The organism is Geminicoccus harenae (assembly GCF_019800005.1).
Lineage (GTDB): Bacteria > Pseudomonadota > Alphaproteobacteria > Geminicoccales > Geminicoccaceae > Geminicoccus > Geminicoccus harenae.
On sequence record NZ_JABGCL010000011.1, the window covers coordinates 1 to 57,671 of the forward strand.

Consider the following 57,671-nt stretch of genomic DNA (forward strand, 5'->3'; position numbering starts at 1 on the left):
AACGCCGCCCGCACATCCCTCCAAAAACGCTCTTTCCAAGCGCTCCACTAAACCAACGATGTCAAACAACACACCAGCCGACGATCCGGACGACCATCGGGCAGTCCCTCAGAGAGGACCGCCACCCAACCCCAACAGATCAGGTACTTGCAGCCGCACTAGATACCAGCGCGACAATCTCCGTCGCCGCCGAGCACCCAGCCTCGCTGCGTGGGCCGGGTTCTAAGCCTGGACCGCCGAACCGTCAACAGGGTTTTTCGACAGTTTGGAGAAATCTTCCGACCGCACACCGCAGCGCCGCCCGCGCCCAACCCATCAACCTGGAGCTTAGCATTTTCTGGCCCTCCACACGCTGTAGGTGGCGGCCGCTCGGTTGACAGGGGCGGCCACGCTACGCATGGTCCCGGCATCATCTAGATAGGGTGGCACGCCACCGCAGGCAATCGCTCGACGGGCCGGAACGGCCCGGTGCTGACGCTCGCGGTAATGGTGGCCCATGGTACGTGCGGGGGAGGATCGAGCGTTGCGTCCACGTAAGGCCCGCCCCGCCCCCATTCGCTGGGTTCCCCTGATGACCGCGGCCGGGCTGGCGTTCACGGCCGGGTTCGGCGTGGCCGGGGCGACCTTCCATTATCTGGGCAATAGGGCACCCGAGCCCCAAACCGAGCTGGCACCACCGCAGGCGGCGGCGATTCCGGTCGCAGCGCCGGCCGAACTGGAACCGGCCGCACTGTTCGCCCAGCCGGGTCCGTCCGCCGGGGCGCCGGCAGTCCAGGTCGCCCTGACGGCCGACGCGCCGACGGACGGGCCCGGCATCTGGGCGCTCACGAACCTCGACCAGAGCAGCTTGGTGGCGGAGGCCGCGCCCGAGCTGCTCCTGCCGCCCGAGGACGAGGTGCTGGAGGTCGAGGTCGAGAAGGGCGACACGCTGATCGACATCCTGCAGCGCGCGGGTGCGGTCGGCAGCGAGGCCCAGGCGGCGATCGCCGCCCTCAAGGGCGTGTACGACCCACGCCAGCTCCGCGCCGGCGCCAGGGTGTCGGTCGCGCTCGAGAGCGGCGACGAGACCAGCCCGCTCCAGGGCCTGACCATCCCGATCGCGTTCGCCCAGGAGCTCAAGGTCGACCGGGACGAGGCCGGCGGGTTCAGCGCCCGCACGGTGGAGCTGACCCTGGACCGCGAGGACGTGCTGGCCGGCGGGACCATCAGCGGCAGCCTCTATGACAGCGCGCGCGCCGCCGGGATGCCGGCCGAGACGATCATGCGCTTCGTCAAGCTCCTGTCCTGGGACGTCGACTTCCAGCGCGACCTGAAGGAAGGCGACCGGTTCGAGGTCATCTATGACCGGCTCAGCACGCCGGACGGCAGGGAGGCGCGCTACGACGACATCAGCTTCGCCCGGCTGGTCAACGGCGAGCGCGACTTCATCCTCTACCGGTTCGAGCGCGAGGACGGCTCGCGCGCCTGGTACGACGCCAACGGCAAGTCGGTGCGCAAGTCGCTGCTGCGCACGCCCATCGACGGCGCGCGGCTCAGCTCCGGCTTCGGCATGCGCCGCCACCCGGTGCTGGGCTACTCGCGCATGCACAAAGGCACCGACTTCGCGGCCCCCACCGGCACGCCGATCTATGCTGCCGGCGACGGCGTGATCGAGATGCGCGGGCGCAACCGCGGCTACGGCAACTATATCCGGATCCGGCACAACGCCGAGTACGCCACCGCCTATGGCCATATGAGCCGGTTCGCCAAGCAGCTGAAGGTCGGCAGCAAGGTGCGCCAGGGCGAGGTGATCGGCTATGTCGGGACGACCGGCCTGTCGACCGGGCCGCACCTGCACTACGAGGTCCTGCACCGGGGCGCCCAGATCAACCCGATGTCGGTGAAGCAGAACGTCGCCGAGGAGCTGAGCGGCAAGGAGCTGGCGCGCTTCAAGGCCGAGCGCGACCGGCTGGACGCGCTGCGCCGTCAGCTGGCCGCCCCTGCCCAGGTGGCGCAGAACTAGCTCCTGATACGGTCGGGCAGCCGGGCCACCTGGCGCATCGGACCGGGAGGCCGCAGCGAGGGAGGCATGGCATGACCAATGCAGACAGCGGCAGCAGGGTGGCGATCGTGACCGGGGCGTCGCGCGGCATCGGCGCCGCGATCGCGGAACGCCTCCCCCGGGACGGGCTCGCCGTCATCGTCAACTATGCCGGGCGTGCTGCCGATGCGGCGGCACTGGCGGCGCGGATCGAGCAGGCGGGCGGCCGGGCACGTCCCGTCCAGGCCGATGTGAGCGATCCCGCCGCCGTGGCCCGGATGTTCGACGCGGCGCAAGCGGCGTTCGGCGGGGTCGACGTGCTGGTGAACAATGCCGGCATCATGCATCTGGCGACGCTGGCCGAGGGTGACGACGCGCTGATCGACCGCCAGCTCGCCGTCAATCTCAAGGGCAGCATCAACACCATGCGCGAGGCGGCGCGCCGGCTGCGCGACGGCGGGCGGATCATCAACCTGTCCTCGAGCGTGGTCGGGCTGCGCCAGCCGACCTATGGCGTCTATGCCGCCACCAAGGCCGGGATCGAGGTGCTGAGCCACGTGCTGGCCAAGGAACTGCGCGGCCGCGGCATCACCGTGAACGCGGTGGCGCCCGGGCCGACCGCGACCGAGCTGTTCCTGGACGGCAAGCCGCCGGAACTCGTCGACCAGCTGGCGAAGCTGGCCCCGCTGGAGCGGCTGGGCCAGCCGGAGGACATTGCCGGCGTGGTGGCGTTCCTGGCGGGTCCGGACGGGGCCTGGGTCAATGGCCAGGTCCTGCGCGCCAATGGCGGCATCGTCTGACCCCACGCCAACTGCCGGCGACCGGGCCGGCGGATGTCCGGACCAATCCTGTTGCCAACGACGAAGGGCCCGCCCGGACCTGCCCGGGCGGGCCCTGTTTCATCCTGGCAGGACGTCCGCGAGCGTCAGGCGGCCATCGCCAAGCCTTCCGGCGCGATCTGGAGCTGGCCGTCCGCGACGGTGACCTTCACCCGGTCGCCGTCCTGGATCCGCCCCTCCAGCACCGCGGTCGCCAGCGGGTCCTGGAGATGGCGCTGGATCGACCGCTTGAGCGGCCTGGCGCCATAGACCGGGTCGTAGCCCGCGTCCGCCAGCCAGTCGATCGCCGGGTCGGTGATGTCGAGCGTGATCCGCCGGTCGGCCAGGAGCTTCTCCAGCCGCTGGAGCTGGATCCTGACGATCCCGCCCATCTGCGCCCGGCCCAGCCGGTTGAACAGGATGATCTCGTCCAGCCGGTTCAGGAACTCCGGACGGAAGCTGGCGCGGACCACCGCCATCACCTGCTCCCTGGCATCCTCGGCCGAGGCACCTTCCGGCAGCGCCGCCAGGTATTCCGAGCCCAGATTGCTGGTCAGCACGATGATGGTGTTGCGGAAGTCGACCGTGCGGCCCTGACCATCGGTCAGCCGCCCGTCGTCCAGCACCTGCAGGAGCACGTTGAACACGTCCGGATGGGCCTTCTCGACCTCGTCGAACAGGACCACCTGGTAGGGCCGCCGCCGGACCGCCTCGGTGAGCGCCCCGCCCTCGTCATAGCCGACATAGCCGGGCGGTGCGCCGATCAGCCGGCTGACGCTGTGCTTCTCCATGAACTCGGACATGTCGATCCGGATCATGGCCTGATCGTCGTCGAACAGGAACGAGGCCAGCGCCTTGCACAGCTCGGTCTTGCCGACACCGGTGGGGCCCAGGAACAGGAAGCTGCCGATCGGCCGGTTCGGGTCCTGCAGCCCGGCCCGCGCGCGGCGGACCGATTTCGCGACGGCTTCCACCGCCGGATGCTGCCCGACCACCCGGGTCTCCAGCTTGCTCTCCATCTGCAGGAGCTTTTCCCGCTCGCCCTCCAGCATCTTGTCGACCGGGATGCCGGTCCAGCGCGACACCACGTGCGCGATGTCCTGCTCGGTGACCTCCTCGGCCACCAGCGGCCGGCTTTCCGCCGCCTGCGCCTCGGCGAGCATCTTCTCCACGGCCGGGATCTCGCCATAGGCGAGCTTGCCGGCGCGCTCGAAGTCGCCCTTGCGCTGCGCGATCTGCAGCTCGTTGCGCAGCTGCTCCAGCTGCTCCTTGAGCTTGGTCGCGGACGCCAGCTTCTCCTTCTCGGCCTGCCAGCGCGCGGTGATCTCGGCGGATTCCTTCTTCAGCCCGTCCAGCTCCTTGACCAGCTTGTCGAGCCGGTCCTTGGAGGCCTGGTCGTGCTCCTTCTGCAGGGCCGCCTTCTCGATCTCCAGCTGCAGGATGCGCCGGTCGAGCTCGTCCAGCTCCTCGGGCTTGCTGTCGATCGCCATGCGCTTGCGCGCCGCCGCCTCGTCGATCAGGTCGATCGCCTTGTCGGGCAGGAAGCGGTCGGTGATGTAGCGGTTCGACATGGTCGCCGCCGCCACGATGGCACCGTCGGTGATCCGCACGCCGTGATGGAGCTCGTACTTCTCCTTCAGCCCGCGCAGGATCGACACCGCGTCCTGCACGTCCGGCTCGCTGACGAAGACCGGCTGGAAGCGCCGGGCCAGCGCCGCGTCCTTCTCGATATGCTTGCGGTACTCGTCGAGCGTCGTGGCGCCGACGCAGTGCAGCTCGCCGCGTGCCAGGGCGGGCTTGAGCATGTTGGAAGCGTCCATCGACCCTTCCGCCTTGCCGGCACCCACCAGCGTGTGCAGTTCGTCGATGAACAGGATCGCGTCGCCCTCGCCATGGGCCAGCTCGCTGAGCAGGCCCTTCAGGCGCTCCTCGAACTCACCGCGATACTTGGCGCCGGCGACCATGGCACCCAGGTCGAGCGAGAGGAGCTTGCGGTCCTTCAGGCTCTCGGGAACGTCGCCGTTCACGATCCGGTTGGCCAGACCCTCGGCGATCGCGGTCTTGCCCACGCCCGGCTCGCCGATCAGCACCGGGTTGTTCTTGGTACGGCGCGAGAGCACCTGCACGACGCGCCGGATCTCCTCGTCGCGGCCGATCACCGGGTCGAGCTTGCCCTCACGCGCCGCGGCGGTGAGGTCGCGCGTGTATTTCTCGAGCGCCTGGTACTGGTTCTCGGCCGACGGGCTGTCGGCCCTGCGCCCCTTGCGGATCTGCTCGATGGCGCCGTTCAGCGACTGCGGCGTGACGTTGGCCGCCTTGAGGATCTTCGCCGCTTCCGGGTCGACGATCGCGAGCGCCAGCAGCAGCCGCTCGGCGGTCACGTAGCCGTCGCCGGCCTTCTTCGCCAGGCCTTCCGCCTGGTCGAACAGCTTGGCGAGCTCCGGGGACAGGTTGACCTGCCCGGCACCGGGGCCCTCGACCTTGGGCAGCCGGGACAGCGCCAGCTCGGTCTCACGCAGCGCCGCCTTCGGGTCACCGCCCGAGGCACGGATCAGGTTGGCGGCTAGGCCCTGCTCGTCGTCCAGAAGCACCTTGAGCAGGTGGATCGGCAGGAGCCGCTGATGCCCCTCGCGAAGCGCCAGCGTCTGGGCCGACTGCACGAAGCCCTTTGCCCGATCGGTATATTTCTCGAAGTCCATGGGACACCTCCGTCAAAAGGCTCCCCGTATCCCGGGCGAGCCATCGGTCGCGAGCCTTGCAAGAAGCACCCGCACCGCATCGTGTTCTGGAGGTAGGACGCCGTTGACCCGGCACAAGATCTTGAAAGATCGCCGCTAATACAGGTGTGGAACATCCGCATCGGCAGCCCGGCAGAGCTCCAGGCAGCGCGCGATGCCGGCCAGATCGGCATGGCTTCGCCCGGCCAGCCCGTGCTCGGCGAACCATGCCAGGAGCGGCGGTGCCTGGCCCTGACCGATCTCCAGCAGCACGGTGCCGCCGGGTGCCAGCAGGCGCAGGAGGTCCGGGGTCATCGCCCGGTAGGACTGGAGCCCGTCGGCCCCCGGCGAGAGCGCGTCCTGCGGCTCGAAGCGCAGCTCGGCGGCGAGGCCGGGCAGGTCGCCGGCATCGATATAGGGCGGGTTGGACAGGATCAGGTCGAACTGGCCGGTGACGGCCTCGCCCCAGCTGCCCTGCACCAGCCCCACCCGGTCCGCCACGCCCAGGGCCTGGGCGTTCTTGCGGGTCCAGTCGAGTGCCACCGCGCTCGTATCCACACCCACCCCGCGGGCCTCCGGGTACTCGGCCAGGAGGGTCAGCAGGATACAGCCGGAGCCGACGCCCAGGTCCAGGATCCGCAGCGTTGCCCCGCGGTCGGGCCAGCGGCGCAGCGCCGCCTCGATCAGGGTCTCGGTCTCGGGGCGCGGCACCAGCACGCCCGGACCCACCAGGAACGGCCGGCCGAAGAACTCGCGGCTGCCGGCCAGGTACGCGAACGGTTCGCGCCGTACCCGCCTTGCGACCAGCTCCTCCAGCCGTGCCGACTGCCCAGCGCTGAGTTCCCGCCTGCCCCCCGCCAGCTGCTCGGTCCGGCTCCAGCCGGTGGCGAGCCCGAGCAGCAGGGCCGCCTCGCGCCTCGGCGCCTCGATCCCGGCCGCCTGCAGCCGCCGACGCGCCTCCGCCAGGGCCTCGTCCAGCCCAGTCACTCGAGCTGGGCCAGCTTGCGCGCCTGGTCCTCGGCGACCAGGGCATCGACGAAGCGGCCGAGCCCTGGACCTGCCAGCACCTCGTCCAACGCGTAGAGGGTCAGGTCGATCCGGTGGTCAGTGACCCGGTTCTGCGGGAAGTTGTAGGTGCGGATGCGCTCGGAGCGGTCTCCTGAGCCGATCTGCTCGCGCCGGTCGGCCGAGCGCTCCTGGTCGGCGCGCGCGCGCTCCTGGTCGAACAGCCGGGCGCGCAGGATCTTCATGGCGCGCGCCTTGTTGCGGTGCTGGGAGCGCTCGTCCTGCTGGAACACGACGATGCCGCTCGGCAGATGGGTGATGCGCACCGCACTCTCGGTGCGGTTCACGTGCTGGCCGCCCGCACCCGAGGCTCGCAGCACGTCGATGCGCAGGTCCTTGTCGTCGATCTTGATGTCGACCTCTTCCGCCTCGGGCAGGACGGCGACCGTGGCGGCAGACGTGTGGATGCGCCCGCCGCCCTCGGTGACCGGCACGCGCTGGACCCGGTGCACGCCCGATTCGAACTTGAGCTTGGCGAACACGCCCTGCCCCTCGACCGCCACCGAGATGTCCTTCAGGCCGCCCAGATCGGTCTCGGTCTCGCTCAGCACCTCGAACTTCCAGCCCTGCAGCGCCGCATAGCGCTGGTACATGCGGAACAGGTCGCCGCCGAACAGGGCCGCCTCCTCGCCGCCGGTCCCGGCCCGGATCTCCAGGATGGCGCTGCGCTCGTCCGCGGCGTCCTTCGGCAGGAGCGCCAGGCGCAGCGCCAGCTCTGCCGCGCCCAGCCGCTCGCGGGCCTCGGGCAGCTCGGCCGCCGCCAGCTCGCGCATCTCGGCGTCGTCGAGCAGCAGCTCCAGGCCCCCTACCTCCTGCTCCGCGGCGCGGAAGGCGTCGATCGCGTCGGTGACCGGGCGCAGCTCGGCCAGCTCCCGGGAGAGTTGGACGATGTCCTGGCGGCCGGGCTCGGCCAGGAGCGCTTCCAGCTCCTCCTTGCGGGCGAGGATCGGGTCGAGGTCGAGCTTGGCTGCCATGCTGGTCGGGTGAGCCGGTCCTGTGGGTGGCGGGGACGGGTTCGTGTCGACGAGCGGCCCCTTTCGGTCAAGTCGGCAGGCTGGCCTCGTGGCCCGCCTCGTCGGCCTCGCTGCGCAGGCGGCTCGCCGCGAGCTCGCCCTCCCGCTCCAGGATCGGGTAGGCGACCGACACGATATGGGCATGGATGCGCTTGAGGTCGCGCATCACGTCGAGATGCAGGCTGGAGCTGTCACGCGTATCGACCCGACCGGTCATCAGCCGGGCCAGGTGACTATCGGTGTAGCGGCGCTCCAGCTCGCGCATCTTGGCCTTGGCGGCGAACAGCCGGCGCGCGTCGGCCAGGTCCGAGGTCAGGAACACGGCGAAGGCCAGCTCCAGGTCGCGCAGGATCTCGGCGTGGAAGGCCTCGATCTCCGCCATGCCGTCAGGCGAGAACTGCACCTGCAAGCGGATCTTCTTGGCGGCGAGCTCCATCAGGTTCTTGTCGACGATGTCGCCGACATGCTCGAGATTGGTGACGAAGGTCAGGATCTCGATCTGCCGCCTGCTTTCCTTGCGGTCGAGTTCCCGCTGGGCCAGCTCAGTCAGGTAGTGCTTGATCGATTCGTGCAGCCGGTCGACCACGTCGTCCTGGTCGCGGACCTGCCTGAGCAGCCGCGCGTCGTCGGTGCGCAGCACCGTCATCACGTCCCGCAGCATCGACTGGATCACCTCGCCCACCCGCAGCGTCTCGCGCACGGCCGAGGCCAGCGCCACCGACGGCGTGTCCAGCGCGTCCTGCTCCAGGAAGCGCGGTGTCGCCGGATCGGTGCCCGCCGGATCGTCCGGCATCAGCCAGACCAGCAGGCGGTCGAACGGGCCGGTGAGCGGCAGGAAGATCAGGGCCAGGAGCAGGTTGAAGCCGATATGGGCGCCGACCGTGAGCAGGCCCGACGGGAGTGCCGCCTCCAGCAGCGGCAGGAGCTGCGGGATGAACGGCAGGAGCGCCAGTGCGGTGCCGGCGCGCTTGATGAGGTTGCCCATCGGGGCGCGGCGGCCAGCGGCCGGTGCCTGCGCGGTCATGACCGCGGCCACGATGCCGGCACCGGCATTCGCACCCAGCACCAGGGCCAGGGCCAGCGGCGGCGCCACGACACCGGAGGCAGCCAGCGACGCGATCAGGAGGACGATCGCCAGGCTGGAATGGAGCAGCCAGGTGAGCAGGGCCGCCAGCAGGAAGCCCACGAGCGGCGTGTCGCCGAGCGCGCCCATGAGCTCGATCATCACCGGCGATGTACCGAGTGGTGCTGCCGCCTGCACGATCTGCTGGAGCGACAGGAGCACCAGGCCCAGGCCGATCCCGACCCGCGCCAAGCTGCGGGCCTTGGCACTCTCGGTGCCGAGGAACACGGCCACGCCCAGCAGGAGGAACAAAGAGCCCAGCCAGGCGATGCGGAAGGACAGGAGCAGGGCGATCAGCGCGGTGCCGACATCGGCGCCCAGCATCACCGCGAGCGCCGGGCCGGTCTCCATCAGGCCGCGCGCGGCGAAGGACGAGACCAGCACGGAGGTGGCGGTCGAGGACTGGAGCAGCATGGTGACGCCCAGGCCGGCGGCGAACGCGGCCAGGCGGTTGCGCACGGAGCGGCCGAGGAAGTGGCGCAGGCCGGCGCCGAACGCCCGGCTCATGCCGGTGCGCACCATGCGCACCCCCCAGAGCAGCAGGGCTACCGCGCCCAGGAGGTGCAGGAGAATCTCGGTACCGTTCAACGCGCGGACGACCTCGTCAGGAAGACCGCCAACGTCATCGCATCGTCAGCGAGTTGTCAAACCGGCGATGCTACGCGCTTCGGTTGAGCTCGTCCAGGAGTGCCTCGCGTGCTACGGCATGCTCGGCGCCGGTGGCCAGGTCACGCAGCTTGACCACGCCGGCGGCCAGCTCGTCGTCGCCCAGGAACAAGGCCAGCCGGGCGTCCAGCCGATCGGCCCGCTTCATCCGCTGCGCCGGCTTGCCACGGAAGGCCAGCTCGACATGCTGGCCGGCACGGCGCAGCTCCTGGGCGAGCTGCCAGGCCGCCCGCTCGGCGGCAGTCCCGATCGGCACGATCGCGACCGGGCGGATCGCCGGCGGCGGCGCCTCGATCAGCGCTGCCAGCCGCTCCACCCCGGCAGCCCAGCCCACGCCCGGCACGTCCGGCCCGCCCATGCTGCGGATCAGCCCGTCATAGCGCCCGCCGCCCAGCACGGTGCCCTGGGCGCCCAGATGGGTGGTCACGAACTCGAAGGCGGTGTGGGTATAGTAGTCGAGGCCGCGCACCAGGCGCGGGTCCAGGACATAGGCGATGCCGAGCGCGTCCAGCCCGTCGGTCACGGTCTGGAAGAAGTCCTTCGACGCCTGGTTCAGGCTCTCGCCCATGAGCGGGGCGTCGGCCACCAGCTCCCGGTCCCCTGCGTCCTTGCTGTCCAGGATGCGCAGGGGGTTCTTGTGCAGCCGGTTGCGGCTGTCCTCGGACAGCTTCGCCTCGTGGCTGGAGAAATAGGCCACCAGCCGGTCGCGATAGGCGGCCCGGCTTTCCGGATCCCCTAAGCTGTTCAGCTGGAGGACGGTCTTGCCCAGCACCCCCAGCTCGTCCAGCACATGGGCGCCGAGCGCGATGACCTCGGCATCCGCCAGCGCCTCGGGCGCGCCCAGCACCTCGATGCCGATCTGGTGGAACTGGCGCATCCGCCCCTTCTGCGGCCGCTCGTAGCGGAACATCGGGCCGTGGTAGAACAGCTTGACCGGCAGGGACTGCTGCAGCCCGTTGGTGACGAAGGCGCGCGCCACGCCAGCGGTGTTCTCCGGCCGCAGCGTGAGCTGCTCGCCGCCCCGGTCGGTGAAGGTGTACATCTCCTTGGTCACCACGTCGGAGGTGTCGCCCAGCGTGCGCTGGAACACCTCGGTGAACTCGAAGATCGGCGTCTCGATCTCGCCATAGCCGTAGCGCGAAGCCAAGCGGCGCGCCGTCTCGTGGACATGGCTGTGGCGCCGCATGTCCTCGCCCAGAAGGTCATGGGTACCGCGGACGGGGCGCAGCTCGCTCATCGCTGTCTCGGACTTTCGGCTGGATCAAAAAACGAACAGGTCAGGCCGCCTCGCGCCGGCCGTAGCGCCGCTCGACATAGGCCTCGACGATCTGCTGGAACTCTTCGGCGATGGTGGGCCCGCGCAGCGTATGGCGCTTCTCGCCGTCGATGAAGACCGGGGCTGCCGGGTTCTCGCCCGAGCCCGGCAGCGAGATGCCGATATCGGCATGCTTGCTCTCGCCGGGCCCGTTCACGATGCAGCCCATCACCGCGACCTTCATGGTCTCGACGCCGGGATGGGTCGCCTTCCAGCGCGGCATCTGCGCGTCCAGCCAGGTCTGGATCGACAAGGCCAGCTCCTGGAACAGGGTGGAAGTGGTCCGGCCGCAGCCCGGGCAGGCGGTGACGGCCGGGGCGAACTGGCGCAGGTCGAGCGCCTGCAGCACTTCCTTGCAGGTCTCGACCTCGCGCGCCCGGCTCTCGCCCGGCCGTGGGGTCAGGGAGGCACGGATCGTGTCGCCGATCCCCTCGGTCAGGAGCAGGGACAGGGCCGCGGCCGAGGCCACGATGCCCTTGGTGCCCATCCCGGCCTCGGTCAGCCCCAGATGCAGCGCATATTCTGAGCGCCGCGCCAGCTCGCGATAGACCGCCACCAGGTCGTGGACCCGGCTGAGCTTGGTGGAGATGATGATCCGGTCGGCCGGCAGGCCCAGCGCCTCGGCCCGCTCCGCCGACTGCAGCGCCGAGATCACCATCGCCTCGCGCATCACGTCGTCGGCCGGACGCGGATCCGGGCGGCTGGCATTGGCGTCCATCAGGCCGGTCGCCAGGTCCTGGTCGAGCGAGCCCCAGTTGACGCCGATCCGCACCGGCTTGCCGTAGCGCAGCGCCGCCTCGATCATCTGCTCGAACTGGACGTCGCGCTTCTTGCCGAAGCCGACATTGCCCGGGTTGATCCGGTACTTGGCCAGCGCCTGCGCCATCGCCGGATGCTCGGCCAAGAGCTTGTGGCCGTTGAAGTGGAAGTCGCCGACGATCGGCGTTTCCCAGCCCAGCAGGCGCAGCCGCTCGACCACCGTCGGCACCGCCCTGGCCGCGGCATCGTCGTTGACCGTCACGCGCACGATCTCGGAGCCGGCCTTGGCCAGCTCGATCACCTGGCGCGTGGTGGCATCCACGTCGCCCGTGTCGGTGTTGGTCATCGACTGCACGACGATGGGCGCGTCACCGCCGACGACGATGCCGCCCACATCCACCGCATGCGTGCGATGCCGAACGATCTGGCGAAGTGCCACCATGAGCGGTCAACCGGTCCCGACTGTCCTAGGCGCGCGGGATAGCCCAGCCGGGCCTCCCGTGTCACCAGCAACCACGCTGGACCTGCTATGCGCTGCCGGCACCGCGGCACCTGGCGGGCCGTCCGTCAGTAGAGAATGGACGGGAACCAGGCACCCCGGGGCTCGCGATATTCGCCACGGCTCATCAGCACCATCGGCTTGACCTGCCGCAGGCCGGCCGCCAGGCACCAGCGGAACAGGCCCGCCTGCCGGATCGGCAGCAGCAGCGCCACCGGCTCCTCGACCGAGCGGGCAGCACCGGCGAGCAGGGCCGCCATGTCCTCCTCGGTCTCGGCCACGCCGTGGTTGGCGAGCCAGGCCGTGGCCGCCGCGGCATACGTCACCACCCGGTCGTCACGTGACGCGACCCAGGCCAGCCCCTTGCCCATCGCCTCACGCAGCTCGTTGGCGCGGGAATGGCCGTGCACCCGCTCATAGAGCGCAGCGCTAGCCGCTAGGTCCTCCACCCGCAACGGCCGGACGTCCCATCCGGCCGGGATCGCGTGCACAGGCCGCCCCGCCAGGGCGACCAGCGGCTCCCTGGCCTCGAAGCCGAGCCCGACATAGAGGGCGAGCGAGCCGAGGTTGAATGCCTCCTGCGCCAGCCGCACCCCGGGCGCATCGGCCGTACGCTCCAGCACGGCCGCCATGAGCTGCCGACCGACACCCCTCCCCTGGGCCACCGGGTCGACCACGATCGGGCCGACAGCGCGGATCGGGTCGCGCTCGCTCAGGAAGTTGAAGCCCAGGACGCGGCCATCCTGACCGACCGCCACGACACCGAAGACGGCGGGATGCCCGAGGAAGCTCTGCACACGCGCAATGGCGGCCTCGACGGATGGGTAGTTGGGCGGGAAGCCGTGCCGCTCGTTGAGCGCCTTGAACCCTTCGTAGCAGATCCGCCCGCACACTTCGGCGTCGGTTACCGTCGCCGGGCGCACCACGGCCTCCAAGGTGGACGTCGCATCGGCGCTCATCGTGCGCCTCCCTTCTTCCGGCTCACGCCCCGGCGGAGGCCGTGATCCGCCACCAGAAACTCCAGGGGAGCGCACCGCACAATGTCATACCTTGAGCGGGAGTGGCGCCGCCTCGGGCCGCTCCTAACGAAGCGTCGCCCCAGGGCGACTGCCCAAGGGCTATCGGGCCAACATCGACACCCTGGCCGGGCCGGAATCGCCTATGAGGGGGTGGGCCTTGGTCCAGCAGCGCTGCATCCCGGACACGACATGCGGCATCGAGCGGGAAGTGCCCCCGGGTGATGACACCATCGCTGTGCCCCCGGCAGAGCAGCAGGGCGGCTCCGCCCTGCCTCGTGCCGCGCGCCTCGGTTGGGAGCAAGCCGCATCGGCGCTGCGGTCGCCCGGACCCGCCGATGGCGTTCGTTCCGACGCTGGGCCAGCCCCACCTGCAATCTACCTGCCGCGAGCCGATAGGCACGTGTGCCGCGACACGCCCCGGCTGCCGTCCGCCGAAGCTCCGGCTCCCGGTGATCATGACAGCAGGAGCCGCACGGGCCGACCTGTGCGGAGCCATCTCCAAGGCGCAGCATCAGCGCCGCCCCTCCGGGCCGAGAAGGGCCCACGGCTGGTGAGATGGGCACCGTACCGGGAGCGAAACGTCGTCGAGCGTCCGGAGGAGTACCGACGGACCGCCTCCCGCTCCGGCGAGCGTGCGGCCAGCCACCTCGCCTCCGTCCAGCTGCCGCCAGCCGGATAGAACGTTCGAAACGACCCTACTGGATGGGCGCGAGCCGGGCCTTGAGGGCGGCCGGGTCGAGCGGCACGTCGCGCAGGACGGCACCGCGGGCACCCAGCGGCGCCAGTTCCGCACCGTCCACCATCACCTGCAGCCCGCCGGCATTGCCGGTCCACAGCGCCAGATCGGCCCGCTCGGGCAGGAGGAAGCGTTCGCCGGCCTCCATCAGGCGGCTGCGCGAGAAGGACCGGTCGGCCGACCGCACCTGGATCCAGGCGGGCTCGGTCGCCACCAGCACCACGCGCGCTTCCCCGGCGACCGCGGCACCCACCCCGGGATTGGGCCGGCCTTCGTCCGCCGCGATCGCTTCACCCGCTTGCGCGGCCTCGCCGGTTCCGGCGGGTGAAGCCGCGGCAGCCAGGGCCGCCGCGGGCTGCGGCGGCTCGGCCGCCACGCCTGCATCGGACGCCGGCGCTGCATGGGCGGGCACGGGTGCCGTGGCCGCCACGGCCAGCACCTCGGCCACAGACGGCAGGTCCTGGACGGCGGGGGCCGGCGCTGCGGCGAGCGCCCGTTCCGGCACGGCCGGCCCGATGGGATCCGGCCGCAGCGGCGCTGGCGGCGGTTGCCGGACGGCGGACGGGGGATCGGGCGGCGACAGGTAGGGTGCCTCGGCGACCGCTTCCGGCGGTGCCTCGCCGCCCAGGCCCAGATAGGACCAGCCGCCATAGCCGGCACCGGCCAGCACGAGCAGGGCCAGCGCCACGACCATGGTCGGCCGGCGTTCCTCGGCGGGGGGGACGCGGAAGGCCGGCGCTGCGGGCGCTGTCGGGGCGACGGGCACCGCACCCACGGCCTTCAGCCGCCGCACGAGCTTCTGGCCGTCCAGCCCCAGATGCTCGGCGTAGCTGCGCAGGAAGCCGTGGGCATAGGGGATGCCGGGCAGGCGGGCATGATCGCCCTGCTCCAGCGCCAGGAGAAAAGCGGGCTTGATCCGCAGAAGATCGGCCACGTCGTAGAGGTCTTCGCCACGCTGCTCACGCAGGGCGCGAAGCTCCCGGCCGATCGACAGGGCAGCCGCCTCGCCGGGCGGGCCCGATCCCAGATGGGCGGAGGTGGATCCTGAAGCCATGGGTCGGGGTCGACCTCGGTCGCGCTGGAGGGGGTAGCTCTCCAGTAAAGATAGCAGAAAACCCCGAACGGTCCAAAGAAGCAGCCGATCCGGAAATCGGCACCAAATACGCTTCAGGGGCGGTAGACACCCGGCGGCAACACTATGCCATGGTCCAGTGCATAGGCCTGCAGTCGCCCGCGCAGCGAATGGTCGGAAAGTTCCAGCAGTGTCGTCAGATAATCGTGCAGCGGGCCGATCTCGACCGAGCGGAGCATCGCCTTGACTGGCGCCAGGTCGGCCGCGGTCACGGACAGATGGCGCACGCCCAGGCCGATCAGCGCCATCGCCTCGAGCGGCCGGCTGGCCATTTCGCCACATACCGACAGGCGCACGCCCGCCGCCCGGCAACGCTCCACCAGGTCACGGATGAAGCTCAGGAGGCTGGGCGACAGCACGTCGTAGCGGTCGGTCAACTGCGGGTTGCCGCGGTCGGAGGCGTACAGGAACTGGAACAGGTCGTTGCTGCCGAGCGACACGAAGTCGACCCGGCGCAGGATCGCGGGGAGCTGCCAGAACAGGGCCGGCACCTCCATCATCACCCCGACCTGGAGCCGCTCGGGCCGCGGCAGCCCGTCCCGGTCCAGCCGGTCGAGCTCGCGGTCGACCAGGGCACGCGCCGCCTCGAACTCGGCCACCTCGGTGACCATCGGGAACATCACGCAGAGCGGCCGGCCGTTGGCGGCGCGCAGCAGTGCCCGCAACTGCTCGCGCAGCACGATCGGGCGGTCCAGCATCATCCGGATCGCCCGCCAGCCCATGGCCGGGTTCTCCTCGGTCGGCGTGCGCCAGTAGGGGAGCTGCTTGTCGCTGCCGACGTCCAGGGTGCGGAACAGGATCGGCAGGTCGCCCGCCTTTTCCATGATCGAGCGGTAATAGTCGGTCTGCGCCGGGAGATCCGGGTAGCGGCTCCGGTTCATGAAGGTGAGCTCGGTCCGGAACAGGCCGATGCCGTCCGCACCGCTCTCGTCGAGATGGGCGAGGTCTATCAGGAACGCCGCGTTCAGCGACAGGCTGATCGACACCCTGTCCAGGGTCACGGACGGCAGGCTGCGCTGGGTTTCCAGGATCCGGCGCCGCTCCTGCCGGATCATGATCGAGCTGAGGAAGGCCTGCTCGACATCCTCGGTCGGCCGCAGGAACAGATGGCCGTGGTCGCCGTCGATCGCGAGCAGGTCGCCCGGATCGGCCGCCGCCATCGCCCCGTCGACCCGGCCGAGCATCGGGATGTCCAGGGCCCGCGCCACGATGGTGACGTGCGCGGTGCGCGAGCCCTCCTCCAGCACGATGCCCTTGATCCTGCTGCGGTCGTACTCGATCAGGTCCGCGGCGGAGAGATTGCGCGCGATCAGGATCGTCTCGGCGGGCAGGTCGGACGGATCGTGGTGGAGGGCCTGGCCAGTGAGCTGCCGGAGCAGCCGGTTGGCGAGGTCGTCCAGGTCCTGCAGCCGCTCGCGGATATAGGGGTCGGCCACGTGGCCCAGCTTCAGCCGGGTCTCCTCCTGCACCCGCCGCACCGCCGCCTCGGCCGACAGCCCGGTCTCGACCGTCTCGCGGATCCGGCGCACCCAGCCCGGGTCATGGGCGAACATCCGCAGCGCCTCGAACACGTCGCGATGCTCGCCGGAGCCCAGGTCCGGCCGCTCGACCAGCTCGTCCATGGATGCGCGGAACCGCGTCACCGCCAGGTCCAGCCGGTTCAGCTCGGTGCCGACGTTCTCGGCGATCAGCCGGTTGATGACGATCTGCGGCTCGTGCAGCCAGGCCCGGCCGATCGCGACCCCCTCGACCAGCCGGGTACCCTCCAGCCGGTAGGACTCCCGCCGGAGCCCGGCGATGTAGCCATAGACCTTGGGGTCGACCAGCCCGCCCGAGGCGAACATCTCGGCCAGCACCGTGCCGATGACCTCGAGCGCCTCGACCTCGTCGTCGGAATAATGCCGGGGTGCGCGGTTCTGGACGGTGAGGACGCCGGTGACCCGGCCCGAGCGCAGGAGCGGCACGCCCAGGAAGGAGTGGTAGATCTCCTCGCCGGTCTCCGGGAAATAGCGGAAGTTCGGGTGCGACTGGGCGTCCGCGGTGTTGACCACCTGCCCGGTCGCGGCGATCGAGCCGACCAGGCCCTCGCCCACCCGCATCCGCACGCGGTGGACCGCACCCGGTGCCAAGCCCTCGGTGGCGAACAGCTCCAGGAGGTCGCCCGCGCGCTGGGCATAGACCGAGCAGACTTCCGCCACCATGTCGGTGGCGATCATGCGCACCACCCGATCCAGGCGCTCCTGCGGCTCGAGCGGGATGGCCGCAACCTCGATCAGCCGGCGCAGCAGCCGCCGCGAGCCCGCCATCTGGTCGTAGTTGCGCGGCTTGTCACCCACAGGGGGTTCGACCGCCCCGTGCCGCGGGGCCAAGGCGCTACTCCGCGGCCGCGGGCAAGGCACCCGCCGGCGCACGACGGGCCAGCGCCGCCTCGGTCTGCGCCACCAGTTCCGCCAGGATGTCCGCGACCGGCTCGACCGCCTTGACGAAGCCGACGCTCTGGCCGGCCATCAGCGAACCCTGCTCGACATCGCCCTCGACCACGGCGCGGCGCAAGGCACCCGCCCAGAAGCGCTCGATCTGGAGCGAGGCCTCCTCGAAGCTGGTCTCGCCGCGCCGGAAGCGGCCGATCACCTCCACCTGGGTCTCGGCGAACCGCTCGGTCCCGGTGTTCACCAGGCCTCGGACCGGGATCACCTTGAACTGCGGGTCGATCTGCACCGAGGTTACCGCGTCGCGGGCGCTGGCTCGCACGAAGGCCTGCTTGAAGGCGGGATGGGCGACGGATTCCGTCGCGGCGGCAAAGCGGGTGCCCATCTGCACGCCCGCGGCCCCCATGCACAGATAGGCCGCGATCATCTCGCCATGCCCGATCCCGCCGGCCACGAACACCGGCACATCGGTGATGAACGGCAGGATCTCCTGCGCCAGCACCGAGGTCGAGACCGGGCCGACATGGCCGCCCGCCTCGCTGCCCTCGATCACCAGGGCATCGGCGCCGGAGCGGACCAGCTTCTTGGCCAGCGCCAAAGTGGGGGCGAAGCAGACGAGCTTGGCCCCGCCCTGGCGGATCGCCTGGATCGTGTCCTTGTGCGGCAGCCCGCCGGCCAGGACGATGTGCGAGACCTTGCGGTCCAGGCAGACCTGGACGAGCTGCGCCAGGTCCGGGTGCATCACGATCAGGTTGACCCCGAACGGTGCGTCGGACAGGGCCTGGACCGCCTGTATCTCCTCGTCCAGCCGGTCCGGGGTCATCGCGCCGCAGGCCAGGACCCCGAAGGCGCCGGCCTGGCCCAGCGCCGTCACCAGGTTGCGCTCGCTCACCCAGGTCATGGCACCGCCGAGGAACGCCAGTTCACAGCCCAGGAACCGGCATCCCCGGGCGGAGGCGGCTGCCAGCAACGGATGGGAAGGGAGCATGGTCACTGTTATCCGGCATCCAGGCCATAGGCAGAATGGAGCGAGCGGATGGCAAGTTCCATGTAGTCGGCGCCGATCAGCACGCTGACCTTGATCTCGGAGGTCGAGATCGCCTGGATGTTGATGCCGCGCTCGGCGAGCGTGCGGAACATGGTGTGGGCGACGCCGGCATGGCTGCGCATGCCCACGCCCACCACCGAGACCTTCACCACGTTGCCATCCGCGTCGATCCGCTCGATGCCGACGCTCTGCTTCAGCCCCTCGAGCAGCGCCTTGGCCCGGATCAGGTCGGCCTTGCCCACGGTGAAGGTCATGGACGTGGTCGCCCCGTCGGAGGACACCGACTGGACGATCATGTCGACATTGATGTTGGCATCGGCCAGCGGCCCGAAGATCGCCGCGGCCACGCCCGGCTGGTCCGTGACACCGGCCAGGGTGATCTTCGCCTCGTCCTTGCTGTGCGCGATGCCGGTGACGATGTTGCTTTCCATGATCTCGTCCTCGCCGACCACCAGCGTGCCGGGCTTGTCTTCGAAGCTGGAACGTACCTGCACCCGGACCTGGTGCTGCATGGCGAGCGCCACGGAGCGGGTCTGCAGGACCTTGGCGCCGAGCGAGGCCAGCTCCAGCATCTCCTCATAGGTGATCCGGTCGATCTTGCGCGCCTTGTCGCTGATCCGGGGATCGGTCGTGTAGACGCCGTCGACGTCGGTATAGATGTCGCAGCGGTCTGCCTTGACCGCCGCGGCGATCGCGACCGCCGAGGTGTCCGAGCCGCCACGGCCCAGCGTCGCGATCCGGCCGTCCGGCGAGATCCCCTGGAAGCCGGAGATCACCGCCACCTTCCCCTCGCCCAGCGTGCGCAGGAGGTTGTCCGGGGGCACGCTCTCGATTCGGGCCTTGGCATGACCGCCCTCGGTCACGAGCGGGACCTGCCAGCCCTGGAAGGAGCGGGCCTTCACGCCCAGCTGGTTGAGCGCCACCGCGAGCAGGCCGCTCGTCACCTGCTCGCCCGCGGCGACCACCGTGTCGTATTCGGCCGGGTCGAAATGGCCGGCGTCCAGCTCGTCCACCCACTTGACCAGCTGGTTGGTGGTCCCGGCCATGGCCGACACCACCACGGCTACCTGATGGCCGTCGTCCACCGCACGCTTGACCAGGCGTGCGACGTTCCGGATGCGGTCTGGATCGGCGACGGACGTGCCGCCATACTTCTGGACGAGCAGAGCCAAGGATCGACGCTCTCGAGATGGGGTGGCGAAATGGGGCGGGAGCACCGGCCGCGCACGCGGAGCACGTCATCCCACGATTGAATGGACGCGGTTCTCATACTGGCGGCGCTTGTCTACCACAAGCCCGGCCAGGGCGGCACGGGCGACCGCCGGGCCCGCTGGAAAGCCGGTGATCGCAAGCGTGAGGAAGAGCATGGTCGGCAATGAAGAGCGCAAGGCGAAGCGCAGGCCGGCGGCCAGGTCGAAGCCGGCGGGGCAGAAGCCAGTCGGGCAGAAGCCGGGCAAGCAGGAGGCGGGCGGGCCGCGCCCGGATCCGGCGCTCGATCCACGCGAGGTCCAGAAGTTCGCGGCACTGGCCGACCAGTGGTGGGACCCGGCCGGGCCGATGGCGCCGCTCCATGCCATGAACCCCTGGCGCATCGGCGTGATCCGCGATGCGATCTGCCGGCAGTTCGGGGGCGACCCGGCCCAGCGCACCCCGCTGGTCGGGCGCAGCCTGCTCGACATCGGCTGCGGCGCCGGCCTCCTGTGCGAACCGATGGCGCGACTGGGTGCGGAGGTAACCGGGATCGACCCGGCCGCCGAGGTGATCACCGCGGCCAGGCTCCATGCCGAGGAACAGGAACTGCGGATCGACTATCGCGAGGCCACGGTCGCGGACTTGGCTGCAGAGGACCGGCGCTTCGACGTGGTGACCGCGCTGGAGGTGGTCGAGCACGCGGAGGATCCCGAGCGGCTCGTCCAGGAGGCGGCCGCCTGCGTGGCCGAGGGCGGCCTGCTGGTCGTGTCCACCATCGCCCGCACCAACCGGGCCTGGCTGCAGGCGATCGTGGCGGCGGAATATCTGCTGCGCTGGTTGCCGGCCGGCACCCATGACTGGCGCCGCTTCGTCCAGCCGTCGGAGCTGGCGCGCTGGGTGCGTGGCAGCGGGCTGGTCGTGCAGGAACTCCGCGGCGTCACCTGGGATGCGCGGACCGGGCGGTTCGTCGACGCGCCGCGGCCGGACGTGAACTACCTGCTGGTCGCAGCGCGCCTTTAACTTTTTTTCTCTGTGTTTCCGGAGAAAATGGAGCAATATTAACTATAGCACTTGCCAGCCTCCGCCGGCGGACATAAGCCAGCAAAGAACCAGAATGTCCGATCAATCGGGCACGGAGGTGCAGATGTCCCGTCTATCTTGGGGCCGGCTGGCGGCCGCGTTCGCTCTCGTCCTCGGTACAGGCCAGGCCAGTACGGCATTGGCAGCCTGCAGCAAGGCGGATCTGGCCGGGCTGTGGCAGTACTATGTCATTACTTACCCGCCGGCACCTGCATCGATCTTCGCGCCGATCCGCGACCCCTACTGGCACAGCTGCACGTTCGCCATCAAACCGGACGGAACGATCAACCCGCAGAACTCGGTGTGCACCGATCAGGCGGGCAAGCAGACCAAGGTATCCGGCTCGGTCGAGAACATCGGCGGCAGCACTTGCATCATCCATGGCTCCTACCAGCTGGGCAGCCTCCGGGTTTCCCTGACGCGCGGCGCCCTGTCCCGCGGCAAGGACCATATCGACGGGGCCGGCTCGTCCCCGGCGGGGTCCATCGTGTTCAACGCGACCAAGCTCTGACCTGCCGGCACCCGGGCGCGCTTCTGCCAGGGTGCCGGCCCCCGTGGGACACGCAGCGGTGCGCACTGACCGCTCAAGCGGAGAAAATCTGATGTCGCGTCTGAACCGCCTGATCCGCGGCGCGGCTGGGGCCACCCTGGCGCTCGCCTGCCTGGCGCCGGCTGCCCCCGCCACAGCGGCCTGCAGCCAGAGTGATCTCGTCGGCACGTGGCAGGTCTTCTTCACCCACCACGTGGCCACGCCACCGTTCTGGATGAGTTGCACGTTCGAGATCAAGCCGACCGGCGCGTTCACGGCCGACCGCTCGACCTGTGCCGGCAGAGGCGGCACCAGCCGCAAGGCCTTCGGGGTGATCCAGCCGACCGCCGGCCAGTCCTGCACCTACAAGGGCTATGTCGTGGTCGGCGGCGTCCGCTTCGAGCTGACCCACGCCACGATGCGCCGGTCGAAGGATCACCTGAACGGCGTGGGCCTCCTCAGCAGCGACAGCCCGACGATCTACAGCGCGACCAAGCTCTAGACAGTCACGGTCGTGGCGCCGATGGCCGCAGCGTCCTGCGGAAGAAGGCCACGACCTCGTCGTTGAGCCGCCGGTGGAAGGCTGCCCGGTCGAAGCCCGGCGCGTCGATGCAGACCATCGTCCAGACATCGGGCGCCGCGCTCTCCAGCCGGGGATCGCAGGGCCGCAGGAACGCGAAATGCCCGGCCTTCGCCACCAGGTGGAACTCGGGCACCGCCGGCAGCGACCAGCGGAGGAGCGCCATGTTGGTCCGGTACGGCACGACCCGGTCCTCCGCAGCGGCCCATAGCTGCACCGGCACGTCCACCTCCGCGAGCGCCGCCGCGTCGAAGCCGAAGCCGACCGCAGCCGCCACCGCAGCCCGGATGCGCGGGTCGTGGTGCCACGCGAGGTCCGTGCCGGCCGTGCCGGGCAAGGGCAGCCCGCCGATCCTGCACGCATGCTCATCGGGGTGGCCGGCACAGTGGGCCGCGATCCGCTCCAGGTCCGGAACGGCGCCGACGGCCACCAGGGCGGTGAAGGCGCCGGCCGAGAAGCCGAAGATGCCGATGGCGCCAGGATCGATGCGATCCCGCCCGCTCCATGCGCCCAGCAGGTAGTCGAGCACCAGCCCCACCTGCCTTGGCCGCTCGACCATCCACCGGGCGGGCGGGTAGCGCTCGTCCTCGCTGTGGTTGCCGGTATGCGCCGGTGCCGCGACGACGAATCCGGCCTCTGCCAGGGCCAGCGCCAGATCGGCATGGCCGCCGATCCATCCGCCCGACCCGTGGGAGATGACCACCAGCGGCAGGCGGTCGCCGGCAATTGGGGCATCCGGCGCCAGCGCCTGCCGGACGGGGATGTCGAGGTCGGCCGGGACCGCTGCGTCGCTCGGGTACCAGATGCCGACCTCGATCGCTGCATCCTGCGGGTCCGGAACCCGGACATGCTGGAAGCCCACGGCCTGGGCTCCTCCGCCGGCCAGGACGAGCATGCAAGTGAGCATGATCGAACAGAGCTTCATGGATTGCTTCTCCTCAGGCCACCTCTGCCGGTGGCACATGGCGAGGAGACGATCCGTCCATCCGGGCGGCGACCTGTTTCGCGATCGAGGCCGGCCTGGATCGCGATCCGGCTCTCCGAAGGCCGCGGAAAGACGCGGGACCGTCGCGGCGGGAGCATCCGGCCTCTATACAGGGTCACCCCGTAGAACCCCGTCGGCGGGCTGCCCTTGATCTTCGTGCCGCTTCCATGGGTGGTCGCCCTGCTCCTCGCGATCCTGCTCGGGCGCATGGCTACGCGCGGTGACGATCGTCCGGCCGACCGGCGCTTCGTGGCGCTCATCGCGGTCTATGCGATTCTGTCAGTCATCATCGGCCTGCGCTGGGGCTACGGGATCGAAGCCATCCTGCCCCTGCAATCGGTCCTGGCCGCCCTGTTGCCGCCGCTCGCCTGGCTCTGCTTCGCAGGCCTGACAGCGGCCGGCCGCCAGCGCCGCTGGCCCCATGCGCTGCCGGCCTGCCTCGTGCTCGTGCTGATCGTCCTGTGGCCCGGCCCGATCGACGTCGTGATCATCGCGACCTTCCTGGCCTATGGCTCGGCACTCGTCCGGCTGGCCCTGGCCGGCCCGGATGCGCTGCGCCTGGCGCCGCTCGACGAGGCCCCTCTGGTCCACCGGGCAGTTCAGGTCACGGCGGCGGCCCTCCTCGCCTCCGCCTTCCTCGACCTCGCCATCTGGCTCGACCTCCAGTGGTGGGGCGGCGGCCATGCTGCCCTCCTGGTAGGACTCGCGAACGTGCCGGTCCTGCTGCTCCTGGGCATCGCCGCCGCGGTGGCCGGGCGCAGGCAGGCGCCCGCCGAGGAGCCAGCGCCGCCTGCCATGCCGCCCGCGGACAGCAAGGACGTCGAGATCGTCCGGCAGATCGACACGCTCATGCGGACCCGCCGCGTGTTCCGCGAGCCAGACCTCAACCTCGATCGCCTGGCCCGCAAGGCAGGGATCCCCGCGCGGCGTATCTCGGCGGCCGTCAACCGGCTGCGCAACCGGAACGTCTCGCAATACGTCAACGATCACCGGATCGCCGAAGCCTGCCGTCTCCTCGCCGACACGGACCTGCCGGTCACGGCCATCATGTTGGAGGTCGGCTTCCAGACGAAGTCGAACTTCAACCGGGAGTTCCGGCGGGTGACGGGGACGAGTCCCATGGCCTGGCGGGCCGACAAGGGAGGCCCGACGCAAGCAGAGGCTTCGGCCAGCGCCGGCCCGGGCTGAGGCGCCCGGGCCGCCGAGGCGTCAGGCGTCGGCCTTGGGCAAGGGCGGCAGGAAGCCGAAGCCGATGCCCTCGTCGTGCAGGCTCTGCGCCTCCTCGAGCGTGGTCTGGCCGAAGATGTCGCGCTGCTCCTTCTCGCCGTAATGGATGGCGCGCGCTTCCTCGGCGAACCGTTCGCCGACATTCTCGAAGTTCTTCTCGACATGCTCGTGCGCGGCACGGAGCTGCTGCATGAAGGCCTTCATGCGGGCGCGCTGCTCGGCACGCGCGGCGGCCGCGTTCTCCGAGGTGCGCACTGCCGGCGCCATGATCGACTTGGCGATCCGGACGTCACCACAGACCGGGCAGGTGAGCACGCCCTTGCCGGCCTGGTCCTCGAAGGCGGCATTATCACGGAACCAGCCCTCGAACTCATGGCCGGACTGGCAACGCAGGGTGAACTTGATCACGATGCGGCTCCTGGCAGCATGATGGCCGCTAGGTGCGGCTGGCGGCAGCCGGCTCGCCCTGCCCGAGCAGGGCGTCCAGCCGTCCGGCCGCTTCCAGCGCATGCAGGTCGTCGGAGCCGCCGACTCCCTGCCCGTCGATGAAGATCTGCGGCACGGTCGTGCGACCGCCGGCCCGCTGGACCATCTCGCCGCGCCGGCCCGATTCGGACCAGAGGTCGATCTCCTCGTAGGCGACGCCCTTCTTGTCGAGCAGCCGCTTGGCTCTGATGCAGTAGGGGCAGATCGGCGTCGTGTAGATCTCGATCCTAGGCATGGCTGCAACCGTTCTCCGCAGGTCATTGCCGGATCGAACGGAGCACTCCGGCCCGGCTGTCATTCTCCTGGTGACGATATGGTCATCAAATCGCCGCGCACCACCCTCGCGAGCACCAGGACATCCACCTGGGCGGCACCGGCCTCCAGCAGGGCCGAAGTGCAGGCTGCGAGCGTGCTGCCGGTGGTCAGCACATCGTCCACCAGGATCAACCGGCGACCTTCGACAAGGCTGCGTGCCGGCACGTCGAACACGCCGCCGGCCATATTGCGGGCACGGTCCGCGCCGCTCAGGCTCTGCTGGCTGCGCGTGGCCCGCCGCCGTGCCAGTGCCTCGTCCATGACCGGCAGGCCGACCTGGCGCGCCACCGCGCGGGCCAGCAGGCTCGACTGGTTGTAGCCGCGCCACAGCATCCGCCAGCGATGGAGCGGCACCGGCACCAGCCCGTCGCTCTCGCCGAACAGGTCGTGCCCGGCCCTGGCCATCCAGGCGCCGAACGCCCGGACCGCCTGCAGCCGCCCGCGATGCTTCATCGCCAGGATCATCGGCGCAGTGGCACTGTCGTAGCACAGGGCGGCCCGGGCGCGATCATGCACGGGCGGGCTCACGATGCAGGAGGGGCAGACGATGGCGCCGTCCGGAGCGCCTAGCACCGGAGTGGCGCAGCGCTGGCAGGCCGGCTCCGCGATGAAGCGCAGCTTGTGCCAGCAGGGCGGGCACAGGCTGCCCTGGCGCTCGACCATGTCGCCGCAGGACGGGCAACGGGGCGGCAGCACGGCATCGATCAGCACCTGCCCCATCCCGAGCAGGCTCCCGCGCAGGGACGGCAGCAGGACGGACGGCTGCAGCATGCGGCACCTTCCCTCAACCCGAAGTTGAGAAAAAGTCGTACCATTTGCTTTCCGGAAACACAATGTCCGGACGGTGACACCCGGCCGGTCATGCCGGAACATGCAGTCCCGTCCAGCCGTGACATGACATCGCAACCGGGCGAAGCTATAGGGGCCGGGCCTATGAACGGGGATTCATCATGCGTCGCGAACGCTGCGCCAAGATCGTGGCCACGCTGGGCCCATCCAGCACGACCGAGCAGCGCATCCGCGAGCTGGCCGAGGCCGGCGTGGACGTGTTCCGCTTCAACTTCAGCCATGGCAGCCACGAGGACCATGCCGAGCGTTTCCGGATCGTCCGGGCAATCGAGAAGGAGCGCCAGCGGCCGATCAGCTGCCTGATGGACCTGCAGGGGCCCAAGCTCAGGATCGGCACCTTCGCGGACGGCAAGGTTGACCTGGTCGCCGGCCGGCCGTTCCGGCTGGAGCTGAACGGCGGGCCCGGCGACGTGCAGGCGGTCCAGCTCCCCCATCCCGAGATCTTCAAGGCGATCAAGCCCGGCACCGAGCTCCTGCTCGACGACGGCAAGATCCGGCTCCGGGTCGAGAAGGTCACCTCCGAGAGCGCCGACACGGTGGTGGTCACCGGCGGGCCCCTGTCGAACCGCAAGGGCGTGAACGTCCCCAACGCGGTCCTGCCGATCTCGGCGCTGACGCCCAAGGACCTGAACGACCTGTCGTTCGGCATGGACATGGGCTTCGACTGGGTGGCGCTGAGCTTCGTCCAGCGTCCCGACGACGTGGCCGAGGCGCGCAAGCTGGTGGTGGGCCGCGCCGCGATCATGGCCAAGATCGAGAAGCCGCAGGCGATCGACCGGCTGGACGAGATCCTGGAACTGGTCGACGGCATCATGGTCGCGCGCGGCGACCTGGGCGTGGAGATGCCGCCGGAAGTGGTGCCGGGCCTGCAGAAGAAGATCATCCGGGCGTCCCGCGAGCAGGGCAAGCCGGTGATCGTCGCCACCCAGATGCTGGAAAGCATGATCAAGGCGCCGGCCCCCACAAGGGCCGAGGCCTCGGATGTCGCCACTGCCGTGTTCGACGGCGCGGATGCCATGATGCTCTCGGCCGAGAGCGCGTCGGGCGACTATCCGGTCGAGGCCGTCCAGATCATGGACCGGATCATCAAGACCGCCGAGCGCGACCCGCTCTACCGTACCTATCTCGACGCTTACCACGCCCAGGCGCAGCGCACGACGGCGGACGCGATCACCCTGGCCGCCGGCCAGGTCGCCCACACCATGCAGGCGGTGGCGATCGTCACCTACTCGACCAGCGGCGCCACCACACTGCGCGCCGCGCGCGAGCGGCCCGACCGCCCGATCATCGGCCTGATCACCCGGATGGGTACCGCGCGCAAGCTGGCGCTCGCCTGGGGTGTCCACCCGATCTTCACCGGCGACGCCCATTCGCTTGACGAGATGGTCGACAAGGCGCGCCGCTACGCGGTCGAGGCAGGCTTCGCCCAGGCCGGCAACTGCGTGGTGATCACGGCGGGCCTGCCGTTCGGCACGCCGGGCGCCACCAACCTCCTGCGGATCGCCTGGGTGACCTGATCCGCGCCGGTCACCTCGGGGGCTCGCCCGGATACTGGCGCGCCCCGTCCGGGATCACCACGCCCGGCAGCTTCTCCGCCGTCCAGATATGGAAGGCGTCGCCCAGATCGACCGGCCGGTCGAGCGCTCCGCCCTTCACGCTGAAGACGCCCCTGCGCGCCGAGCGATGCCAGAGCCGGCTCCCGCAGGTGGGACAGAACGCGCAGCGCAACTCGTCGCCGCTCCGCGTGGGCCGGCTCCAGACCGTCGGCTCGCCCTGGAGCAGGCGCACTCCGTCGGCTGGCATGATCACCGAGATGCCGAAGGCGGAGGCCGACTGCCGGCGGCACTGGGTGCAGTGGCAGACATAGAGCTGCAAGGGCGGCCGCTCGAGCCGGAAGCGGATGGCGCCGCACTGGCAGCCACCCTCGGCCTGGGCCAGCGAGCCGGTCGTCTGGTCCTGCGTCATCCCACTCTCCCCCTCAGGCGGCTTCGACGTCCTTCGCCATGTCGAGGCGGATGCCGGCATAGCCGTTCGCCGCGATCCCGGTGCAGAGTTCCGCCCATTCGCATTTGCCACAGGCGGTGCGGATGGTGCCGGCCGCAAACGCGCGGCGCAGGCGGGCCAGCAGCCGCGGGTCGAGCCTCAGCCGCTCGCCCGGCGCGATCGGCCGGTCGAGCAGGGCCGATACCGCCGCCGCGGCCCGGCGGTCCCGCTCCAGGACGCCCGGCCGGTGGCAATGCGCGCCTTCCTCGCCCAGCAGGGGCCGGCAGACATCGTCCGGCCCCTCGACGATCAGGATCTCCTCACGGTCGCTCAGCCGGCGCGCGATCGCATCGAACCCGGCACAGAAGGCCGGGCTGTAGCCCTTGCCGACATAGGTCAGCATGCACAGGAGGTGATGGGCGCGCAGGCGGACGGTCACTGGTCGACAGCACTCCGCCCGGTGCGGCGCCATGCCACCAGAAGCGCGGCCGCCAGCCCCGCCTTCAGGAACGCTCCCGGCAGGAACGGCAGGACGCCTGCGTGCAGCGCAGCGTCGACGCCGATCAGGCCGCTGAGCCAGGCAGCGCCCAGCAGCAGGATGACGAAATTGCCCAGCAGCATCGTGCCGAAGGAGGCGGCGATGCCGCGCCCCGTCCAGCCGCGCTCGGCCAGCCAGCCCACCAGCAGTGCTGCGACCGGGAAGGCGGCGAGATAGCCCGCGGTCGGGCCCATGAAATGCTGGGGCCCGCCGGCACCGCCGGCCAGGACCGGCAGCCCGACCATCGCCTGGCCCAGCCAGGCGAGCACGGTCAGCGTGCCGAGCCGCCAGCCATAGGTGGCGCCGACGAGCGTGATGGCGAAGGTCTGCATCGTCATCGGCACCGGCAGCATCGGCACCTCAATCCAGGACGAGGCGGCGAGGAACAGCGTACCCAGCAGCACGGCCAGGAGCTTCCAGGCGAGCGGGCGGTCGGACAGGCGCAGCGGCACGAACGAGGCGGGCAGGACGGCGGTCTCGGCAGCAGGGTGCAAGGCAAGGCTCCTGGCATGCGGTCGGATCGGCCGTGGCAGGCACGGCCCGACGCGAAGCTAGCGCGCGGCCGACCGCGGCTCCACCCGGATCAGGCCCACCAGGCTGCCCCGGATCCTGGCAGGGTCAGCTTTCGCCGATGCCGAGCGTGCCCATGGCGTGGCGCATGAACAGGCGCTTGAGCGGCGGCAACCGCTCGACCACCGCCAGGCCGGTCTCGCGCGCCAGCTTCAGCGGGAACAGGTCGTTGCCGAACAGCCGGGTGATCCCGTCGGTGATCGCGACCATCGAGATACCGTCCAGTCGCCGTCGCGACGCGTAGGCCGCCAGCGTCCCGGCATCGCCGGGATCGAGCCCGGCGCTCAACCGCTCGGTGACCAGATCGACGATCGCATCCACGTCGCGCAGCGCCAGGTTCCAGCCCTGGCCGGCGATCGGATGGATGCCGCGCAGGGCATCGCCCACCAGCGCCACTCGCTCGTCGGTGGCGCGCTCGGCCATCACCATGCGCAGCGGATAGGAGAAGCGCGGGCCCACCAGTTCCAGCTCGCCCAGCGCATCGCCGAACCGCTCCGCCACCTCGGCCAGGAACAGGCCATCATTCAGCCCGGCCACCTCCTCGGCCAGCCGCTCCTCCAGCGCCCAGACGATGGAGGAGCGCAGCCCGCGCATCGGCAGCATCGCGAACGGCCCGTCCGGGAAGAACCGCTCCACCGCCCGGCCGTGATGGGGCAGGTCGTGGGCGAGCGTGCAGACCAGCGCGCGCTGGTGATAGTCCCACTCCTCCGTGTCGATGCCGAGCATGGCGCGGGTCCGGCTGAACCGGCCCTCGGTCACGAGCAGCAGCCGGGCGGAAACCGACCGGCCGCCCAGATCCACCGTAATCCGGGCCGGCGTGCGGTCGAAGGCCTGGATGCGGTGCCCGGCCACGACCTCCACGCTCGGCAGGGCGTCGACCCGCGCGATCAGCGCCTTGCGGAGGTCGCGGTTCTCGACGATCCAGCCGAACGGCTCCTGGCCCACGTCGAGATGGTCGTAATGGACGTTGGCCGGCGAGTTCTTCTCGCCCACCTCGATATGGAGGATCGGCCCGGCATGCTCGGCCATGGCGTCCCAGGCCCCGTAGCGGTCGAGCAGGCGCTTGGAGCCCAGCGCCACCGCCGTCACCCGCCCGTCGAAAGTAGGCTCGACCAGCCGGTCGATGCGCTCCTGCTCGATCACCAGGACCCGCCCGCCGATCCGGCCGATCCCGGCGGCCACGGCCAGGCCCGTCAGCCCGCCACCGGCGATCACCACGTCGAACTCCGTCACCGCTGCTCCTTCCGCAAGGTCCCCGGCTGTGCCGACAGGATAGGCATCTGGCGAACTTCTCGCCAACCGGCACCGGCTTCGGCACTGGCCTGCCCCTGTGCCGGCCGCTCTGGCACACCCCTTGCTAGCAGATGGGGGTGACCATCTTCCTTTTGGCCCGAGCGCCACGAACGGCGGCCACCGAGCCGCCGCTTCGTGGCCATTAAGCCCGGAGGTACGCCTCCGGGCTGTTTTTTTTCCGGCTGTCGGTCACTGGTATGGATCGGCCGCGTCGCGCAGGCCGTCGCCCATGAAGTTGAAGGCCAGCACCACCAGGATCACCGGCACCACCGGCAGGAGCAGCCAGGGATAGAGCGCCACGACGTTGATGTTCTGCGCGTCGTTGAGGAGCACGCCCCAGGACACGATCGGCGGGCGCACACCCAGGCCCAGGAAGGAGAGCGCCGTCTCGCCCAGGATCATGCTCGGGATCGAGAGGGTGGCGGATGCGATCAAATGGCTGGTGAAGGACGGGATCAGGTGGCGGCCGATCACTCTTGCCGGCGTGGCGCCCATGAAGGTCGCGGCTTGCGCGAAGTCTTCCTCGCGCAGGGACAGGATCTTGGAGCGCACCGCGCGCGCCAGCCCGGTCCAGTCGATCAGGCCCAGGATGATGGTGATGCCGAAGAATACCCATAGCGGGTCCCAGTCGACCGGCATCGCCGCCGAGAGCGCCAGCCAGAGCGGGATGGTCGGGAAGCAGCGGATCACCTCGATCACGCGCTGGACCGCGGAATCGACCCAGCCACCGTACCAGCCGGCCATGCCGCCCAGCGTGATCCCGAGCACGAAGCTCACCGTGATGCCGATCAGGCCGATGGTGAGCGATACCCGGGCGCCGTAGAGGATGCGCGAGAACATGTCGCGGCCCAGCCGGTCCGAGCCCATCAGGTAGAAGGTGCCGTTCTCCGCCGGGCAGACCAGGTGGCGGTCCCCTGGGATCATGCCCCAGAACAGATAGGGGTCACCCCGGCAGAAGAAGCGCAGCTTCTGCACCTTGGTCGTGTCCGGGACATAGATCCGCTTGAGCGTCTCCATGTCGAGCGTCTGCTTCCAGCCATACACGAACGGCCCGACGAACTCGCCCTCGTGGAACAGGTGGACCATCTGCGGCGGGCTGTTGATCGCGAACGCGTTGCGCGAGTCCCGGCCATGCGGGGCCAGGAACTCGGTGACGAAGATCGTGGCGTACATGAACGCCAGGAACCACATCGACACCACCGCCAGCTTGTGCCGCTTGAAGCGCCACCACAGGAGCTGCCACTGGGACGCCCTGGCCCAGCGCTCCCGCTCGGGATCGGCGGGCTCCTCGCGGTTGGGATCGAACGGGGTGGTGTCGGCCCAGCGTTCGCTCAGCGGATGACGGCGCTCGCTCATCGTTCCGCCCCGGCCCCCAGCCGGATCCGGGGGTCGAGGAAGCCCAGCAGGATGTCGGACACCAGCGTGCCGATCACCACCAGCGTCGCCTCCAGCATCAGGAACGAGCCGGCGAGATACATGTCCTGGGTCTGCAAGGCCCGTACCAGCATCGGCCCGGTGGTCGGCAGGGAGAGCACCACCGAGACCAGCGCCGCACCGCTGATGAATTCCGGCAGGAGGTTGCCGATGTCGGCGACGAACGGGATCAGCGCCACCCGCAATGGATACTTCACCAGCACCCGGTGCGGCGGCAGCCCCTTGGCCCGCGCGGTCACCACGTAGGGCTTTCTCAATTCGTCCAGGAGGTTGGCGCGCAGCCGGCGGATCATGGCGGCGGTGCCCGACGTGCCGATGATCAGCACCGGGATCCACATATGCTCCAGCACGGAGACGAACTTGGCCCAGGACATCGGCTGGTCGACGAATTCCGGGTCGACCAGCCCGCCGATCGACGTGCCGAACCAGACATTGGCGAAGTAGAGCATCACCAGGGCCAGCAGGAAGTTCGGCGTGGCCAGGCCCAGGAAGCCCAGCAGCGTCAGGCCGTGGTCGCCCCAGGAATATTTATGGGTGGCCGAGTAGATGCCGATCGGGAACGCGATGATCCAGGTGAAGATGATCGTCGCGAAGCTGACGATGAAGGTCAGCAGCACCCGGTCGCCGATGACGTCGTTGACCGGCAGGTTGTACTCGAACGACCAGCCGAGATCGCCCTGGAGCAGGCCCCAGGCCCAGAACAGGTACTGCTCCCACAAGGGCCGGTCGAGGCCGTACTGCTGGCGCAGATGCTCGAGCTGCGCCTGGGGCATGTTCTCGCCCTGCGACTGCATCTCCGCCAGCTGGCTGGTGAGATAGTCGCCGGGCGGGAGCTGGATGATCACGAACACGACGACGCTGATCGCGATCAACGTCGGGATCATGGTGAGGCACCGACGGATCACGTAGCTGAGCAACGAGCGTTCCCCCGAGCGGACGCCCGGGATGCTAGTGCCTTTCGCTGGCAAGAGAAATCGCCATGGCCCGTGGCCAGCGCATTTCCGGAAAGGCCGGCTCAGGCGCCCCCGGCACCCCGCAGCCGCGGATCGCACAGCACCAGCAGGACCCGGTCGATCAGCTCGCGCCGGGGCGGCCCGCCCTCGCCCTTCAGGCGCAGGTCGAGCTCCAGGAGTTCGCGCATCGCCCGCTGCGCCGCACGCACCGTCCAGCGGCCGAGCGCCTTCTTCCAGGGATCGCGCAGCTTCCAGAACAGGCCGGCCACCACCTGGTCCGGCGAGCTGCCGGCATCGAGCTCCGCGCGCAGCCGGGCCAGGCGGCCGAACGCGGCCTGGAGGCGGTTCACGATCATGATCTCGTTGCCGCCCTCGCCCAGCAGCCGGTCGAGATCGGCCACCAGGCCCGGCCCGTCGCCGGTGAGCAGGTCCAGGATCAGGTCGTCCAGGCTGAGCACGCCGCCATCGGCGATCACCGCCCGCACGTCGGCGAGGCCGACCTTGCCGGGCGGGTCGCCCACATAGATCGCCAGCTTCTCGATCTCGGCGACGGTGACGGCGCGATCGGACCCCAGCGAGGCCAAGAGCGCCCCGAAGGCATCGCGGTCCACGACCAGGCGATGGCGCTGCAGTTCCTGGCGCAGCACCTCCTCGAGCGTGCGGCCCTCGTCGCGATAGCAGGCCAGGGAGGCCGCCTGCGGCGCCTTCTCGATCGCCCGGCGCAGGTCCGAGGAGCCGGGCAGGTCGCCGCCTTCCAGCAGCACCAGGCTCTCCTGCGCCGGCAGCTTCAGGAGCTCGCGCACGGCCCCCTTGATCCGGTCGTCGGCGTCGCGCACCCGCACCGCCCGCCGCCCACCCAGCAGCGACAGGCTCTGCGCCTCCTCCAGGAGCAGGCGGGGATCGGCGGCGATCCGTTCCGCCGGCAGCTCGCCCACCCGGAAGGGGTCCGAGCGGTCGCCGACCAGCCGGTCGAGCAGCGCCTCGATCCGCTGGACCACGAGGCCGCGGTCGGGCCCGTAGACCAGGAAGGTGGAGAGGCCCGCGTCCGGTGCGGCGAGGAAGGCCTCGATCCGCTTCGGCTGGACGATCACGAGGCGGTCTCTTGGTCCGCCGGCTGGTTCTGCTCACGGAAGAACACGGCCAGCAGGGTCGCGATCTGCCGCGAGCTGTCCACCGCCGCACGCCGCTCGGCGTCCTCCTCGGCCACCTGGGTCGAATACGGCGCCCGGCTGACATTGTAGCTGGCGATCCGGCGGACCCGGTTGCGGTAGACCGGGACGCCGTCGCTGCGCCGGTTCAGGCTGAACACCGAATCCAGGATCAGGTCGTAGCGCGTGATCGTGGCATTCAGCTGGATCGCCAGGGCCTTGGTGGTCCGCCCGATCGAGATGGCGAGATCATAGTCGGCCGGCACCTGGAGCGAGGACGGGTTGAGGTCGGTGGCCAGCGCCGCCTTCAGGGTCTGGCCGAGCCGCCCGTGCGGGACGATCACGTTGACCGAGGCCAGCTCGGCGCGCACGTCCTGGCCGGCCGAGAACTCGCCATAGAGCGGCTGGAAGCCGCAGCCGGCGAGCGCCAGGCCGGCCGGCAGGACCAGGAGGGAGCGGCGCCGCATGGCCGGGCTCGCCATCAGACCACCACGTTCACGATCTTGTCCGGCACCACGATGATCTTCTTCAAGGGCTTGCCCTCCATCGCCCGGACCGTGCCGGGCTCGGCGAGTGCCGCCGCCTCGACGGCCGCGCGCTCGGCCCCCTTGGGCACCCGGATCTCGCCGCGCCGCTTGCCGTTCACCTGGATCGGCAGGGTCACCTCCTCGGCACCCATCAGGCCGGGATCGGCGACCGGCCAGTCGGTCTCGGCCAGGAGCCGGTCATGGCCCAGCGTCGCCCAGGCCTCCTCGGTGACGTGCGGGATCATCGGGTTGAACAGCCGCACCAGCGTCTCGATCGCCTCCCGCAGCACCGCAGGCCCAGGCTGGCCGCGCTTGAGGTGTCCCTCGATCGTGTTGTGCAGCTCGCGCAGCAGCGCCACCGCCTTGTTGAAGTGGAAGCGCTCGATCGCATGGGTCACCCCGTCGATCGTCACGTGGACGGCGCGGCGCAGCTCCAGGTCGGCACCGCTGGCCTGGTCGGGCACCGGGCCGGGCTCGCCCAGCCGGTCCCTGGTCTCGTCGACCAGGCGCCACAGCCGGTTCAGGTAGCGCCAGGCCCCGTCGATGCCGCCATCGGTCCATTCCAGGTCGCGGTCCGGCGGGCTGTCCGAGAGCATGAACAGCCGGGCGGTGTCGGCGCCATAGGCCTGGATGATGTCGGTGGGGTCGATCGTGTTGAGCTTGGACTTGCTCATCTTCTCGACCCGGCCGGCCTTGACCGGCCGCTCGCCGTCGACCGTCACCCACTGCCCGGCGTCGTTCTTCCTGACCTTGCCCGGCTCCAGCCAGTTGCCCTGCTCGTCCTGGAAGGTCTGGTGGTTGATCATGCCCTGGGTGAACAGGCCCTGGAACGGCTCGTCGATCGACAGGTAGCCGACCTTCCGCATCGCCCGGGTGAAGAAGCGCGAATAGAGCAGGTGCAGCACCGCATGCTCGACGCCGCCGATATACTGGTCGACGGGCAGCCAGTAATCGACCTCCTCCTTGCGGCAGGGGCCGTCCTCGAAGTCCGGCGAGCAGTAGCGCGCGAAGTACCAGGAGGACTCGACGAACGTGTCCATCGTGTCGGTCTCGCGCGTGGCGGGCCGGCCGTCGGGCAGGGTCGTGTGCTTCCAGCTCGGATGAAGGTCGAGCGGGTTGCCGGGCTTCGAGAAGTCCACGTCCTCCGGCAGGGTCACCGGGAGCTGGTCGCGTGGCACCGGCACCACCGTGCCGTCCTCGGCATAGAGCACCGGGATCGGGCAGCCCCAGTAGCGCTGGCGGGACAGGCCCCAGTCGCGCAGGCGGAACTGCACCTGGCGCTCGCCGACGCCCATCGCCTCCAGCCGGTCGATCACGGTCTTCTTGGCGGTCGGCACGTCCAGCCCGTCCAGGAAGTCGGAATGGAAGATCCGACCGTCCTCGGTATAAGCCTCGTCGCCGATCGTGAAGGTTTCCGGGTCGGCCCCCTCGGGCAGCACGACCGGGATGACCGGCCGGCCGTACTTGCGGGCGAACTCCAGGTCGCGCTGGTCGTGGGCCGGGCAGCCGAAGATGGCGCCGGTGCCGTAGTCCATCAGCACGAAGTTGGCGACATAGATCGGCAGCAGGACGTCCGGCAGGAACGGGTGGCGCGCCTTCAGGCCGGTGTCGAAGCCCTTCTTCTCGGCCTTTTCCAGCGCCTCCTCGGAGGTGCCCAGCAGCTTGCACTCCTCGGCGAACGCGCGAAGGCTCGGGTTCGTTCGGGAAAGCTCCTCGGCCAGCGGGTGGTCCGGGGCGATCGCCAGGAAGGACGCGCCGAACAGCGTATCCGGCCGGGTGGTGTAGACCACCAGCGGCTCGTTGCGGCCCTCGACCGCGAAGCGGACCTTCGCGCCTTCCGAGCGGCCGATCCAGTTCTGCTGCATCAGCCGGACCTTTTCCGGCCAGCGATCCAGCTTCTCCAGGCTCTTCAGGAGATCATCGGCATAATCGGTGATCTTGAAGAACCACTGGTTCAGCTTGCGCCGCTCGACCGGGGCGCCGGAGCGCCAGCCCTTGCCGTCGATCACCTGCTCGTTGGCGAGCACCGTGTTGTCGACCGGGTCCCAGTTGACCCAGCTCTCCTTGCGATAGACCAGGCCCGCCTCGAGGAAGTCGAGGAACATCGCCTGCTCGTGCTTGTAGTATTCGGGCGAGCAGGTCGCGATCTCGCGGGACCAGTCGATCGACAGGCCCATCGTCTTCAGCTGCGCCCGCATCTCCCCGATGTTGGCGTAGGTCCACTTGGCCGGGTGGATGCCGCGCTTGATCGCAGCGCCCTCGGCGGGCAGGCCGAACGCGTCCCAGCCCATCGGATGCAGCACGTTGAAGCCCTGGGCCCGCTTGTAGCGGGCGATCAGGTCGCCCAGCGTATAGTTGCGGACATGGCCCATATGGATGCGCCCCGATGGATAGGGGAACATTTCCATGGCGAAGTACTTGGGCTTGGTCTTGTCGACCCGCGCCTCGAACAGGCGGCGTTCTTCCCAGATCCGCTGCCATTTCTGTTCGGCGGCACGCAACGCATATCGGGACATGGCGGAATTCGGTCCGGTCCAGGCGAGAAGAAGGGGTAAGTCGTGCCGGTCAGTCGGTGGCGGCAGCAGCGATCCGGAGCTGGCGCGCCCGGGTGAGGATCCGGTCCTCCAGCGCCAGGGCGGTCTGCGGATCGACCGGGGCATCCAGCCAGTCGCCGCTCTCCGAGCGGGTCTGCCGCCAGACCGACACCTTGATCCCGTCCGCGCGCAGGGCCTGGTCGCGCACCAGCACCTGCAGCTTGAAGCGTTCGTTCGGCGTCTCCGCCGGCTGGAACCAGTCGGTGGTGATCAGCCCGCCGAACGGGTCGGCATTGGCGACCGGCATGAAGTCGATCGTGTCGAGCGAGGCGCGCCAGAGATAGCTGTTCACCCCGACCCCGCCGGATTCCTCCTGCCGGGCCTTGGCCTCTCGCGAGCGGGAGCCGTAGAGGGTCAGCCCGTCCGAGCCGAAGATCGTGCCTGTGTCCTGGCGGCGCCGGGCCTGGTCCGTGTCCCACACGCCGGCTTCCGACTGGGTGACCGGCGGTGTCACTTCTTCGCTGCAGCCGGCGAGCGCGGCCACGAACAGGATGCTGGTGAGTGTTCTGCGCACGATGCGAGCCCGGGTCCGCCAAAGATCAGAGGGTCGTCCCTATACCCTCTCCGCGGCGCGACCATAGCACGGCGCCGGCGTTCCGCCAGTCCGGGCGCGCCGGCCGGCAAAACAGGCAGGGCGATCAGAAGCTCAGGCGGATGCCGAACCGGCCGGCGGCATCGCCATCGGGCCGGCTCTCGCTGCGGCCGGTGATGGCGAGGTCGCCCTCCAGGGTCAGCCAGGACCAGGCGGCCAGATCGGTGCTGAGCAGCATGGTCGAGCGCGTGTCGCCGACCGGGGTCTCGGTCTCCGCCAGCGCCAGCCTTGCCGCGACCCCGCCATAGGCGACTCCGGCCCCGACCAGCTCGGTCTGGAACCGTCCCTCGCCCAGTTGCTGCATGGTGCTGTTGAAGGTCCAGTCGTTCCAGACCACTGCACCGCCCAGCACGAAGCCCTGGTCATCGCCACCAGCGAGCGAGGTCGCCGCACGCGGCTGCGGAGCGACGTCGAGCGGTGCCGCGGTCAGGTCGAAGCGCAGGCGGTCCGTGGCGCTGCCCCTGGGCGTGAAGCCGAAGCTCATCGTGCCGGGACGCTCGCTGTCGGCGACGGGCTCGCCCGACTGGCCGACATAGCCCCCGGCGACCAGATCGGCTGCTGCCGCGACCTGGCTCATCCCCATCAACCCGACGATGCTGGCCACCAGCAACCGCCACATCCCAGGCCACTCCCGCAGGTCCGCCCGACGATCCGGGCAACTTCATCCACATCTACGCCGTGCCCGCCATTCTGCCAGGGCGCCAAGCACAGTGCGAGGAGGAAAAGAAAAAACTGCGGCGGGGCATCCCCCGCCGCAGCATCCCAGCAGATCTATGCCCCTTTCGGGGACCGGATCAGAACTGGATGTCGACCGCCACCAGGCCGGCGAAGCTGTCGTCGGAGCCCGGCAGGTCGCTGTCGTACATGCCAAGCTCGGTCAGGAACGAGACGCCCGGCATGATGCCCATCGTGCCCGAGAGGACGATGGCAGTCGGGTCGGTCTCGACGGTGGTGATGCCGTTCGTCGAGTCGCCGTTCGCCGTGGAGTACTCGAGGGCCAGCTTGGCCGGGCCGAAGGCGCCGCCGATGCCGACGTTCCACCAGTTCACGTCCGGCACATCGCCGCCGTTGTAGCCGTAGGCGCCGGCGAGGTTGAAGCCGAACAGGCCGAACGACAGACCACCGCTGATGCCGTTGAAGTCGTCGCCGTCCTCGGTCTTGCCGGCAGAACCGGTCACGCCGGCCAGCAGGTCGACACCGGCGAAGGCACCGCGGTAGGTGACCGCACCTTCGAGGTGATCGCGATCACCCGTCCGGTCGTTGATCTGGCTGACCAGACCACCAGCGTCGTCATCCGGAGCGAACGACACACCGGCCTGGAAGCCCGCGATCTCGGGCGTGTAGTACACGATCTTGGTCGCGGCGCCGCTCAGCGGCACGACGAAGGTGTAGACCGAGTCGAAGCCGTTGCTGCCGTTGAAGGCCGGGTTGAAGTCACCGTCGATACCACCGGTACCGGCCGCGATCACGCTCGAGAAGACCTTCGAGTTGTCGGCCGGGCCCACTTCGTTACCGAGGCGAACCTCACCCCAGCCGCCGCGGATGAACAGCCAGCTGCGGTCGACCAGGTTGTTTTCCGAGCCACGACCGTTGTCGAGGCGCAGACGCCACCGGCCGCCGTACTCCATCAGGCTGCCGTCGTCCTTGCCACGGACGTCGATGAAGAAACGGTTGTTGGTGTACATGCCGTAGCCGCGGTCACCGGTGTCGGGGCCACGACCGTTGATCGAGTCGTTCTCGCCGAACAGCACGCCCGCCCGCAGCTGACCGGACAGGGTGATATCGAGCGCGCCGCCCGGCATCACCTCGGCCGCGTTGGCGGCCCCGGCGGCCGCGACAACGCCTGAGGCCACGCCGGCCAACAGGAGGGTCTTGATCCTCATATCTATCCTTCCTTCTCGAACTAGCGCGACCTTCTGAACCGGACCGGAGGTTCCGAACGAGATCCTATCCGATAAACCAGGTGACCTTCACGGCCCAGTCGCCGAGGGAGTAGTTGCCCACCACGCCTGCACGCCTCAACTCGTTTCGCTGCTTCCACTGGGCGTAGTCGGAGCCCTGCGACATTAGTGCAACATGCCTTCTTGCCGCCGGCACAACACTCAAAGTAGATGCGGTGCGGGTTTCTCGCCCGCATACAGAAATCGGAAGACATGAATGCAACAGTCTTTACGAAGTCACGACGATTGATCTCACAATGGAAACCCACCTATCCGGATAGAGTAATAACTCGAAAAATTTTATCCATATTTTTTTGGTTCTTGATCGATCTCTTCACGCCGACCCGCCAGCAGACCACTACCGGCCGGCATCTCGACCGCCAGCCCACTTGGTAAGACGGATCCAGCCGCCATGCAGGCCGACAGAGCGAGAACGAGGTCCGGGCGGGCCGGCTCCGACGATGCCAGGAGGCCAACCGCTTGCGTCCGCACGCGGTTTGGTGGATCAGCCGGGGGGAGGCAGTCGCCCGTCATCCTCCAACCACGAGCATGCGAGCCGATGGACGTCGAGCAGGAAATCGCCTCGGCACTGGCCGAGGTGCGGCAACGGATCGCCGTGGCCGCGGAGCGCGCCGGCCGCGAACCGGGCTTGGTGACGCTGGTGGCGGTGAGCAAGCTGCAGCCGGCCCCGCGGGTCCAGGCGGCGCTCGCGGCCGGGCAGCGCGTGTTCGGCGAGAACTACGTGCAGGAGGCGCGCAGCCGCTGGACGCCGCTGCGCGAGGCTCATCCGGACCTGGAGCTCCACCTGATCGGGCCGCTGCAGACCAACAAGACCGCGGACGCGGTGGCGCTGTTCGACGTGATCCAGACGCTGGACCGCCCGAAGCTGGCGCGCTCCCTGGCCAAGGAGCGCGACCGGCAGGGCCGCCTGCCCAGGCTCTACGTCCAGGTCAACACCGGCGAGGAGCCGCAGAAAGGCGGCGTCCTGCCGGACGGGCTCGACGAGCTGCTGCAGCTGTGCCGGGACGAGCTGGTCCTGGCGATCGAGGGGCTGATGGCGATCCCGCCCGAGGGGGAGGACATCGCCCCGCACACCGCGTTGCTGGCCAAGCTCGCCAAGCGCCATGGCCTGGCCGGCGTGTCGATCGGCATGAGCGCCGATTACGAGGAGGCGGTCCGCTTCGGCGCCACCACCGTGCGGGTCGGCTCCAGCATCTTCGGCGAACGGCCGCCCAGGCCAGCATCCGGCGGCTGACGCTCAGGCCAGCGGCAGCTCCTGATAATGCTCGCGGGCCTCGGCATAGGGCCCGCGGCGCTTGGGCATCGCCAGCACCCGGACCACCTTGATGTCCCGCCCCTGGGGCAGGGTCAGCACCATGCCGGTGCGCACTTGAAGATGAGCCTTGGTCACGATCCGTTCGTCGACGCGGACCCGGCCGCCTTCGACGAGCTTCTGGGCATCCGTGCGGGTCTTGCAGAACCGCGTGTGCCAGAGCCAGGTGTCCAGTCTCAGCGCTTCGTCGTGCAAGTTGCCTCCTTTTCACCGGCCCTCAACCGGCTCTCCTGGTCCCTCAACTGCTTCCGGCGACCAGCGTGCGCAGCACCGCGAACGGTGAATCGCTGCGCCCCGCCCGTGCCGCGCGCTTGCGCTCAACGGGGTCCGGCCGGCGCCGCTTGCGCATGCGCACCAGCCTGCGTGCCTCGCCCTCGACCACGCAGGCAAAGCCCAGGCCCGCCGCCACCGCGACCAGCTCGTCGAGCTTCAGCCCGGCACCGGCCGCGAGGTCGCCCGGCAGGTCGAACTGCCGGCTTTCCCGCGCCCGTGCCCGCAACTGGGCGGCCAGCCGCTCGGCGACGTCCAGCCGGAGACCCAGCGTGCCGAACCGGGTGAAGCCCAAGGCGGCTAGGGTGGAAGCGAGCAGGTCCGGCACGTCCCGCCAGGTGGTCGCACCCTCGGGCGGCAGCGGGCAGTCCTGCCCGGTCCAGACCCGGATCAGCAGCGCGATCACCCGCCGCGCGCGCGGCCGCATCAACTCGGGCAGGAACAGCCATTCCACGCCCAGCCGCACGCCCAGCCGGGCCAGCGCCTTGCGGTCGGCCTCGCCCAGCGGGGTGGACACGCTCTCGATCCGGTCCACCCGGATCGCACCCAGGGCCTCGACCAGCGCATAGGCGACGCCGCGCACCGCACCGCTCTGCCCGGCATCGTCGCTGGCCGCAGCCAGTCGCCCGATCCGGCCGATGCCCCGCTTGATCCAGCCCTGCAGCCGCCGGCCGAGCTCGTCCGCCACCCGCTCGCGCAGCTCGCCGCGCAGTTCATCGCTGATCTTGGGCCGCACGACCGGCTGGAGCGGCGTGCGGCCGGGTGCGAGCCGGCCGACCACGGCACCCTGCCAGCGCACCGCCCCATCGGGATCGAAGCAGACCTCGTCCTCGGGTGCTTCGAGTATCTGCGCGACCCGCCGCTCCAGGGCCGGGCGCAGCGCACGGCGTGCCGCGGCACTCAGGGCCTTGCGGGCCAGATCGGCCTCGCCGGGCAGGAGGGTGAAGTCCAGCCCCTCGATGGTCCCGACCGGATGGCCGTCCACCGCCAGAGAGCCGTCCGCCTCCACCGTCGCCGGCAGGTCGTCATGCTCGCGCAGCGAGCGCAGCAATGCCGTGGTGCGCCGGTCGACGAAGCGCTGCATCAGCCGCTCGTGCAGGGCGTCCGACAGCCGGTCCTCCACGGCCCGGGCCCGCTCCTGCCAGTGCGCCGCGTCCTGGAACCAGTCCCGCCGATGCGAGAGATAGGTCCAGGTCCGGATATGGGCGAGCCGGCCCATCAGCGTGTCGATGTCGCCGTCCATCCGGTCGATATGGTCGATGGTCCGCGCCACCCAGTCGGCCGGGATCACGCCCTCGGGCCCGGTCAGATGGCGGTAGATCGTGCTGAGCAGATGCAGGTGGCTCTCGGCCAGGGTCTTGGAGAAGTCCGGGGTCTGGCAGACGCTCCACAGCAGCCGCACCCGTTCCGGGCGGTCGGCGATCTGGCGGATCTCCTCGCGAGCCGCCAGCATGTGCAGGGAACGGTCGTCCAGCGCGTCGCGCACCTTCCACAGCGCGTTGCGCGCGGCACGGTCGGGCCCGGCGTCCAGCGAGCGCAGCAGGCCCTGCAGGCTGCGAAAGTCCAGGGCGGAGTTGCGCCAGCGCAGATGCTTGAGCGGCGGAAAGCTGTGGCTCTCGACCGCCTCCACGATCCGCTCGTCCAGCTCGCCCACCCCGTTGGTGGTGCCGAACGTGCCGTTCGCCATGTGCCGGCCGGCCCGCCCGGCGATCTGCGCCACCTCGGTGGCAGCCAGCTTGCGCCGCTCGCGCCCGTCGAACTTGTGCAGGGCGGCGAAGGCCACATGGGTCAGGTCCATGTTCAGGCCCATGCCGATCGCATCGGTCGCGACCAGGTAGTCGACCTCGCCCGCCTGGTACATGGCGACCTGGGCATTGCGGGTGCGGGGGCTGAGCGAGCCCATCACGATCGCGGCCCCGCCGCGCTGGCGCCGGATCACCTCGCCCAGCGCATAGACGTCGGCCGCGGTGAACGCGACGATCGCGGAGCGGCGCGGCAGCCGGTGCAGCTTGCTCTCGCCGGCATAGGTCAGGGCGGACATGCGCGGCCGGGCGATCAGCACCGCCTCGGGTACGAGCTGGCGGATCAGCGGCTTGATCGTGTCCGAGCCCAGGAAGATCGTCTCGTGCAGGCCGCGAGCGTTCAGGAGCCGGTCGGTGAAGACGTGGCCGCGCTCCCAGTCGGCACAGAGCTGGATCTCGTCAACCGCGAGGCAGGCGACCGGGCGGTCCATCGGCATCGCCTCGACCGTGGCGACCACGTAGGGCGCCTTGTCGCTGCCGATCTTCTCCTCGCCGGTGACGAGCTGCACGGCATCCGGGCCGCGCTCCTTGACGATCCGGTCGTAGATCTCGCGGGCGAGCAGCCGCAGGGGCAGGCCGATCATGCCGGAATGGTGCGCCAGAAGACGCTCGATCGCGAAGTGCGTCTTTCCAGTGTTGGTCGGTCCAAGGACCGCCAAGATGCGCGAGTCGGTAGTGCGCATCGAGCTCATGACGCAGAAGATTCCGTTGCCGGTGCCGGATTGCAAGGGGGGCTTCTGCCACTCCTGCATCCCGGCCTGCACATGCGCACGCGAGGGTGACATGCCCGTGGCAGCCCCGCCCCGCCCCGCCATCGGTTCACAGCCATATTACCGGGAAGCGGAGGCGCTGGCCGATGCCGCCCGGTTCAACGGGGTGCCGGACCTGCAGGCCAGCCGATCGTGGCTGCGGCGCCCCATGACCGGCCCTGCGGCCATGGCTGCCGAGGTCTGCACGGCCGGTGTGATCTTGCGCAATACCGTCGCCCGACCCAGATGGCTCGGCACGGATCATCCACCCGAACCAACTGAACCATAAGGCGATGAGCGAGACGATGCAGCCGTTCGAGGCCGATGTCGGCCGTGTCCTCGATCTCGTGATCAACTCCCTCTACAAGGATCGCGAGATCTTCCTGCGGGAGCTGATCTCCAACGCGTCGGATGCGTGCGACAAGCTGCGCTACGAGAGCCTGAGCCGGCCGGAGCTGCTCGGCACCGACCCGGACCTCGAGATCACCATCCTGGCCGATGCCAAGAACGGTCTGCTGACGATCGCCGACAACGGCATCGGCATGACCCGCGAGGAGCTGGCCGAGAATCTCGGCACCATCGCGCGCTCGGGCACGGCGCGCTTCGCCGAGATGCTGACCGGCGACGCCAAGAAGGACGTCGACCTGATCGGCCGGTTCGGCGTGGGCTTCTATTCGGTGTTCATGGTGGCGGACAAGGCGGTGGTGATCTCGCGCCGGGCCGGCGACAGCACCGCCTGGAGCTGGGCATCGGACGGCCGCAGCGGCTTCGCCATCGAGGAGCTGCCGACCGATTCGTTCAAGCGCGGCACGGCGATCACCCTGCACCTCAAGGACGACGCCAAGGAGTTCCTGGACGAGTGGACGCTGCGCCGGATCGTGCGCACCCATTCCGACCACATCGCCCTGCCGATCCGGCTGCGGCTGATCAAGGCCGACCAGGAAGGCGACGAGCCGTCCGCCCCTGAGCAGATCAACGAGGGCTCAGCACTCTGGACCCGGCCCAAGTCCGAGATCACCGACGAGCAGTACAAGGAATTCTACCACCACGTAGCACACGCCTTCGACGAGCCGTTCGCCCGGGTCCACTTCAACGCCGAGGGCCTGCTCGAATACACGGCCCTGCTGTTCGTGCCGACCGCTAGGCCCTTCGACCTCTACGACCCGCGCCGCGCCCATGGGGTGAAGCTCTACGTCAAGCGGGTGTTCATCACGAGCAGCCTGGAGAACCTGCTGCCGCGCTACCTGCGCTTCGTGTCCGGCATCATCGACAGCCAGGACCTGCCGCTGAACGTCAGCCGCGAGACCCTGCAGCAGGGCAGCGTCGTGCCGAAGATGCGCAAGGCGATCGTCAAGCGGATCCTGGACGAGCTGAAGAACAAGGCCCAGGCGGAGGAGCAGGAGGCGAAGGACAAGTACCTGGCCTTCTGGACCGACTTCGGCGCAGTGCTGAAGGAGGGGCTGTACGAGGACGGCGAGAACCGCGAGCGGATCATGGAGCTGGCGCGCTTCCGCTCCACCCACTCCACTGACGGCTGGGTGTCGCTCGCCGACTATGTCGGCCGGATGAAGCCCGGCCAGGAGGCGATCTACGTGATCTCCGGTGAGAGTCACGCCGCCCTGCGCAACAGCCCGCAGCTGGAAGAGGCGCGCGCCAAGGGTGTGGAGGTGCTGCTGCTGGACGACCAGGTCGACCCGTTCTGGCTGGAGCAGGTGACCGAGCATGGCGGCAAGCCGATCCGGTCGCTGGCCAAGGGCGACGTGGACCTCTCCAACATCGAGAAGGACCCGGCCGAGGCGGACAAGCCCGAGGAGCCGGCCGCCGAGGAAGGCGATCTCGGCCGGCTGATCGCCAAGCTGAAGCTGGCGCTGGGCGACCAGGTCGCGGACGTGCGGGAAAGCAAGCGGCTGCGCCAGAGTGCGGTCTGCCTCGTGGCGGGCGACCAGGCGATGGACATGCGCCTGGAGCGGTTCCTCAAGAGCCACAACCAGCTGGACGTGCTGGCCAAGCGGATCCTGGAGGTGAACCCGCGCCACGACTTGGTCCGCCGCCTGGCCACGCTCGCCAAGGACGACACGCCGGACTTCGGGGAACTCGCCCACCTGCTGCTCGACCAGGCCCGGATCGTCGAAGGCGAGCCCCTGCCCGACCCGGCCGCGTTCGGCCGGCGCATGTCGACCTTCGTGGCGCGCGGCATCGGGATCTGAACCGGGGCCATCGGCCGGCCGGTGCCGCCGTGGCGTTGGTCCGCAGCGGCACCGGCCCTATATGTTCCGTCGAGACGGCCGCGGACGCGGCTGTGGTGCCCGGGCCGAGACGGAGGTGGACGATGCGGGGCTGGCGGACGGCAGCGCTTGCGGCAATCTTGGTCACGGCTGCGGGCGGGGCGCTCGCTGCGCCGATAGCGCCCGATGCCTTCAGGATGCGGACGTTCTCCGATCTCGTCGCGGTCTGCGGCGCCGATTCCGAGGATGCGGCCCAGTTCTGCCGCGGCTGGCTGGTCGGCAACGGCAGCCTCTATGCCACCTTGCTGCGCGCCGGTGCGATCCAGCCCTGGGCCTGCGCCGACCCGGTGCCGACCCTGGACGACATCCGCCGCGCGATCGTCGCCTGGGGCGAGACCAACCCGCAGACCGGCAGCGAGAGCGCGGTGGACGGGTTCTGGCGGGCCGCAGCCTCGATCTGGCCGTGCAAGCAATGACGGGAGAACAACGGGACATGAGCAGGATGAAGCGGCTGGGTGGCGTAGCGCTGCTGATCGCGAGCCTCGGCGTGGCGGGCTGCGCGGTGGACCGCCAGACCGGGCGCAGCACGGCGGTGGGTGCCGCCACCGGGGCGGCCGCGGGCGGCGTGGTCGGCCTGTTCGGCGGCAACTGGCTGAGCCAGGTCGGGATCGGGGCCGCCGCGGGTGCCGCGTCGGGCTTCGTGTACGACCAGATCCAGAAGAACTACTGAGCAGGCGGCAGGCGGCCAGGATCAGCCGTCCTGTCGTGATGGCGGTGCGGGCGGTCCCGCACCGGCCGCCGGCGGGCTGCGCCTTTACCGCGCAAGCCCCCATCCTGTATGGAGGCCGCCGCCTCACATGGGCCGGATGCAGGCGCATCCGACCAGGTCGGTCGTCGCCGGTGCAGCCCGGGCCCGTGTCGCCCGGCTCCGGCCAAGGGGAGTTCGAGACGAGATGGCTACTGCCCTCAAAGACATCCGCAACCTGCTGAAGGACCCCTCGCTCTTCAAGGAGCAGGCCTATATCGGCGGCAAGTGGGTGGGCGCCGACAGCGGCAAGACGATCGACGTGACCGATCCCGCCACCGGCGAGCGGCTGGGCTCCATCCCGGACATGGGCGAGGCCGAGACCCGGCGCGCCATCGAGGCCGCCGACGAGGCGTTCAAGTCCTGGAAGCAGAAGACCGGCAAGGAGCGCGCCGCGATCCTGCGCAAGTGGTTCGACCTCCTGATCGCGAACCAGGAAGACCTCGCGATCATCATGACCCGCGAGCAGGGCAAGTCGCTCACCGAGAGCCGCGGCGAGGTCGTCTACGGCGCCTCGTTCATCGAGTGGTTCGCCGAGGAGGCCAAGCGCATCTACGGTGACATCGTCCCGCAGACGGTAGCGTCGCGCCGCATCCTGGTGATGAAGCAGCCGGTCGGCGTGTGCGGCATGATCACGCCCTGGAACTTCCCGAACGCGATGATCACCCGCAAGTCGGCACCGGGTCTCGCGGTCGGCTGCACCGTGGTGATCAAGCCCGCGACCTACACGCCCTACTCCGCCCTGGCGCTGGCCGAGCTGGCCGAGCGCGCCGGCTTCCCGCCGGGCGTGTTCAACATCGTGACCGGCTCGGCGCGTAAGATCGCGGGCGAGCTCACCGAGAACAAGAAGGTCCGCAAGATCTCCTTCACCGGCTCCACCGAGGTGGGCAAGATCCTGCTCAAGCAGTGCGCCGACACGGTGAAGAAGGTCAGCATGGAGCTGGGCGGCCACGCGCCGTTCATCGTGTTCGACGATGCGGATGTCGATGCCGCCGTCCAGGGTGCGCTTGCCTGCAAGTTCCGCAACTCCGGCCAGACCTGCGTCTGCACCAACCGGATCTATGTCCAGGCCGGCATCTATGACGAGTTCGCGAAGAAGTTCGCGGAAGCCGCGGGCGCGCTCAAGGTCGGCAACGGCATGGAGGACGGCACCCAGATGGGCCCGCTGATCGAGCCGGCCGCGGTCGACAAGGCCGCCGAGCACGTCAAGGACGCGGTCGCCAAGGGCGCTTCGGTCCTGACCGGCGGCGATCGCCACCAGCTGGGCGGCCTGTTCTTCCAGCCGACCGTGCTCTCCGCCTGCAATATGGACATGCAGATCGCGCGCGAAGAGACGTTCGGTCCGGTGGCACCCCTGTTCCGCTTCGAGACGGAGGAGGAGGTGATCGCGCTGGCCAACGACAGCGACTACGGCCTGGCCGGCTACTTCTACTCCCGTGACCTCGGCCGAGTGTTCCGCGTCGCCGAGGCGTTGGAGGTCGGCCTGCTCGGCGTCAACGACGGCGTGATCGCCAACGAGGTGTCGCCGTTCGGCGGGGTGAAGCAGTCGGGCCTCGGCCGCGAGGGCAGCAAGTACGGCGTCGATGACTACCTGGAGCTGAAGTACGTCAGCCTGGGCGGCATCGGCGTCGCCCCGTAACCCTCCCGTCCACCAAAGCGAGGCCAAAGGCGTGAGCCAGCTCGACCTGTTCGTGATCGGCGGTGGGTCGGGCGGCGTCGCCTGCGCCCGCCGCGCCGCCTCCCACGGCGCCAAGGTGGCGCTCGCCGAGGATTCGCGCCTGGGCGGCACCTGCGTGATCCGCGGCTGCGTGCCGAAGAAGCTCATGCATTACGGTGCGAGCGTGCCGCACGAGCTGGCGGTGGCCCGGGACATGGGCTGGTCGTTCGGCGAGGTGCGGCACGACTTTCACGGCTTCCTCGAAGCGCGCAACCTCGAGATCGCGCGGCTGGAAGCGATCTATGGCGGCATGCTGGCGGGTGCCGGCGTGGCGGTGGTCAAGAGCCGTGCCAAGATCGCCTGCCGCCAGGGCGACGGCTTCGTGGTCGATGCCGGCGGCGAACTGTTTCAGACGAAACGGGTCCTGATCGCTACCGGTGCGGCCCCGTTCTTCCCCGACATCCCGGGCATCGAGCACGTGGTCACCTCCGACCAGGTGCTGGAGGACGTCTACGACCTGCCGGCACGGGTGGCGGTGATCGGGGCCGGCTATATCGGCGTGGAACTGGCCTGCATCTTCCAGGGCTTCGGGGCGAAGACCAGCTTGGTCCTGCGCGGCGACCAGCCGCTGCGCGGCTTCGACGAGGATCTGCGCCGCCATCTCACCGACCAGATGGCCGCAGGCGGGCTGGAGATCCTGAGCCGCAGCGTGGTGGAGCGCATCGAGCGCACGGCCAGCGGCCTGCGCCTCCATGGCATCGAGCCGGCGCTCGAGGCCGACCTCGTGGTCTACGCCACCGGGCGCCGGCCGATCCCCAAGACGCACGGCATCGGCCTGGAAGAGCTGGACGTTCGGATGGACCATGAGGGCGCAATCCTGGTCGACGACACCTACAAGAGCAGCGTGGACGGCCTCTACGCGGTCGGCGACTGCTCCGACCATGCCGGCTGCGGCGTGGACAGCGGCCAGTTCGACCTGACGCCGGTGGCGATCGCCGAGGGCCGCGCCATCGCCGAGCGGCTGTTCAACGACCGCGTCATGCCGGTGCGCTACGACACGCTGGCGACCGCGATCTTCTCCTCCCCGGAGGCGGCGACCTGCGGCCTGTCCGAGGTCCGCGCCCATGCCGAGGGCTACGACGTCGAGATCTACAAGGCCAATTTCCGGCCGATGCGAACCACGATGGGCCAGCACGCGCACCGGATCTTCATGAAGCTGGTAGTCGACCGGAAGACCGACCGGGTACTGGGCTGCCACATGGTCGGGCCCGAGGCCGGCGAGATCATCCAGGGCTTCGCCACCGCCATGACGGCCGGCGCCACCAAGGCCGACTTCGACGATACCATCGCGGTTCATCCCACCGCCGCGGAAGAGTTCGTCACCATGTACCAGCCGTTCAAAGGCTAGCTATACTGGCGGGGGAAGGAGAAACGGACATGGTCGCGAGCTGGAACCCTTCGACCTGGCGAGCGAAGGTCGCGCAGCAGATGCCGAGCTTCCCGGACCAGGCGGTGCTGACCGAGGTCGAGCAGCAACTGGCGGGCTACCCGCCGCTGGTGTTCGCCGGCGAGGCGCGCGAGCTGACCCAGAAGCTGGGCGACGTCGCCGAGGGCCGGGCCTTCCTCCTGCAGGGCGGCGACTGCGCCGAGGCGTTCGCCGACTTCACCGCCGACAAGATCCGCGACACGCTGCGGGTGATCCTGCAGATGGCCGTGGTGCTGACCTTCGGCTCGGGCATGCCGGTGGTGAAGCTCGGCCGGATCGCCGGCCAGTTCGCCAAGCCGCGCTCCGCCCCGGACGAGACGGTCGAGGGCGTGACCCTGCCGGCCTATCGCGGCGACATCGTGAACGGCTTGGCCTTCGAGGCCGGGCAGCGCGCCCCCGACCCCAGGCGCCAGCTCCAGGCCTATTCCCAGGCCGCGGCGACGCTCAACCTGCTGCGCGCCTTCACCCAAGGCGGCTATGCCTCACTCGACCGGGTGCAGGCCTGGAACCTGGGCTTCGTCGCCAACAGCCCGGAAGGCGAGCGCTACCAGGACATGGCCGACCGGATCACCGAATCGCTGGCCTTCATGCGCGCCTGCGGGATCACGGACGCCAACAATCCCGAGATCCTGCGCACCAGCTTCTTTACCAGCCACGAGGCGCTGCTGCTGGGCTTCGAGCAGGCGATGACGCGCGTGGATAGCACCAGCGGCCGCTGGTACGACACGTCCGCCCACCTGCTCTGGATCGGCGACCGTACCCGCCAGCTCGACGGCGCCCATGTCGAGTTCTGCCGCGGCATCGCCAACCCGCTGGGGCTCAAGTGCGGCCCGACCATGACGGCCGAGGACCTGCTGCGGCTGTGCGACCTCCTGAACCCGGACAACCGGCCCGGCCGGCTGACCCTGATCGCCCGGATGGGCCATGAGAAGGTCGAGCGCCACCTGCCGCCGCTCATCCGTGCCATCGAGCGCGAGGGCCGCAAGGTGGTCTGGGCCTGCGATCCCATGCACGGCAACACGATCAAGGCCGGCAGCGGCTACAAGACCCGGCCGTTCGACCGGATCCTGTCCGAGGTGCGCAGCTTCTTCGCCATCCACAAGGCGGAAGGCACCCATGCCGGCGGCGTCCATCTGGAGATGACCGGCCAGGACGTCACCGAATGCCTGGGCGGCGCCCAGGCGATCACCGAGGCCGGCCTGTCGGACCGCTATCACACCTATTGCGATCCCCGCCTGAACGCCCAGCAGTCGCTGGAGCTGGCCTTCCTGATGGCGCGGGCGCTGAAAGAGGAGCGCGAGCTCGTCCGGGTCGCGAGCTGAACCCGACCGAACAGCTCCTGCCGCCAGCCCCAGCTCCTGCCGGGCCTCCACGGGATCCTTGCATGTCGTCTCGCCCCACCACCCTCGCCGCGGCCGGCTACGGCCCCACCAACGGCGACATCGCCCGGTTCACCGACAAGTATTTCGTGCGCACCAAGGAAGTGGTGGAGCGGTACGGCGACGTCCGCGTCACCTATGCGGTGTTCATGCGCCGCCCGGTCCTGTTCGCGCCGCGCCTGGCGCTGGACTGGCTGACCCGGATCATGGCCGAGCGCGGGATCGAGATCGAACTGGACCTGCACTTCAAGGAAGGCGACTGGGTCGGTGCCGGCGAGCCGATGCTCTACCTGACCGGGCCGTTCGCCGGCCTGGTCGACCTGGAGACCATCCTGCTGCAGCGGCTGGGCCCCTGCTGCGTGGCGGCATTCAACGCCTACAACATGTGCACCGACCTGCCCAAGGTCGGCTTCCTCGCCATGGACGCAAGGCACTGTGCCGGTGCGGAGATGGGCGAGATGATGGCCTACTCCGCCTCGGTGGGCTCGGCCGAGGCCAGGCGCCGGGCCGGTGCCGTGGGCTTCATCGGCAATTCCGTGGACGCCACCGCGCATTTCTTCGGCCGGGACGAGGGCAGCGGCACCATGCCCCACGCGCTGATCGGCTATGCCGGCAGCACGGTGCGCGCGGCCGAGATGTTCCACGAGACCTTCCCCGACCAGCCGCTCACCGTGCTGGTCGACTTCTTCGGCCAGGAGATCACCGACAGCCTGGCGGTCTGCGCCCGCTTCCCCGAGCTGGCGGCATCCGGCCAGCTCTCCATCCGGCTCGACACCCATGGCGGCCGGTTCGTGGAGGGGCTGGACACCGCGGAGTCCTATGCGGTGCTGGATCGCCACGTGCCCGACGCGATCCGCACCTACCGCACCCACGAGGAATTGCGCTGGCTGACCGGCACCGGCGTGTCCGCGGCCGCCATCTGGCATGTCCGCGAGCAGCTCGACCGGGCCGGCTACCCGCGGGTGCGCATCATCGCCTCCTCGGGCTTCAGCCCGCAGAAGTGCAAGCTGATGGCGTCCGTCCGCGCCCCCATCGACGTGGTCGGCACCGGCTCCTACCTGCCCGACCAGTGGACCGAGACCTACGCCACTGCCGACGTGATCGCCTATGACGGCCAGTACCGGGTCAAGGTCGGCCGCGAGTTCCTGTTCCCCAACAAGGCCAAGTCGCAGGGCTGACCCGCCGGGTCAGCCCCCGGTGGCCAGGGCTTCGCCGGAGGCCGGCGGGTTGCGGCGCCGGTGCAGCGTCATCCAGGCCAGCAGCGCGGTACCCAGGGCGATCGCGGCGCACAGGATGGAGGAGAGCTCCATCGCTTGGGTGAAGGCGGCCTTTGAGGCTTCAGCCAGCGCGGCGCCGGCACTACCCGGCAGGTCCTCGGCCACCTCCAGGGCGGCCGCCAGCGTGCCGCTCGCCGCCAGCGCCAGCTCGGCCGGCAGCTCCGCCGGCAGGGCCGGTATCACCCGCTCGCGATAGACCGCGGTCAGCACGCTGCCCAGCACGGCGATCCCGATGGCCCCGCCGAACTCGAAGCTGGTCTCGGAGATCGCCGAGGCGGCACCGGCGCGCTCCGGCGGTGCGGAGCCCAGCACCAGGTCGGTGGTGAGCGTGCCGACCGGCGACAGGCCCAGGCAGAACACCAGCATGCCGGTGACCAGCACGGCCAGCGGCCAGCTCCCGCCTAGCTGGGTGAGGATCACGAAGCCCAGCGCCGCCAGCGCCAGCGCGCCGGCGATGACCGTGGCCGGCTGCCAGCGGCGCACCAGCAAGGGCGCCACCATCGAGCCGGCCGCGAACGCGATCCCGGACGGCGCCACCCACAGGCCCGCCTCCAGCGGCCCCATGCCCAGCACGAGCTGGAGATACTGGCCGATCACCAGGAAGAAGCCGAGGGCCGCGAACAGGGACAGGAGGTTGATGAGCAGTGCCGCGCTGAACGAGGGGATGCGGAACAGCGACACGTCGATCAGCGGATCATCCAGGCGGCGCTGGCGGCGCACGAACAGAAGCCCGACGGCGAGGCCCGCCAGGATCGCCAATGCTGGCAGCAGGCCGAAGCCCGCCTCCGCACTGTGCTTGATGCCGTAGATCACGGCCAGCACCGCCACGACCGACAGGGCGGCACTCGGCAGGTCCATCCTGCCTGCGTCCGGATCGCGCGCCTCCGGCAGGAGGAAGGGGCCCAGCACCAGCAGGAGCAGCATCACCGGCAGGGCGATCAGGAACACCGAGCCCCACCAGAAATGCTCCAGCAGCACGCCGCCCACCACCGGCCCGATCGCGGCACCGGCCGAGAAGCTGGCGATCCAGACGCCGATCGCGAAGGTGCGCTGCCGGTCGTCCTGGAACATGGTGCGGATCAGGGAAAGGGTGGAAGGCGCCAGGGTAGCGCCGGCCAGGCCCAGCACGGCGCGCGCCAGGATCAGCAGTTCGGCGCTGGGTGCGAAGGCCGCCAGCACCGAGGCGACGCCGAACGCGGCGGCACCGATCAGCAGCAGCCGGCGCCGGCCGATCCGGTCGCCGAGCGTGCCCATGGTGATCAGCGAGCCCGCGACCAGGAAGCCGTAGATGTCGACGATCCACAAGAGCTGGGCCGCACTCGGCCGCAGGTCGGCGGAGAGCTGGGGAATCGCCAGGTTCAGGACGGTCAGGTCCATGGAATAGACCAGGCAGGGCAGCGCCAGCACGGCGAGGCCGATCCATTCGCGCGGCGTGGCGCGGCTGCCCGGCATGACGTCAACAGTCATGGGGAGGACGATCCAGGAAGGTCGGCCGCGCGGCGAGCGCGCGGGGGGCGGGATCACTAAATGAACTAGTTAACCATGTCCAGCCACCGGCCCCCTCGCCTATTTAGTGGCAGGCTCAGCCATAGGCCAGGCGCAGTCCCGACTCCGGCCAGGGCAGCTCGACCAGTTGGCCGATGCCCGACAGGGTCACGTACGCGGTGCGCAGGTCGGGCCCGCCGAAGCAGATATTGGTCACCATCGGGTCGTCGAAGCGGCGCCGGTCCAGGATCTCACCGGTTGGCGAGATGGTGGTGATCTCGCCCGTGATCAGCGTCGCCACGCAGATATTGCCGGATGCGGTCACCGCCAGGCTGTCGAACCGGGCGTAGCCCGGCATGGTGCAGAGCAGCCGGCCGCCATGCGGGCTCGGCCATTTCTCCTTGCGCAGCTCGCCCGGCCCCACGATGTCCCAGGCCCACAGCCGTGCCGTCTCGGTCTCGGCGACATAGAGGGTGCGGTTGTCCGGCGACAGGCCGATCCCGTTGGCGCCGCCCGCGATCGGGTGGGCGACCTCGACGATGCGGCTGCCGTCCGCCGCCGCCCAGTAGGCGCCGCCATGGTCGCGGTCACGCGCCCGGCTCTTGCCCAGGTCGCTGAACCAGAAGCCCGGCTCCCAGCCGCAATCCGGCAGGTCGAACATGATGTCGTTCGGCCCGCGCAGGGGGTGATCGCCGCAACGGTCATAGAGGCGGCGCAGCTCACCGGTGGCCGGGTCGAAGGTCTCGATCCGCCCGCCGGAATAGTCTTCCGCCTGGCCGGCCGTGTGGAGGATGCCGTCATCCTCCTTCCAGGCGAAGCCGCCATTGTTGCACAGGTAGAGCAGGCCGTTCGGGCCCATCGCCAGCCCGTTCGGGCCGTCGCAGCGGTCCGCCAGCACCGACTTGGTGCCGTCCGGTGCCACCTTCGTGATCCGGCCGGCGGCGATCTCCACCAGGATGATCGACCCGTCCGGCATCACCACCGGCCCTTCCGGAAAGCGCAGCCCGTCCGCCAGCACCCGCTCGTCCGCCATGTCGCACTCTCCCTGCTCGTTGCCATGGCTGTACCGGCCGCCGGCGCCTTCGTGAAGAGCGTCGCGGGACTGCCCGGGCGTCGTCGCTCCCCACGACTATCGGTTGAGGAAAGATTTCCTGAAATAGGCGGAAGTATTGCATGCGGCTGATCATGTACTTGTACGAGCCTTAGGGCTGCGGCCATCGAGCGATGGGAGGAGAAGGGCCACCATGTCCCTAACTCCGCTCGCCAGCCGGGCCGCAACTCAATCGAGACTACCTGGAAACCGAGGGACGCCCGCGACGTTCAACCACCACGCTTGGTCCTCTTGATGATCGAGGAGGCATTGGTCTTGGGCGCCCGGGACGAGATCGCGCGATTGCGCCGGCACCAGCAGGTCCTGATGGAGCTTGCGCATCTGGCGGCACACCGGCTGCCGATGGACGGGCTGCTGGAGACCTCGATGGTGCAGGTCGCCCGCGGGGTCAAGATCGACCACGTCAAGCTGATGCGCTACCGGCCGGAGACCGGCGACCTCCTGGTCGAGGCCGGGGTCGGCTGGAAGGAGGGGGTGGTCGGCCATGCCACCTTCGGTGTCGACCTGTCGTCACCGCCCGGCCATGCCTTCCAGACCGGTCAGCCGGTCCATATCCTCGACCTGCCCCGGTCCGACGAGTACCGGATATCGGCGACCCTGCGCGAGCACGGCATCGTGTCGGTGCTGAACGTGCCGGTGCAGATCGATGGCGGCACCTGGGGCGTGCTGGAAGTCGACAGCAGCGTGGAGCGCGACTTCAGCGGCGATACCCGGAACTTCCTGATGATCGCCGCCTCGATCATCGCGTCGGCGATCCACCGCGAGCAGATCGGCCTGCAGCACGAGCAGGCCATCGCCGAGCTGGCGCTGGAATCACGCCGGCACCAGCTGCTGCTCCACGAGATGCAGCACCGGACCAAGAACAATTTCCAGACGATCCTGTCGATGATCTCGATCCAGGCGGCGCGGCTGCAGACGGAGAAGGGCCGCAACGTGCTGGGCAAGATCGCCGACGGCATCATGGCCATGGCGCTGGCCCACGACCAGCTCGCCCCGACGCAGGGCGGCGAGCTGGTCAACCTGCCCACCTATCTGCGCGCCCTGACCGCCAGCATCCAGAAGCCCCTGGAGACCGTCACCGTCGATGTCCGCGCCGACGAGCTCAGCGCGCCGATCGAGTACGCCGTCCCGATCGGCCTCATCGTCAACGAGCTGGTCACCAACAGCGTCAAGCACGGCTTCGACGAGGCCGGCGGCGCCATCCATGTCGAGCTGGTGTCCGGCTCCGGCCGCGGCGAGATCAGCCTGGAGGTGGTCGACAACGGCAAGGGCATCGACCCCGCGAAGCCGGGCGGGTCGGGCCTCAAGCTCATCGAGGCGCTGGCCCGCCAGATCCGCGGCCGGATGGAGCAGGAGAGCTCGCCGGCGGGTACCAGGACCCGCCTGAACTTCACGCTCCCCTGACACTGGCCCCCGACGCGGGGCCCCCTGGCCTGACCTTCCGGCTCAGAACGCGAGCTGCTTGGCCTGGATGACGTGCGGCAGCGCCCGGATCCGCTCCAGCACGTCCGCCGGCACGGGCTGGTCGATCGCGACCAGCGCGATCGCGTCGCCGCCCGGCCGGTCGCGGCCCAGATGGAAGGTCGCGATGTTGACCTCCGCTTCGCCCAGGAGCTGGCCGAGCGCGCCGATGAAGCCCGGCTTGTCCTGGTTGCGCACGTAGAGGACGCTGCCGGACAGTTCCGCATCGATCGGGATGGCGCGGATCTCGACCAGGCGCGGCTTCACGCCCTGGAACAGCGTGCCCGAGACGGTGCGCGGCCCCTTCTCCGTGACCACCTCCAGCTTGATCAGGGTCTGGTAGCCGTCGACATGCTCGTGGGTGACGGTGGTGAGCTGGATGCCGCGCGACTTCGCCAGCGCCGGCGCGTTCACCATGTTCACCGAGGCGGCGAACGGGGCGAGCAGGCCCTTGAGGATCAGCTGGGTGAGCGGCTTGTTGTTCAGCGTGGCCGCCTGGCCGGCGAAGGTGACGGTGGCCTCCTTCAGCCCGGTCTCGGTGAGCTGGCCGGCGAAGCTGCCGAGCTGCTCGGCGAGCTGCATGTAGGGCCGCAGCCTGGGCGCGTCCTCGGCCGACACGCTCGGCATGTTCAGCGCGTTGATGATCGCGCCGTCCAGCAGATAGTCGGAGATCTGCTCGGCCACCTGCAGCGCCACGTTCTCCTGGGCTTCGGTGGTGCTGGCGCCCAGATGCGGGGTCACCACCACCTGCTCCAGCCCGAACAGCGGGCTCTCCTTGGCCGGCTCGGTCGCGAAGACGTCCAGCGCCGCACCCGCGACATGGCCCGCCACGATCAGGTCGTGCAGCGCCTCCTCGTCCACCAGGCCGCCACGTGCGCAGTTCACGATCCGCACGCCCTTCCGGCAGGACAGGAGCCGCTCGCGGGAGAACAGGTTGCGGGTCTGGTCGGTGAGCGGCGTGTGCAGGGTGATGACGTCGGCGCGCCGGCAGAGCTCATCCAGCTCGACCTTCTCGATGCCCAGCTCCTCGGCCCGCGCGTCCGACAGGAACGGGTCGAAGCCCACCACCTTCATCTTCAGCCCGCGCGCCCGGTCGGCGACGATCGAGCCGATATTGCCGCAGCCGACGATGCCCAGCGTCTTGCCGGTCAGCTCCACGCCCATGAAGCGGGACTTCTCCCACTTGCCGGCCCGGGTCGAGCGGTCGGCCGCCGGAATGTCGCGGGCCAGCGCCATCATCATGGAGATGGCGTGCTCGGCCGTGGTGGTGGCGTTGCCGAACGGCGTGTTCATCACGACCACGCCGGCCGCGGTCGCCGCCTCGACGTCGACATTGTCGACCCCGATGCCGGCCCGGCCGACCACCTTGAGCTTAGGTGCGGCCTTGAGCACCTCGGCGGTGACCTTGGTGGCAGACCGGATCGCCAGGCCGTCATATTCCCCGATGATCTCGAGGAG

Annotated in this window: 48 protein-coding genes (1 of these 48 running past the window's edge); 16 read left to right on the forward strand and 32 right to left on the reverse strand. The window is 69.7% G+C overall.

Translation table 11 applies throughout. The features are described from left to right. The first annotated feature begins 523 nt into the window (after window positions 1-523). Both HLA95_RS12040 and HLA95_RS12045 read left to right on the forward strand, forming a co-directional pair. Window positions 524-2,002, forward strand: a complete 1,479-nt coding sequence (locus HLA95_RS12040) for a M23 family metallopeptidase (protein WP_222183463.1) — start codon at window positions 524-526, stop codon at window positions 2,000-2,002. A gap of 71 nt (window positions 2,003-2,073) precedes the next feature. Beyond that, entirely contained in the window at window positions 2,074-2,820 is a 747-nt protein-coding gene (locus HLA95_RS12045) for an SDR family oxidoreductase (RefSeq protein ID WP_191061643.1), read from the forward strand. A 125-nt stretch (window positions 2,821-2,945) separates the two neighbouring features. On the opposite strand, the gene clpB is transcribed toward HLA95_RS12045, so the two are convergent. The 11 genes from clpB to HLA95_RS12100 form a co-directional block, all read right to left on the reverse strand. Beyond that, entirely contained in the window at window positions 2,946-5,537 is a 2,592-nt protein-coding gene (gene clpB / locus HLA95_RS12050) for an ATP-dependent chaperone ClpB (protein ID WP_191061377.1), read from the reverse strand. A gap of 135 nt (window positions 5,538-5,672) precedes the next feature. Further along, window positions 5,673-6,542 carry a peptide chain release factor N(5)-glutamine methyltransferase gene (prmC, locus tag HLA95_RS12055; RefSeq protein ID WP_222183465.1) on the reverse strand — a complete coding sequence of 290 codons (870 nt, stop codon included), beginning with the start codon at window positions 6,540-6,542 and terminating at the stop codon, window positions 5,673-5,675. Next, complete coding sequence (gene prfA / locus HLA95_RS12060; protein WP_222183467.1) at window positions 6,539-7,594, reverse strand: peptide chain release factor 1; 1,056 nt, start codon at window positions 7,592-7,594, stop codon at window positions 6,539-6,541. The genes prmC and prfA overlap by 4 nt, the downstream gene beginning before the upstream one ends. A 67-nt stretch (window positions 7,595-7,661) precedes the next feature. Continuing rightward, complete coding sequence (locus HLA95_RS12065; protein WP_191061962.1) at window positions 7,662-9,344, reverse strand: Na/Pi cotransporter family protein; 1,683 nt, start codon at window positions 9,342-9,344, stop codon at window positions 7,662-7,664. Window positions 9,345-9,414: 70 nt separating this feature from the next. Then, complete coding sequence (gene hisS, locus HLA95_RS12070; protein WP_222183469.1) at window positions 9,415-10,659, reverse strand: histidine--tRNA ligase; 1,245 nt, start codon at window positions 10,657-10,659, stop codon at window positions 9,415-9,417. Window positions 10,660-10,699: 40 nt separating this feature from the next. Next, the gene (gene ispG / locus HLA95_RS12075) at window positions 10,700-11,938 is read right to left on the reverse strand and encodes a flavodoxin-dependent (E)-4-hydroxy-3-methylbut-2-enyl-diphosphate synthase (protein WP_191061089.1); all 1,239 of its coding nucleotides are present in this window, start codon (window positions 11,936-11,938) and stop codon (window positions 10,700-10,702) included. 125 nt (window positions 11,939-12,063) lie between these two features. Then, window positions 12,064-12,954 carry a GNAT family N-acetyltransferase gene (locus HLA95_RS12080; RefSeq protein ID WP_222183471.1) on the reverse strand — a complete coding sequence of 297 codons (891 nt, stop codon included), beginning with the start codon at window positions 12,952-12,954 and terminating at the stop codon, window positions 12,064-12,066. Between the two features lie 755 nt (window positions 12,955-13,709). Further along, window positions 13,710-14,804 carry a helix-turn-helix domain-containing protein gene (locus HLA95_RS12085; protein ID WP_222183473.1) on the reverse strand — a complete coding sequence of 365 codons (1,095 nt, stop codon included), beginning with the start codon at window positions 14,802-14,804 and terminating at the stop codon, window positions 13,710-13,712. A gap of 113 nt (window positions 14,805-14,917) precedes the next feature. Then, on the reverse strand, window positions 14,918-17,251 hold the full coding sequence (ptsP, locus tag HLA95_RS12090; RefSeq protein ID WP_306422295.1) for a phosphoenolpyruvate--protein phosphotransferase: 2,334 nt from the start codon (window positions 17,249-17,251) through the stop codon (window positions 14,918-14,920). Between the two features lie 4 nt (window positions 17,252-17,255). Next, entirely contained in the window at window positions 17,256-18,299 is a 1,044-nt protein-coding gene (locus HLA95_RS12095) for an NAD(P)H-dependent flavin oxidoreductase (protein ID WP_191058945.1), read from the reverse strand. 8 nt (window positions 18,300-18,307) lie between these two features. Then, window positions 18,308-19,531, reverse strand: a complete 1,224-nt coding sequence (locus tag HLA95_RS12100) for an aspartate kinase (protein WP_191058944.1) — start codon at window positions 19,529-19,531, stop codon at window positions 18,308-18,310. 193 nt (window positions 19,532-19,724) lie between these two features. On the opposite strand from HLA95_RS12100, the gene ubiG reads away from it, so the two are divergent. From ubiG to HLA95_RS12115, 3 genes are all read left to right on the forward strand, one after another. Then, complete coding sequence (gene ubiG / locus HLA95_RS12105) at window positions 19,725-20,570, forward strand: bifunctional 2-polyprenyl-6-hydroxyphenol methylase/3-demethylubiquinol 3-O-methyltransferase UbiG (RefSeq protein ID WP_191058943.1); 846 nt, start codon at window positions 19,725-19,727, stop codon at window positions 20,568-20,570. A 124-nt stretch (window positions 20,571-20,694) separates the two neighbouring features. Beyond that, window positions 20,695-21,141 (forward strand): hypothetical protein, encoded by a 447-nt coding sequence (locus tag HLA95_RS12110; RefSeq protein ID WP_191058942.1) that lies wholly within the window; start codon window positions 20,695-20,697, stop codon window positions 21,139-21,141. Window positions 21,142-21,232: 91 nt separating this feature from the next. Continuing rightward, a complete protein-coding gene (locus tag HLA95_RS12115; RefSeq protein ID WP_191058941.1) occupies window positions 21,233-21,661 on the forward strand; it encodes a hypothetical protein in 429 nt (142 codons plus the stop codon). A gap of 4 nt (window positions 21,662-21,665) precedes the next feature. On the opposite strand, the gene HLA95_RS12120 is transcribed toward HLA95_RS12115, so the two are convergent. Further along, window positions 21,666-22,664, reverse strand: a complete 999-nt coding sequence (locus tag HLA95_RS12120) for an alpha/beta hydrolase family protein (RefSeq protein ID WP_222183475.1) — start codon at window positions 22,662-22,664, stop codon at window positions 21,666-21,668. Between the two features lie 216 nt (window positions 22,665-22,880). Here HLA95_RS12120 and HLA95_RS12125 point away from each other — a divergent pair, with 216 nt between their 5' ends. Further along, window positions 22,881-23,912: a helix-turn-helix domain-containing protein gene (locus tag HLA95_RS12125; protein WP_223861447.1), complete on the forward strand. Its 1,032-nt coding sequence runs from the start codon at window positions 22,881-22,883 to the stop codon at window positions 23,910-23,912. A gap of 21 nt (window positions 23,913-23,933) precedes the next feature. Here the strand turns inward: HLA95_RS12125 and HLA95_RS12130 are convergent, their stop codons facing one another. From HLA95_RS12130 to HLA95_RS12140, 3 genes are read right to left on the reverse strand one after another with little or no spacing between them, the layout of a single operon-like run. Beyond that, window positions 23,934-24,359, reverse strand: a complete 426-nt coding sequence (locus tag HLA95_RS12130) for a DUF1178 family protein (RefSeq protein WP_191058940.1) — start codon at window positions 24,357-24,359, stop codon at window positions 23,934-23,936. 28 nt (window positions 24,360-24,387) lie between these two features. Continuing rightward, window positions 24,388-24,672 (reverse strand): glutaredoxin 3, encoded by a 285-nt coding sequence (gene grxC, locus HLA95_RS12135; protein WP_191058939.1) that lies wholly within the window; start codon window positions 24,670-24,672, stop codon window positions 24,388-24,390. Window positions 24,673-24,731: 59 nt separating this feature from the next. Then, on the reverse strand, window positions 24,732-25,523 hold the full coding sequence (locus tag HLA95_RS12140; protein ID WP_223861446.1) for a ComF family protein: 792 nt from the start codon (window positions 25,521-25,523) through the stop codon (window positions 24,732-24,734). Between the two features lie 179 nt (window positions 25,524-25,702). On the opposite strand from HLA95_RS12140, the gene pyk reads away from it, so the two are divergent. After that, complete coding sequence (gene pyk / locus HLA95_RS12145; protein WP_191058938.1) at window positions 25,703-27,118, forward strand: pyruvate kinase; 1,416 nt, start codon at window positions 25,703-25,705, stop codon at window positions 27,116-27,118. Between the two features lie 10 nt (window positions 27,119-27,128). On the opposite strand, the gene HLA95_RS12150 is transcribed toward pyk, so the two are convergent. The 12 genes from HLA95_RS12150 to HLA95_RS12205 all read right to left on the reverse strand — a co-directional run bounded on the left by HLA95_RS12150 (window position 27,129) and on the right by HLA95_RS12205 (window position 39,116). After that, window positions 27,129-27,566, reverse strand: a complete 438-nt coding sequence (locus HLA95_RS12150) for a GFA family protein (protein ID WP_191058937.1) — start codon at window positions 27,564-27,566, stop codon at window positions 27,129-27,131. Between the two features lie 13 nt (window positions 27,567-27,579). Continuing rightward, complete coding sequence (locus tag HLA95_RS12155) at window positions 27,580-28,023, reverse strand: DUF1284 domain-containing protein (RefSeq protein WP_222183477.1); 444 nt, start codon at window positions 28,021-28,023, stop codon at window positions 27,580-27,582. After that, window positions 28,020-28,616, reverse strand: coding sequence for a biotin transporter BioY (locus tag HLA95_RS12160; protein ID WP_191058588.1), 597 nt, complete (start codon window positions 28,614-28,616; stop codon window positions 28,020-28,022). The genes HLA95_RS12155 and HLA95_RS12160 overlap by 4 nt, the downstream gene beginning before the upstream one ends. Window positions 28,617-28,740: 124 nt before the next feature. Then, window positions 28,741-29,925 (reverse strand): UbiH/UbiF/VisC/COQ6 family ubiquinone biosynthesis hydroxylase, encoded by a 1,185-nt coding sequence (locus tag HLA95_RS12165; RefSeq protein ID WP_191058587.1) that lies wholly within the window; start codon window positions 29,923-29,925, stop codon window positions 28,741-28,743. Window positions 29,926-30,174: 249 nt separating this feature from the next. Next, window positions 30,175-31,341 (reverse strand): ABC transporter permease, encoded by a 1,167-nt coding sequence (locus HLA95_RS12170; protein WP_191058586.1) that lies wholly within the window; start codon window positions 31,339-31,341, stop codon window positions 30,175-30,177. After that, window positions 31,338-32,336, reverse strand: a complete 999-nt coding sequence (locus HLA95_RS12175; protein ID WP_191058585.1) for an ABC transporter permease — start codon at window positions 32,334-32,336, stop codon at window positions 31,338-31,340. The genes HLA95_RS12170 and HLA95_RS12175 overlap by 4 nt, the downstream gene beginning before the upstream one ends. 98 nt (window positions 32,337-32,434) lie before the next feature. Further along, window positions 32,435-33,463 (reverse strand): DNA polymerase III subunit delta, encoded by a 1,029-nt coding sequence (gene holA, locus HLA95_RS12180; RefSeq protein ID WP_191058584.1) that lies wholly within the window; start codon window positions 33,461-33,463, stop codon window positions 32,435-32,437. After that, window positions 33,460-33,987, reverse strand: coding sequence for an LPS assembly lipoprotein LptE (locus HLA95_RS12185; protein WP_191058583.1), 528 nt, complete (start codon window positions 33,985-33,987; stop codon window positions 33,460-33,462). The genes holA and HLA95_RS12185 overlap by 4 nt, the downstream gene beginning before the upstream one ends. A gap of 14 nt (window positions 33,988-34,001) precedes the next feature. Further along, window positions 34,002-36,563: a leucine--tRNA ligase gene (gene leuS, locus HLA95_RS12190; protein WP_191058582.1), complete on the reverse strand. Its 2,562-nt coding sequence runs from the start codon at window positions 36,561-36,563 to the stop codon at window positions 34,002-34,004. Between the two features lie 49 nt (window positions 36,564-36,612). Continuing rightward, window positions 36,613-37,155 carry a DUF3576 domain-containing protein gene (locus HLA95_RS12195; RefSeq protein WP_223861413.1) on the reverse strand — a complete coding sequence of 181 codons (543 nt, stop codon included), beginning with the start codon at window positions 37,153-37,155 and terminating at the stop codon, window positions 36,613-36,615. A gap of 124 nt (window positions 37,156-37,279) precedes the next feature. Next, window positions 37,280-37,852, reverse strand: coding sequence for a hypothetical protein (locus HLA95_RS12200; RefSeq protein ID WP_222183479.1), 573 nt, complete (start codon window positions 37,850-37,852; stop codon window positions 37,280-37,282). A 175-nt stretch (window positions 37,853-38,027) separates the two neighbouring features. Further along, window positions 38,028-39,116, reverse strand: a complete 1,089-nt coding sequence (locus HLA95_RS12205; protein WP_191058580.1) for a porin — start codon at window positions 39,114-39,116, stop codon at window positions 38,028-38,030. 616 nt (window positions 39,117-39,732) lie between these two features. Between HLA95_RS12205 and HLA95_RS12210 the strand changes: the two genes are divergently transcribed. Continuing rightward, the gene (locus HLA95_RS12210; RefSeq protein WP_222183481.1) at window positions 39,733-40,428 is read left to right on the forward strand and encodes a YggS family pyridoxal phosphate-dependent enzyme; all 696 of its coding nucleotides are present in this window, start codon (window positions 39,733-39,735) and stop codon (window positions 40,426-40,428) included. A 3-nt stretch (window positions 40,429-40,431) separates the two neighbouring features. Here HLA95_RS12210 and HLA95_RS12215 read toward each other — a convergent pair whose 3' ends face one another. Further along, window positions 40,432-40,701 carry an RNA-binding S4 domain-containing protein gene (locus HLA95_RS12215; protein ID WP_191062619.1) on the reverse strand — a complete coding sequence of 90 codons (270 nt, stop codon included), beginning with the start codon at window positions 40,699-40,701 and terminating at the stop codon, window positions 40,432-40,434. A 43-nt stretch (window positions 40,702-40,744) separates the two neighbouring features. After that, on the reverse strand, window positions 40,745-43,261 hold the full coding sequence (locus HLA95_RS12220) for a helicase-related protein (RefSeq protein WP_222183483.1): 2,517 nt from the start codon (window positions 43,259-43,261) through the stop codon (window positions 40,745-40,747). Window positions 43,262-43,620: 359 nt separating this feature from the next. Between HLA95_RS12220 and htpG the strand changes: the two genes are divergently transcribed. From htpG to HLA95_RS12255, 7 genes are all read left to right on the forward strand, one after another. Further along, on the forward strand, window positions 43,621-45,534 hold the full coding sequence (gene htpG, locus HLA95_RS12225; RefSeq protein ID WP_191060854.1) for a molecular chaperone HtpG: 1,914 nt from the start codon (window positions 43,621-43,623) through the stop codon (window positions 45,532-45,534). A 122-nt stretch (window positions 45,535-45,656) separates the two neighbouring features. Next, window positions 45,657-46,028: a Rap1a/Tai family immunity protein gene (locus tag HLA95_RS12230; RefSeq protein WP_222183485.1), complete on the forward strand. Its 372-nt coding sequence runs from the start codon at window positions 45,657-45,659 to the stop codon at window positions 46,026-46,028. 17 nt (window positions 46,029-46,045) lie between these two features. Continuing rightward, entirely contained in the window at window positions 46,046-46,282 is a 237-nt protein-coding gene (locus HLA95_RS12235) for a YMGG-like glycine zipper-containing protein (protein WP_222183487.1), read from the forward strand. Between the two features lie 223 nt (window positions 46,283-46,505). Continuing rightward, the gene (locus HLA95_RS12240) at window positions 46,506-47,996 is read left to right on the forward strand and encodes an NAD-dependent succinate-semialdehyde dehydrogenase (protein ID WP_191060451.1); all 1,491 of its coding nucleotides are present in this window, start codon (window positions 46,506-46,508) and stop codon (window positions 47,994-47,996) included. A 31-nt stretch (window positions 47,997-48,027) separates the two neighbouring features. Next, window positions 48,028-49,422 (forward strand): glutathione-disulfide reductase, encoded by a 1,395-nt coding sequence (gene gorA, locus HLA95_RS12245; RefSeq protein WP_191060450.1) that lies wholly within the window; start codon window positions 48,028-48,030, stop codon window positions 49,420-49,422. 29 nt (window positions 49,423-49,451) lie between these two features. Then, the gene (locus HLA95_RS12250) at window positions 49,452-50,822 is read left to right on the forward strand and encodes a class II 3-deoxy-7-phosphoheptulonate synthase (RefSeq protein ID WP_191060449.1); all 1,371 of its coding nucleotides are present in this window, start codon (window positions 49,452-49,454) and stop codon (window positions 50,820-50,822) included. Window positions 50,823-50,884: 62 nt separating this feature from the next. After that, the gene (locus HLA95_RS12255; RefSeq protein WP_191060448.1) at window positions 50,885-52,057 is read left to right on the forward strand and encodes a nicotinate phosphoribosyltransferase; all 1,173 of its coding nucleotides are present in this window, start codon (window positions 50,885-50,887) and stop codon (window positions 52,055-52,057) included. Between the two features lie 9 nt (window positions 52,058-52,066). Here the strand turns inward: HLA95_RS12255 and HLA95_RS12260 are convergent, their stop codons facing one another. Next, window positions 52,067-53,623, reverse strand: coding sequence for an MFS transporter (locus HLA95_RS12260; protein ID WP_222183489.1), 1,557 nt, complete (start codon window positions 53,621-53,623; stop codon window positions 52,067-52,069). 115 nt (window positions 53,624-53,738) lie between these two features. Beyond that, window positions 53,739-54,674, reverse strand: a complete 936-nt coding sequence (locus HLA95_RS12265; RefSeq protein ID WP_191060846.1) for an SMP-30/gluconolactonase/LRE family protein — start codon at window positions 54,672-54,674, stop codon at window positions 53,739-53,741. Window positions 54,675-55,007: 333 nt separating this feature from the next. On the opposite strand from HLA95_RS12265, the gene HLA95_RS12270 reads away from it, so the two are divergent. After that, on the forward strand, window positions 55,008-56,156 hold the full coding sequence (locus tag HLA95_RS12270) for a sensor histidine kinase (RefSeq protein WP_191060845.1): 1,149 nt from the start codon (window positions 55,008-55,010) through the stop codon (window positions 56,154-56,156). Window positions 56,157-56,198: 42 nt separating this feature from the next. Here HLA95_RS12270 and serA read toward each other — a convergent pair whose 3' ends face one another. Next, window positions 56,199-57,671, reverse strand: the 3' portion of a protein-coding gene (gene serA / locus HLA95_RS12275; RefSeq protein WP_222183491.1) for a phosphoglycerate dehydrogenase. The gene runs 105 nt beyond the window's last position; the window shows 1,473 of its 1,578 coding nt (coding positions 106-1,578); its start codon lies beyond the right edge, outside the window; it ends in the stop codon at window positions 56,199-56,201.

What these genes read in the sequence shown, in the direction of transcription:
- HLA95_RS12045 (WP_191061643.1), top strand. Translation starts at nt 2,074, where the DNA reads ATGACCAATGCAGACAGCGGCAGCAGGGTGGCGATCGTGACCGGGGCG.
- clpB (WP_191061377.1), bottom strand. Translation starts at nt 5,537, where the DNA reads ATGGACTTCGAGAAATATACCGATCGGGCAAAGGGCTTCGTGCAGTCG.
- prfA (WP_222183467.1), bottom strand. Translation starts at nt 7,594, where the DNA reads ATGGCAGCCAAGCTCGACCTCGACCCGATCCTCGCCCGCAAGGAGGAG.
- hisS (WP_222183469.1), bottom strand. Translation starts at nt 10,659, where the DNA reads ATGAGCGAGCTGCGCCCCGTCCGCGGTACCCATGACCTTCTGGGCGAG.
- ispG (WP_191061089.1), bottom strand. Translation starts at nt 11,938, where the DNA reads ATGGTGGCACTTCGCCAGATCGTTCGGCATCGCACGCATGCGGTGGAT.
- HLA95_RS12080 (WP_222183471.1), bottom strand. Translation starts at nt 12,954, where the DNA reads ATGAGCGCCGATGCGACGTCCACCTTGGAGGCCGTGGTGCGCCCGGCG.
- HLA95_RS12085 (WP_222183473.1), bottom strand. Translation starts at nt 14,804, where the DNA reads ATGGCTTCAGGATCCACCTCCGCCCATCTGGGATCGGGCCCGCCCGGC.
- HLA95_RS12095 (WP_191058945.1), bottom strand. Translation starts at nt 18,299, where the DNA reads ATGCTCCCTTCCCATCCGTTGCTGGCAGCCGCCTCCGCCCGGGGATGC.
- ubiG (WP_191058943.1), top strand. Translation starts at nt 19,725, where the DNA reads ATGGTCGGCAATGAAGAGCGCAAGGCGAAGCGCAGGCCGGCGGCCAGG.
- HLA95_RS12110 (WP_191058942.1), top strand. Translation starts at nt 20,695, where the DNA reads ATGTCCCGTCTATCTTGGGGCCGGCTGGCGGCCGCGTTCGCTCTCGTC.
- HLA95_RS12115 (WP_191058941.1), top strand. Translation starts at nt 21,233, where the DNA reads ATGTCGCGTCTGAACCGCCTGATCCGCGGCGCGGCTGGGGCCACCCTG.
- HLA95_RS12120 (WP_222183475.1), bottom strand. Translation starts at nt 22,664, where the DNA reads ATGAAGCTCTGTTCGATCATGCTCACTTGCATGCTCGTCCTGGCCGGC.
- grxC (WP_191058939.1), bottom strand. Translation starts at nt 24,672, where the DNA reads ATGCCTAGGATCGAGATCTACACGACGCCGATCTGCCCCTACTGCATC.
- HLA95_RS12140 (WP_223861446.1), bottom strand. Translation starts at nt 25,523, where the DNA reads ATGCTGCAGCCGTCCGTCCTGCTGCCGTCCCTGCGCGGGAGCCTGCTC.
- pyk (WP_191058938.1), top strand. Translation starts at nt 25,703, where the DNA reads ATGCGTCGCGAACGCTGCGCCAAGATCGTGGCCACGCTGGGCCCATCC.
- HLA95_RS12150 (WP_191058937.1), bottom strand. Translation starts at nt 27,566, where the DNA reads ATGACGCAGGACCAGACGACCGGCTCGCTGGCCCAGGCCGAGGGTGGC.
- HLA95_RS12170 (WP_191058586.1), bottom strand. Translation starts at nt 31,341, where the DNA reads ATGAGCGAGCGCCGTCATCCGCTGAGCGAACGCTGGGCCGACACCACC.
- HLA95_RS12185 (WP_191058583.1), bottom strand. Translation starts at nt 33,987, where the DNA reads ATGCGGCGCCGCTCCCTCCTGGTCCTGCCGGCCGGCCTGGCGCTCGCC.
- leuS (WP_191058582.1), bottom strand. Translation starts at nt 36,563, where the DNA reads ATGTCCCGATATGCGTTGCGTGCCGCCGAACAGAAATGGCAGCGGATC.
- HLA95_RS12200 (WP_222183479.1), bottom strand. Translation starts at nt 37,852, where the DNA reads ATGTGGCGGTTGCTGGTGGCCAGCATCGTCGGGTTGATGGGGATGAGC.
- HLA95_RS12205 (WP_191058580.1), bottom strand. Translation starts at nt 39,116, where the DNA reads ATGAGGATCAAGACCCTCCTGTTGGCCGGCGTGGCCTCAGGCGTTGTC.
- HLA95_RS12210 (WP_222183481.1), top strand. Translation starts at nt 39,733, where the DNA reads ATGGACGTCGAGCAGGAAATCGCCTCGGCACTGGCCGAGGTGCGGCAA.
- HLA95_RS12220 (WP_222183483.1), bottom strand. Translation starts at nt 43,261, where the DNA reads ATGCGCACTACCGACTCGCGCATCTTGGCGGTCCTTGGACCGACCAAC.
- htpG (WP_191060854.1), top strand. Translation starts at nt 43,621, where the DNA reads ATGAGCGAGACGATGCAGCCGTTCGAGGCCGATGTCGGCCGTGTCCTC.
- HLA95_RS12230 (WP_222183485.1), top strand. Translation starts at nt 45,657, where the DNA reads ATGCGGGGCTGGCGGACGGCAGCGCTTGCGGCAATCTTGGTCACGGCT.
- HLA95_RS12235 (WP_222183487.1), top strand. Translation starts at nt 46,046, where the DNA reads ATGAGCAGGATGAAGCGGCTGGGTGGCGTAGCGCTGCTGATCGCGAGC.
- HLA95_RS12240 (WP_191060451.1), top strand. Translation starts at nt 46,506, where the DNA reads ATGGCTACTGCCCTCAAAGACATCCGCAACCTGCTGAAGGACCCCTCG.
- HLA95_RS12250 (WP_191060449.1), top strand. Translation starts at nt 49,452, where the DNA reads ATGGTCGCGAGCTGGAACCCTTCGACCTGGCGAGCGAAGGTCGCGCAG.
- HLA95_RS12255 (WP_191060448.1), top strand. Translation starts at nt 50,885, where the DNA reads ATGTCGTCTCGCCCCACCACCCTCGCCGCGGCCGGCTACGGCCCCACC.
- HLA95_RS12260 (WP_222183489.1), bottom strand. Translation starts at nt 53,623, where the DNA reads ATGACTGTTGACGTCATGCCGGGCAGCCGCGCCACGCCGCGCGAATGG.
- HLA95_RS12265 (WP_191060846.1), bottom strand. Translation starts at nt 54,674, where the DNA reads ATGGCGGACGAGCGGGTGCTGGCGGACGGGCTGCGCTTTCCGGAAGGG.